Annotated in this window: 51 protein-coding genes (2 of these 51 cut by a window edge); 1 reads left to right on the top strand and 50 read right to left on the bottom strand. The window is 59.1% G+C overall.

Annotation, left to right across the window (positions count from 1 at the left end; all coding sequences use genetic code 11):
- The 47 genes from KBY08_RS03795 to KBY08_RS03565 all read right to left on the bottom strand — a co-directional run.
- On the bottom strand, positions 1-58 hold the beginning of the coding sequence (locus tag KBY08_RS03795) for a ParA family protein (protein ID WP_003316833.1). The gene continues 731 nt to the left of window position 1, outside the view; only the first 58 of its 789 coding nucleotides appear in the window; it begins with the start codon at positions 56-58; its stop codon lies beyond the left edge, outside the window.
- 45 nt (positions 59-103) lie between these two features.
- Positions 104-991, bottom strand: coding sequence for a flagellar motor protein MotD (gene motD, locus KBY08_RS03790; RefSeq protein WP_004408098.1), 888 nt, complete (start codon positions 989-991; stop codon positions 104-106).
- Positions 992-997: 6 nt separating this feature from the next.
- Positions 998-1,738, bottom strand: a complete 741-nt coding sequence (locus KBY08_RS03785; protein ID WP_003436124.1) for a flagellar motor protein — start codon at positions 1,736-1,738, stop codon at positions 998-1,000.
- A complete protein-coding gene (locus tag KBY08_RS03780) occupies positions 1,738-2,898 on the bottom strand; it encodes a protein-glutamate methylesterase/protein-glutamine glutaminase (RefSeq protein ID WP_004408097.1) in 1,161 nt (386 codons plus the stop codon). The genes KBY08_RS03785 and KBY08_RS03780 overlap by 1 nt, the downstream gene beginning before the upstream one ends.
- Positions 2,899-2,948: 50 nt before the next feature.
- A complete protein-coding gene (locus KBY08_RS03775) occupies positions 2,949-5,216 on the bottom strand; it encodes a chemotaxis protein CheA (protein ID WP_024659391.1) in 2,268 nt (755 codons plus the stop codon).
- 33 nt (positions 5,217-5,249) lie between these two features.
- The gene (locus tag KBY08_RS03770) at positions 5,250-6,035 is read right to left on the bottom strand and encodes a protein phosphatase CheZ (RefSeq protein WP_003316828.1); all 786 of its coding nucleotides are present in this window, start codon (positions 6,033-6,035) and stop codon (positions 5,250-5,252) included.
- Positions 6,036-6,054: 19 nt separating this feature from the next.
- Positions 6,055-6,429: a chemotaxis response regulator CheY gene (locus KBY08_RS03765; RefSeq protein WP_161420660.1), complete on the bottom strand. Its 375-nt coding sequence runs from the start codon at positions 6,427-6,429 to the stop codon at positions 6,055-6,057.
- A 256-nt stretch (positions 6,430-6,685) separates the two neighbouring features.
- A complete protein-coding gene (gene fliA / locus KBY08_RS03760; RefSeq protein ID WP_003378731.1) occupies positions 6,686-7,426 on the bottom strand; it encodes an RNA polymerase sigma factor FliA in 741 nt (246 codons plus the stop codon).
- Positions 7,423-8,256, bottom strand: a complete 834-nt coding sequence (gene fleN, locus KBY08_RS03755; protein WP_003412391.1) for a flagellar synthesis regulator FleN — start codon at positions 8,254-8,256, stop codon at positions 7,423-7,425. The genes fliA and fleN overlap by 4 nt, the downstream gene beginning before the upstream one ends.
- A 115-nt stretch (positions 8,257-8,371) precedes the next feature.
- Positions 8,372-9,700, bottom strand: coding sequence for a flagellar biosynthesis protein FlhF (gene flhF, locus KBY08_RS03750; protein ID WP_004408091.1), 1,329 nt, complete (start codon positions 9,698-9,700; stop codon positions 8,372-8,374).
- A gap of 11 nt (positions 9,701-9,711) precedes the next feature.
- A complete protein-coding gene (gene flhA / locus KBY08_RS03745) occupies positions 9,712-11,841 on the bottom strand; it encodes a flagellar biosynthesis protein FlhA (RefSeq protein WP_003412395.1) in 2,130 nt (709 codons plus the stop codon).
- A gap of 318 nt (positions 11,842-12,159) precedes the next feature.
- Entirely contained in the window at positions 12,160-13,296 is a 1,137-nt protein-coding gene (gene flhB, locus KBY08_RS03740; protein WP_003316822.1) for a flagellar biosynthesis protein FlhB, read from the bottom strand.
- Positions 13,297-14,082: a flagellar biosynthetic protein FliR gene (gene fliR, locus KBY08_RS03735; protein WP_017279339.1), complete on the bottom strand. Its 786-nt coding sequence runs from the start codon at positions 14,080-14,082 to the stop codon at positions 13,297-13,299. It lies immediately after the preceding gene.
- 6 nt (positions 14,083-14,088) lie between these two features.
- Positions 14,089-14,358, bottom strand: a complete 270-nt coding sequence (locus KBY08_RS03730; RefSeq protein WP_002554277.1) for a flagellar biosynthetic protein FliQ — start codon at positions 14,356-14,358, stop codon at positions 14,089-14,091.
- A 25-nt stretch (positions 14,359-14,383) separates the two neighbouring features.
- A complete protein-coding gene (gene fliP / locus KBY08_RS03725; protein ID WP_003316820.1) occupies positions 14,384-15,136 on the bottom strand; it encodes a flagellar type III secretion system pore protein FliP in 753 nt (250 codons plus the stop codon).
- The gene (fliO, locus tag KBY08_RS03720) at positions 15,136-15,576 is read right to left on the bottom strand and encodes a flagellar biosynthetic protein FliO (protein WP_003343990.1); all 441 of its coding nucleotides are present in this window, start codon (positions 15,574-15,576) and stop codon (positions 15,136-15,138) included. Before fliO ends, fliP begins: the two co-directional genes overlap by 1 nt.
- The gene (fliN, locus tag KBY08_RS03715; RefSeq protein WP_003316817.1) at positions 15,577-16,035 is read right to left on the bottom strand and encodes a flagellar motor switch protein FliN; all 459 of its coding nucleotides are present in this window, start codon (positions 16,033-16,035) and stop codon (positions 15,577-15,579) included. It lies immediately after the preceding gene.
- A 61-nt stretch (positions 16,036-16,096) separates the two neighbouring features.
- Positions 16,097-17,065: a flagellar motor switch protein FliM gene (fliM, locus tag KBY08_RS03710; RefSeq protein WP_003422170.1), complete on the bottom strand. Its 969-nt coding sequence runs from the start codon at positions 17,063-17,065 to the stop codon at positions 16,097-16,099.
- 9 nt (positions 17,066-17,074) lie between these two features.
- Positions 17,075-17,587: a flagellar basal body-associated protein FliL gene (gene fliL, locus KBY08_RS03705; protein WP_003343996.1), complete on the bottom strand. Its 513-nt coding sequence runs from the start codon at positions 17,585-17,587 to the stop codon at positions 17,075-17,077.
- A gap of 924 nt (positions 17,588-18,511) precedes the next feature.
- Entirely contained in the window at positions 18,512-19,915 is a 1,404-nt protein-coding gene (locus KBY08_RS03700; protein ID WP_024661308.1) for a flagellar hook-length control protein FliK, read from the bottom strand.
- Between the two features lie 112 nt (positions 19,916-20,027).
- Entirely contained in the window at positions 20,028-20,384 is a 357-nt protein-coding gene (locus tag KBY08_RS03695) for an Hpt domain-containing protein (RefSeq protein ID WP_011268438.1), read from the bottom strand.
- 34 nt (positions 20,385-20,418) lie between these two features.
- Complete coding sequence (locus KBY08_RS03690) at positions 20,419-22,125, bottom strand: fused response regulator/phosphatase (protein ID WP_004408075.1); 1,707 nt, start codon at positions 22,123-22,125, stop codon at positions 20,419-20,421.
- Positions 22,085-22,432: an STAS domain-containing protein gene (locus KBY08_RS03685; RefSeq protein ID WP_004408073.1), complete on the bottom strand. Its 348-nt coding sequence runs from the start codon at positions 22,430-22,432 to the stop codon at positions 22,085-22,087. Before KBY08_RS03685 ends, KBY08_RS03690 begins: the two co-directional genes overlap by 41 nt.
- Positions 22,433-22,516: 84 nt before the next feature.
- On the bottom strand, positions 22,517-22,966 hold the full coding sequence (gene fliJ, locus KBY08_RS03680; protein ID WP_002554288.1) for a flagellar export protein FliJ: 450 nt from the start codon (positions 22,964-22,966) through the stop codon (positions 22,517-22,519).
- 6 nt (positions 22,967-22,972) lie between these two features.
- A complete protein-coding gene (gene fliI, locus KBY08_RS03675; protein WP_011268440.1) occupies positions 22,973-24,331 on the bottom strand; it encodes a flagellar protein export ATPase FliI in 1,359 nt (452 codons plus the stop codon).
- Entirely contained in the window at positions 24,321-25,139 is an 819-nt protein-coding gene (gene fliH, locus KBY08_RS03670) for a flagellar assembly protein FliH (protein ID WP_011268441.1), read from the bottom strand. Before fliH ends, fliI begins: the two co-directional genes overlap by 11 nt.
- 15 nt (positions 25,140-25,154) lie before the next feature.
- The gene (gene fliG / locus KBY08_RS03665; protein WP_011268442.1) at positions 25,155-26,171 is read right to left on the bottom strand and encodes a flagellar motor switch protein FliG; all 1,017 of its coding nucleotides are present in this window, start codon (positions 26,169-26,171) and stop codon (positions 25,155-25,157) included.
- Positions 26,164-27,948: a flagellar basal-body MS-ring/collar protein FliF gene (fliF, locus tag KBY08_RS03660; protein WP_004408062.1), complete on the bottom strand. Its 1,785-nt coding sequence runs from the start codon at positions 27,946-27,948 to the stop codon at positions 26,164-26,166. The genes fliG and fliF overlap by 8 nt, the downstream gene beginning before the upstream one ends.
- A 15-nt stretch (positions 27,949-27,963) precedes the next feature.
- Positions 27,964-28,293: a flagellar hook-basal body complex protein FliE gene (gene fliE, locus KBY08_RS03655; protein WP_024661307.1), complete on the bottom strand. Its 330-nt coding sequence runs from the start codon at positions 28,291-28,293 to the stop codon at positions 27,964-27,966.
- A 242-nt stretch (positions 28,294-28,535) separates the two neighbouring features.
- Positions 28,536-29,948, bottom strand: coding sequence for a sigma-54-dependent transcriptional regulator (locus tag KBY08_RS03650; RefSeq protein WP_111522241.1), 1,413 nt, complete (start codon positions 29,946-29,948; stop codon positions 28,536-28,538).
- Positions 29,948-31,162 (bottom strand): sensor histidine kinase, encoded by a 1,215-nt coding sequence (locus KBY08_RS03645; protein WP_024643116.1) that lies wholly within the window; start codon positions 31,160-31,162, stop codon positions 29,948-29,950. The genes KBY08_RS03650 and KBY08_RS03645 overlap by 1 nt, the downstream gene beginning before the upstream one ends.
- A 122-nt stretch (positions 31,163-31,284) precedes the next feature.
- The gene (gene fleQ / locus KBY08_RS03640) at positions 31,285-32,760 is read right to left on the bottom strand and encodes a transcriptional regulator FleQ (RefSeq protein WP_003316803.1); all 1,476 of its coding nucleotides are present in this window, start codon (positions 32,758-32,760) and stop codon (positions 31,285-31,287) included.
- Between the two features lie 177 nt (positions 32,761-32,937).
- Positions 32,938-33,234, bottom strand: coding sequence for a flagellar protein FliT (fliT, locus tag KBY08_RS03635; RefSeq protein ID WP_003316802.1), 297 nt, complete (start codon positions 33,232-33,234; stop codon positions 32,938-32,940).
- 24 nt (positions 33,235-33,258) lie between these two features.
- The gene (gene fliS / locus KBY08_RS03630; RefSeq protein WP_003316801.1) at positions 33,259-33,648 is read right to left on the bottom strand and encodes a flagellar export chaperone FliS; all 390 of its coding nucleotides are present in this window, start codon (positions 33,646-33,648) and stop codon (positions 33,259-33,261) included.
- Between the two features lie 123 nt (positions 33,649-33,771).
- Positions 33,772-35,223: a flagellar filament capping protein FliD gene (gene fliD, locus KBY08_RS03625; protein WP_004408053.1), complete on the bottom strand. Its 1,452-nt coding sequence runs from the start codon at positions 35,221-35,223 to the stop codon at positions 33,772-33,774.
- Between the two features lie 83 nt (positions 35,224-35,306).
- Positions 35,307-35,699 carry a flagellar protein FlaG gene (locus KBY08_RS03620; RefSeq protein WP_004408051.1) on the bottom strand — a complete coding sequence of 131 codons (393 nt, stop codon included), beginning with the start codon at positions 35,697-35,699 and terminating at the stop codon, positions 35,307-35,309.
- Positions 35,700-35,771: 72 nt separating this feature from the next.
- Positions 35,772-36,620, bottom strand: a complete 849-nt coding sequence (locus tag KBY08_RS03615; RefSeq protein ID WP_003417847.1) for a flagellin domain-containing protein — start codon at positions 36,618-36,620, stop codon at positions 35,772-35,774.
- A 327-nt stretch (positions 36,621-36,947) separates the two neighbouring features.
- Positions 36,948-37,874, bottom strand: a complete 927-nt coding sequence (locus KBY08_RS03610) for a ketoacyl-ACP synthase III (protein ID WP_004408049.1) — start codon at positions 37,872-37,874, stop codon at positions 36,948-36,950.
- 306 nt (positions 37,875-38,180) lie between these two features.
- Positions 38,181-41,087 (bottom strand): glycosyltransferase family 2 protein, encoded by a 2,907-nt coding sequence (locus KBY08_RS03605; protein WP_032656983.1) that lies wholly within the window; start codon positions 41,085-41,087, stop codon positions 38,181-38,183.
- A gap of 114 nt (positions 41,088-41,201) precedes the next feature.
- Positions 41,202-44,774, bottom strand: a complete 3,573-nt coding sequence (locus KBY08_RS03600; protein ID WP_024661304.1) for a glycosyltransferase — start codon at positions 44,772-44,774, stop codon at positions 41,202-41,204.
- Between the two features lie 89 nt (positions 44,775-44,863).
- Positions 44,864-46,456, bottom strand: coding sequence for a flagellar hook-associated protein 3 (locus tag KBY08_RS03595; RefSeq protein ID WP_003404348.1), 1,593 nt, complete (start codon positions 46,454-46,456; stop codon positions 44,864-44,866).
- 13 nt (positions 46,457-46,469) lie between these two features.
- On the bottom strand, positions 46,470-48,530 hold the full coding sequence (gene flgK / locus KBY08_RS03590; protein WP_003404346.1) for a flagellar hook-associated protein FlgK: 2,061 nt from the start codon (positions 48,528-48,530) through the stop codon (positions 46,470-46,472).
- 10 nt (positions 48,531-48,540) lie between these two features.
- Positions 48,541-49,785, bottom strand: a complete 1,245-nt coding sequence (gene flgJ, locus KBY08_RS03585; RefSeq protein ID WP_003316789.1) for a flagellar assembly peptidoglycan hydrolase FlgJ — start codon at positions 49,783-49,785, stop codon at positions 48,541-48,543.
- A 10-nt stretch (positions 49,786-49,795) separates the two neighbouring features.
- Positions 49,796-50,905: a flagellar basal body P-ring protein FlgI gene (locus KBY08_RS03580; protein WP_003404340.1), complete on the bottom strand. Its 1,110-nt coding sequence runs from the start codon at positions 50,903-50,905 to the stop codon at positions 49,796-49,798.
- 13 nt (positions 50,906-50,918) lie between these two features.
- Entirely contained in the window at positions 50,919-51,632 is a 714-nt protein-coding gene (gene flgH, locus KBY08_RS03575; protein WP_011268457.1) for a flagellar basal body L-ring protein FlgH, read from the bottom strand.
- Positions 51,633-51,716: 84 nt separating this feature from the next.
- Complete coding sequence (flgG, locus tag KBY08_RS03570) at positions 51,717-52,505, bottom strand: flagellar basal-body rod protein FlgG (protein ID WP_003412455.1); 789 nt, start codon at positions 52,503-52,505, stop codon at positions 51,717-51,719.
- A gap of 46 nt (positions 52,506-52,551) precedes the next feature.
- Positions 52,552-53,292 (bottom strand): flagellar basal body rod protein FlgF, encoded by a 741-nt coding sequence (locus tag KBY08_RS03565; protein WP_003316785.1) that lies wholly within the window; start codon positions 53,290-53,292, stop codon positions 52,552-52,554.
- A 283-nt stretch (positions 53,293-53,575) separates the two neighbouring features.
- Between KBY08_RS03565 and KBY08_RS03560 the strand changes: the two genes are divergently transcribed.
- Entirely contained in the window at positions 53,576-53,767 is a 192-nt protein-coding gene (locus KBY08_RS03560; protein ID WP_024639345.1) for a hypothetical protein, read from the top strand.
- On the opposite strand, the gene KBY08_RS03555 is transcribed toward KBY08_RS03560, so the two are convergent.
- From KBY08_RS03555 to flgD, 3 genes are all read right to left on the bottom strand, one after another.
- A complete protein-coding gene (locus KBY08_RS03555) occupies positions 53,768-55,516 on the bottom strand; it encodes a flagellar hook-basal body complex protein (protein WP_032656987.1) in 1,749 nt (582 codons plus the stop codon). It lies immediately after the preceding gene.
- A gap of 197 nt (positions 55,517-55,713) precedes the next feature.
- Entirely contained in the window at positions 55,714-57,042 is a 1,329-nt protein-coding gene (gene flgE / locus KBY08_RS03550) for a flagellar hook protein FlgE (protein WP_032656989.1), read from the bottom strand.
- Between the two features lie 25 nt (positions 57,043-57,067).
- On the bottom strand, positions 57,068-57,671 hold the 3' portion of the coding sequence (gene flgD, locus KBY08_RS03545; protein ID WP_003404333.1) for a flagellar hook assembly protein FlgD. Its footprint extends 86 nt past the window's final position; 604 of the gene's 690 nt are visible here — the last part of the coding sequence; its start codon lies off the right edge, out of view; its stop codon occupies positions 57,068-57,070.

Here is a 57,671-nt window from a genome sequence, read left to right as displayed (position 1 = left end):
TGGTCGTGGTGGTCTTTCCGACTCCACCTTTCTGGTTGGCTACTGCCCAGACTCTCATTAATTGTTTTCCTTCCGTACAGCGACGACCATACCGATACGATGTTTAGGGGGCGGGTGACGGAGAATTGACGGCGTTCGCGCGTACCGGCGGCTTTGCTGGCACCGGTGCAGTTTGTGTGCCAGCACGCCGCAATGCAGCATCCGGCTGCACATTGGCTGATCCGGCGCTGGTCAGGCTGCGGCGAATATCCAGATTCCGGGAGATAACCAGCACTACACGGCGGTTCTTGGCGCGTCCGGCGGTGCTGGTGTTGGGAACGATCGGCTGAAACTCACCGTAGCCCACCGAGGCGAGTCGCGCCGGATTGACGCCGTCCATGGCCAGCATGCGCACAATGCTGGCAGAACGCGCCGAAGACAGTTCCCAGTTGGTCGGAAACTGTGCAGTACTGATCGGCTGGTCGTCGGTAAAACCCTCGACATGGATCGGGTTGTCAAAGCGTTTGACGATCCCGGCGACCTTTTCAATGATGGTGAAGGCCTTGTCGCTGGGCATCGCATCGCCGCTGCCGAAAAGCATGCTGGAGTTAAGCTCGATCTCGATCCACAGTTCGTTGCCGCGCACAGTCATCTGGTCGGACTTGATCAGGTCACCGAAGGCATCGCGCACGTCCTGGGCGATGGTCTGCAACGGGTCATCGGACGCCTGACCTATGCCGGCGTCAGTCTGCTCGCTGTCCTTGACCAGCGGCTCGGCGGGCTTGATCGAGACCGGGCGCTGCTCACCAATGGGGATCGGCTTCATGGTGCGCTCGGTGTCGTTGAACACGCCGACCAATGCCTGGGACAGAATCTTGTACTTGCCTTCGTTGACCGAGGAAATCGAGTACATCACCACGAAAAACGCGAACAGTAAGGTAATGAAGTCGGCATACGACACCAGCCAGCGTTCGTGATTTTCGTGTTCTTCGACCTGACGACGGCGAGCCATGCGCTGTTACTCCATGAAGCCTTGCAGCTTGAGTTCGATGGAGCGCGGGTTTTCACCCTCGGCGATGGACAAAAGACCTTCAAGCAACATTTCGCGATAGCGCGCCTGACGGTGGGCAATGGCCTTGAGCTTGTTCGCCACTGGCAGAAGGATCAGGTTGGCCATGGCCACGCCATAGATCGTGGCGACAAAGGCCACCGCAATACCGCTGCCCAGTTGACTGGGGTCAGCCAGGTTGCCCATGACATGAATCAGGCCCATGACTGCGCCGATGATACCCACGGTCGGCGCGTAGCCGCCCATGCTTTCGAATACTTTCGCAGCCTGAATATCGCGGGTTTCCTGAGTGATGAAATCCACTTCGAGAATGCTGCGAATCGCTGCCGGCTCGGCACCATCGACCAACAGTTGCAAACCTTTGCGGGCATAACCGTCGGGCTCGGAATCGGCTACGGTTTCCAGACCCAGCAAGCCCTCTTTGCGGGCAGTCATGCTCCAGCCGATGACCCGGTCGACACCACCGGGCAGGTCGATACGTGGCGGGAAAATGATCCAGTGGATGATCTTCATGGCACGCATGAACGCGCTCATCGGCGACTGCAACAGCGAAGCACCGAGCGTACCGCCCAGCACGATCAGCGCCGCCGGGCCATTGAGCAAGGCACCGAGGTGCCCGCCTTCGAGAAAATTGCCACCAATGATTGCGACAAACGCCAGAATCAGACCGATAAGACTCAGTACATCCATCAGAGACAAGCCTCTACCAGGTGCCGACCGATGTCGTCGAGACTGTAGATCGCGTCCGCAAGCTCAGCCTTGACGATGGCCATCGGCATGCCATAAATCACGCAGCTCGCTTCATCCTGAGCCCACACGGTACTGCCGGCCTGCTTGAGCAGACGCGCGCCCTCACGGCCGTCAGCGCCCATGCCGGTCAAGACCACCGAAAGCACCTTGTCGCCGTAGGACTTGGCGGCAGAGCCAAAGGTGATGTCGACACAGGGCTTGTAATTGAGGCGCTCGTCGCCCGGCAGAATCTTCACCGTACCGCGTCCGTCAACCATCATCTGCTTGCCACCCGGCGCCAGCAGCGCCAGACCAGGACGCAATACGTCGCCGTCTTCGGCTTCCTTGACGCTGATCTTGCACAGCTTGTCGAGACGCTCGGCAAATGCCTTGGTAAACGCCGCAGGCATGTGCTGAATCAGCACCAGTGGTGCCGGGAAATTGGCTGGCAGTTGGGTCAGCACCCGTTGCAGCGCAACCGGGCCGCCCGTTGAGGTGCCGATGGCCACCAGCTTGTAGGCCTTGCGCTTGGCCGTGCCGGAAGTCGTCGGGTGCGCCGGCGCATGACTGGCCGGGGCGGCTGGAGCCGCAGCAGGTGTCGCAGTGCGTGACGGTACCGCCCTGGCAGGTGCCGGGGCTGGCGCAGAGGCGCGGCTGGACAACGTCGACGGCGCCGGCGCGGCCGGAGCTGCACTGGCTGAACCGAACCCGCTGGAACGACGGTTGCTGCGTGAAATGCTATTGATTTTCTCGCACAGCAGTTGCTTGACCTTCTGCGGGTTGCGCGAGATATCTTCGAAATTCTTGGGCAGAAAATCCACCGCACCGGCATCAAGAGCATCCAGCGTCACGCGCGCACCTTCGTGCGTCAGCGACGAGAACATCAATACCGGGGTGGGGATACGCTGCATGATATGGCGAACTGCCGTAATGCCATCCATCATCGGCATTTCGTAGTCCATGGTGATGACATCCGGCTTGAGCGCCAGCGCCTGCTCAATCGCTTCCTTGCCGTTGGTGGCGGTGCCGACCACTACAATGTTGGGGTCCGAAGAAAGAATTTCCGTAACGCGGCGGCGGAAAAAACCGGAATCATCCACCACCAGGACCTTGACTGCCATAAACACTCCAATAGGTGTCGCAGGCAGCCAGGCTGCCCGCAACCCCGGGTTCAGATACGCCGTGCGGCGTAACGCTTGAGCATGCTGGGTACATCGAGAATCAAGGCGATGCGACCGTCACCGGTGATGGTGGCGCCCGACATGCCCGGCGTACCTTGCAGCATCTTGCCCAGCGGTTTGATAACCACTTCTTCCTGACCAACCAGTTGATCGACGACAAAGCCGATGCGCTGGGTACCGACTGTGAGGATCACCACGTGCCCTTCGCGCTGCTCCTCGTGAGCCGCTGAACTGACCAGCCAGCGCTTGAGGTAGAACAGCGGCAAGGCCTTGTCACGTACGATCACTACTTCCTGGCCATCAACCACGTTGGTAGTCGACAGGTTCAGGTGGAAGATTTCGTTGACGTTGACCAGCGGGAAAGCGAAGGCCTGGTTGCCCAGCATCACCATCAGGGTCGGCATGATCGCCAGGGTCAGCGGCACCTTGATGACGATCTTCGAACCCTGGCCCTTGGTCGAGTAGATATTGATCGAACCGTTGAGCTGGGAGATCTTGGTCTTGACCACGTCCATGCCCACACCGCGACCCGACACATCGGAAATCTCGGTTTTGGTCGAGAAACCCGGCGCAAAGATCAGGTTGTAGCAGTCGGTGTCACTCAACCGATCGGCTGCATCCTTGTCCATGACGCCGCGCTTCACAGCAATGGAGCGCAGGACGTTAGGGTCCATGCCCTTGCCGTCATCGGAGATCGACAGCAGGATATGGTCGCCCTCCTGCTCTGCCGAAAGGATTACCCGACCGCCGCGGGACTTGCCCGTGGCTTCGCGCTCTTCCGGCGTTTCGATACCGTGGTCGACCGCGTTACGCACCAAGTGGACCAGCGGATCGGCAAGCGCCTCTACGAGGTTCTTGTCGAGGTCGGTCTCTTCACCGACCAGTTCCAGGTTGATCTCTTTCTTGAGCTGGCGAGCCAGGTCACGAACCAGACGCGGAAAACGACCGAAGACCTTCTTGATCGGCTGCATGCGGGTTTTCATCACCGCAGTCTGCAGATCGGCAGTCACCACATCCAGGTTGGAAACTGCCTTGGACATGGCTTCATCGCCGCTGTTGAGACCCAACCGCACCAGGCGGTTACGCACCAGCACCAGCTCGCCGACCATGTTCATGATCTCGTCCAGTCGGGCGGTATCGACACGAACCGTGGTTTCAGCCTCTGTAGCCACCGGCTTTTCGCCGCTGGGTGCAGGAGCGCGCGCAGGGGCCGGAGCGGGTTTGGCCGGCTCGGCTTTCGCAGCAGGCGCCGGAGCAGGCTTGGCAACAGGAGGCGGCGGTGGCGGAGCAGCCGCTGCGGCTGCCGGAGCAGGCGCCTTGGCAACAATCGCCTCAGGCTCGAACTTGCCCTTGCCGTGCAATTCGTCGAGCAGGCTTTCGAATTCGTGATCGGTGATTTCGTCCGATGCAGCCGCAGCAGCGGGTGCCTTGGCAGCAACGGCTACAGGTGCCGCAGCTACGGGAGCCGCTACAGCGCCATCAAACGAGCCTTTGCCGTGCAGTTGATCGAGCAACGCTTCGAATTCGTCGTCGGTGATTTCATCACTGGCAGGCGCTGAACTGCCCTGCGCCACAGGTGCAGGGGCCGGAGCGGTTGCGGCATCGGCCGCAAATTTGCCCTTGCCATGCAGCTGATCAAGCAGGGATTCAAATTCCTGATCGGTGATCTCATCACCCGCCGGCGCAGCCGCTGCTGCTGGCGTCTGTGCAGGCGCTGCAGACACCGGGCTGGAGCCGTGCAGCGAATCGAGCAACTGCTCGAATTCATCATCGGTAATCTCGTCGCCAGCCGCCGGTTCTGCAACCGGAGCAGCAGCCTGTACTTCAACCACCGGCTCCGGCTCAGGGGCAACGGCCTCGTCGGCGGATTGTGGCTCGGCCAGCCGCGCAAGTGCGGCCAGCAGTTCTGGCGTCGCCGGGGTTACGTCAGTCCGTTCACGTACCTGACCAAACATGCTGTTGACGGTGTCCAGTGCTTCCAGGACCACGTCCATCAGTTCGGAATCAACGCGACGTTCACCCTTGCGCAGGATGTCGAACACGTTTTCGGCGATGTGGCAGCACTCCACCAGCTCATGGAGCTGGAGGAAGCCGGCGCCCCCTTTTACAGTGTGAAAACCGCGAAAAATTGCATTGAGCAGGTCAGCATCATCCGGTCGGCTTTCCAGCTCGACCAATTGCTCTGACAACTGCTCCAGAATTTCGCCGGCCTCTACCAGAAAATCCTGAAGGATTTCTTCATCGGCGCCGAAGCTCATGGGGTGCTCCCTAAAATTAACCGTCAACAGACCTTAGAAGCCGAGGCTCGATAGCAGATCGTCTACATCATCCTGTCCGGATACGACGTCTTCACGTTTATCGGCATGAATCTGCGGACCTTCACCCTGAGCGAGATGTTTTTTAGGATCTTTTTCATCGAGGATGGATTGTTCGTCATGTTCGATGCCTGCGAAGCGATCGACATGACTGGCCATGAGCACCAGTTTGAGCAGGTTGCTCTCGACTTCAGTGACCAGTTGCGTCACACGCTTGATGACCTGACCGGTAAGGTCCTGGTAATCCTGGGCGAGCAGAATGTCATTGAGATGTGCGGAAACCTGATGGGTTTCCTTCTCGGTACGCGTCAGAAAACCATCGACCCGCTTGGCCAGCTCGCGGAACTCTTCGGCACCGATTTCGCGGCGCATGAAACGTCCCCAGTCATCGCTCAATGCCTTGGCGTCGGAACTCAGGCCGTTCATGACCGGCGTACTCTCCTCCACCAGGTCCATGGTGCGGTTGGCCGCATTCTCGGTCAGCCTCACCACATACGACAGGCGTTCGGTAGCATCCGTGATCTGCGACACTTCCTCGGCTTGAGGCATGTGCGGATCAATGTGAAAGTTTACGATTGCACTGTGCAGCTCACGAGTCAGCTTGCCCACTTCCTGATAAAGGCCGCGGTCGCGTGTCTGATTGAGTTCGTGGATCAGTTGCACAGCGTCACCGAAACGACCCTTTTCAAGGCTGGTGACAAGTTCCTGCGCGTGTCTTTTTAAGGTCGACTCAAAGTCGGCCATCGAATCATTGTTATCCATAGCGCCCTCGCGGCTTGCATCAGCTATTGACGCGTTCAAAGATCTTGTCGATCTTGTCTTTCAGGGCTTGGGCAGTGAATGGCTTGACTACATAACCGTTCACCCCAGCCTGGGCAGCTTCAATGATCTGCTCACGCTTGGCTTCGGCAGTGACCATCAGCACAGGAAGGCTCTTGAGGCGTTCGTCCTTGCGGACTTCGCGCAGCAGATCGATACCGGACATGCCAGGCATGTTCCAGTCCGTCACCAGAAAGTCAAAGGCACCGCTCTGCAGCATCGGCAATGCGGTCAGACCATCATCCGCTTCCGATGTGTTGGTAAACCCCAGATCACGCAAAAGGTTCTTGATGATCCGCCGCATCGTTGAGAAGTCATCAACGATGAGGATTTTCATGTTCTTGTCCAATTCGACCTCCAAGCAGTCTTTAACGCGTTCAGCACCTGAACACGCTGTTCACTCAATACTGGCACAGCACACCCCCGGCTGTACGAAACGACGACGGGCTTGGCACAACAACAGGCAAAGACCTGAGAAACAAGCCCATCAAGGCAATGCCTGACAGGCTTCTGACGGGTCCATCCTGTTACCACGTAACGCTCTGCACAGCCGGCTTGCAGTCAACGCGCGGCCATAGACCGCACATTGCCTGTCAACGCGCTCGCCACTCCCCCAAACGCCCTCGCAAACGAGCTGCGCACTGGCTGTGTAACTGACTGACCCGAGATTCGCTGACCCCCAGAACCTCTCCGATTTCCTTGAGGTTCAGCTCTTCGTCGTAGTACAGCGCCAACACCAGACGCTCACGCTCTGGCAGATTGGCAATTGCATCGGCCAACGCAGCCTGGAAGCGCTCGTCTTCCAGGTCGCGCGACGGCTCAAGCGAACCGCTTGCGCCATCCTCGTGCAGCCCTTCATGATCGCCGTCCTGCAGCAGGTCGTCGAAACTGAAGAGGCGGCTGCCCAAGGTATCGTTCAAAATCCCGTAGTAATCATCGAGACTTAACTGGAGTTCGGCCGCAACCTCGTGATCTTTAGCGTCACGGCCGGTTTTAGCTTCAATTGCCCGAATTGCGTCACTCACCATGCGCGTATTGCGGTGTACCGAGCGTGGCGCCCAGTCCCCCTTGCGCACTTCATCGAGCATCGCACCACGGATGCGGATGCCGGCATAGGTCTCGAAACTCGCACCCTTGGTGGAATCATACTTGGTGGAGACTTCAAGCAGGCCGATCATGCCGGCCTGGATCAGATCCTCGACCTGCACGCTGGCCGGCAAGCGCGCCAGCAGATGATAAGCGATACGCTTGACCAAGGGCGCATAGCGCTCGATCAACTCGTATTGTGAATTACGGGAAGTCTTGCTGTACATCTGGTAGCCGCTCGCAGTCATTGCACAGGCCCTGCACTGGTCTGGTGAACGAGTCGCTCAACGAAGAACTCGAGATGACCCCGCGGGTTGGCTGGCAACGGCCAGGTATCAACCTTCTGGGCAATGGCCTTGAAGGCCAGTGCACATTTGGAACGCGGGAATGCTTCGTAAACGGCGCGCTGTTTCTGTACAGCCTTGCGTACGCATTCGTCGTACGGCACGGCGCCTACATACTGCAGCGCAACATCGAGAAAACGATCCGTCACTTTGGTCAGTTTGGCGAACAGGTTGCGCCCTTCCTGCGGGCTCTGTGCCATGTTGGCCAGCACCCGGAAGCGGTTCATGCCGTAATCGCGGTTGAGCAGTTTGATCAGGGCGTAGGCATCGGTGATCGACGTGGGCTCGTCGCACACCACCAGCAGCACTTCCTGAGCGGCGCGCACGAAGCTGACCACCGACTCGCCGATACCGGCGGCTGTGTCGATCACCAGCACATCGAGGTTGTCGCCAATCTCGCTGAACGCCTGGATCAGGCCGGCATGCTGAGCGGGCGACAGATGCACCATGCTCTGGGTGCCGGACGCAGCGGGTACGATCCGAACCCCGCCCGGCCCCTGCAACAGCACGTCGCGCAACTCACAACGCCCCTCGATGACATCGGCAAGCGTGCGCTTGGGCGTCAACCCAAGCAGCACGTCGACATTGGCCAGACCCAGATCGGCGTCCAGCAGCATGACGCGACGGCCGAGCTCGGCGAGGGCCAGTGAAAGGTTCACTGACACGTTAGTCTTACCGACGCCACCTTTGCCACCGGTCACCGCGATAACCTGTACGGGATGCATGCTGCCCATGTTATTTCTTTACCTTGTCTTGCGTAGACCGAAACCACATCGAGGGCTGCACGTGCGCAAATGAACACCGCATGGCAGACCGTTGACGCAGGGACATTCCAATAATATCCATCACTTAACCCACTCTCTTGCCAGGGGTGTGATAGAGGTCAGCAAACATATCAGCCATTGCTTCTTCACTAGGCTCATCCTGCATTTGCACACTCACCGCGCGGCTTACCAGTTGATGACGACGCGGGGTATGCAGGTCATCAGGAATGCGTGGTCCGTCCGTGAGGTAGGCCACAGGTAATTCGTGACTGATCGCCAGGCTCAGGACTTCACCGAGGCTGGCTGTTTCATCAAGCTTGGTCAGAATGCATCCGGCCAGGCCACAACGTTTGTAACTGTGATACGCGGCTGTCAGCACCTGCTTCTGGCTGGTGGTTGCCAGTACCAGATAGTTGCGCGACTTGATGCCACGACCCGCGAGGCTTTCCAGCTGCATGCGCAGCGCAGGATCACTGGCCTGCAGGCCGGCGGTGTCAATCAGCACCACCCGCTTGCGCAGCAGCGGTTCCAGCGCCTGAACCAGAGACTGGCCAGGATCGATATGGGTGACCGGTACGTTGAGGATGCGCCCAAGGGTCTTGAGCTGCTCCTGCGCGCCGATGCGGAAACTGTCCATGCTGACCAGTGCGATATTCTGCGGGCCGTACTTCAACACGTAACGTGCTGCCAGTTTGGCCAGCGTGGTGGTCTTGCCCATGCCGGCAGGACCGACCATTGCAATCACGCCGCCCTCTTCGAGCGGCTCGACTTCAGGGACGGCGATCATGCGGGCCAGGTGCGCCAGCAGCATGCGCCAGGCCTGACGAGGCTCGTCGATCTCCGGAATCATCGACAGCAGGTCGCGTGACAGCGGGCCGGACAGGCCGACACGTTGCAGGCGTCGCCACAGGTTGGCCTGCTGCGGACGAGTGCCCTGCAGCTGGTTCCAGGCCAGCGAGCCGAGCTGGACTTCCAGCAGCTCACGCAGGCCGTTCAATTCGGAGCGCATCGAGTCATAGGCGCGCTGGCCAATGGCAGGCTCGGCGGCCTGTGGCGGTGCATACGCGAATGGACGCGGCGGCTCTTCGAGTGTCGGCTCGATGTGCGTCTCGGCAGGGTTGCCCGGCTTGCCGGAAAACAGCTGCAGGTTGATCGATGCATCGCTGTCGCTGCGGTTGTTCAATTCGGCCTGGGCGGAAACGATACGCGACTGAGTCTTGCGCAACTCGTCTTCCAGCTCCATGTTCGGCACACGCGGTGCCAGGGCGGACAGCTTGTAATCCAGAGCGGCAGTCAGCTCTACGCCACCGGCAATGCGCCGGTTACCGATGATGGCCGCTTCAGCGCCCAGCTCATCGCGAACCAGCTTCATGGCTTGACGCATATCGGCGGCGAAAAATCGCTTAACTTGCATGACTCACTACCTCAGCCGTTTGGCCCGACAGTCGCTACGATGGTTACTTGCTTGTTGTCCGGAATTTCCTGATACGCCAGAACATGCATGTTCGGTACAGCCAATCGTCCAAATCGTGACAGCATCGCCCGGACAGGCCCTGCTACCAGAAGAATTACCGGCAACCCTTGCATCTCCTGACGCTGGGCGGCCTCGATCAACGAACGCTGGAGCTTCTCAGCCATGCTTGGCTCAAGAAGAACGCCTTCTTCCTGACCCTGACCAGCCTTCTGCAAACTATTGAGCAATATCTGTTCCAACCTTGGCTCCAGAGTGATAACAGGCAGCTCCGGCTCAACGCCTACAATGCTTTGGACGATTGCGCGGCTCAGACCCACGCGCACTGCGGCCACCAAAGCGGCGGTATCTTGACTCTTCCCGGCGTTGTTGGCGATAGCCTCTGCAATGCTGCGAATATCCCGCACAGGTACGTGTTCAGCCAGCAGCGCCTGCAGCACGTTGAGCAGCGAGGACAGCGACAGCACGCCCGGTACCAGCTCTTCAGCCAGCTTGGGCGAGCTTTTGGCCAGCAATTGCATCAATTGCTGGACTTCTTCGTGGCCGATCAGCTCATGCGAATGTTTGTAGAGAATCTGGTTCAGGTGGGTTGCCACTACCGTACTGGCATCGACCACGGTGTAACCCAGTGACTGCGCCTGACTGCGCTGGCTGATTTCGATCCACACGGCTTCCAGACCAAACGCCGGGTCTCTGGCGGTAATGCCGTTCAGGGTGCCGAACACTTGACCGGGGTTGATCGCCAGTTCGCGATCCGGGTAGATCTCGGCCTCGGCCAGAATCACACCCATCAGCGTCAGACGATAGGCGCTGGGCGCCAGATCGAGGTTGTCGCGAATGTGCACGGTAGGCATCAGGAAACCGAGCTCTTGCGAGAGCTTCTTGCGCACACCCTTGATACGCGCCAGCAACTGGCCACCTTGATTGCGATCCACCAGCGGAATCAGGCGATAACCCACTTCCAGGCCAATGATATCGATGGGCGTCACGTCATCCCAACCCAGTTCTTTGGCATCCTGAACACGGGTCGGCGAAGGCAGCAGGTCTTGCTGGCGCTGCACTTCGGCGATGGCCTCGACCTTCACCTGATTTTCTTTTTTCCACAACAGGTAGGCGCCGCCTGCGGCAACCAGCCCGAGACTGATAAAGGAAAAGTGCGGCATGCCCGGGACAAGGCCCATGACGATCATGATTGCAGCGGAAACCCCCAGCGCCTTGGGCGAGGCGAACATCTGACGATTGATCAGCTTGCCCATCTCTTCCGAACCGGAAGCACGGGTCACCATGATCGCTGCGGCGGTGGACAGCAGCAGTGATGGCAATTGCGCCACCAAACCGTCACCGATGGTCAGCAGGGTGTAAACGCGGCCGGCGTCGGCGAAGGTCATGTTGTGTTGCAGGATGCCGACCAGCATGCCGCCGATCAGGTTGATGAACAGAATCAGCAGACCGGCAATCGCATCGCCGCGCACGAATTTACTGGCACCGTCCATGGAACCGTAGAACTCGGCTTCCTGGGCCACTTCGGCACGGCGGCGCTTGGCTTCCGGCTGATCGATGAGGCCGGCGTTGAGGTCGGCGTCGATCGCCATCTGTTTGCCGGGCATCGCGTCGAGGGTGAAGCGCGCGCTCACCTCGGAAATACGGCCGGCACCCTTGGTGATGACCACGAAGTTGATGATCATCAGAATCGCGAACACCACGATACCGACGACGTAGTTGCCACCGATCACCACTTCACCGAAGGCCTGAATCACCTTGCCCGCAGCAGCGTGGCCGTCCTGACCGTGAAGCATGACCACCCGCGTGGAAGCGACGTTCAGCGCCAGACGCAGCAACGTGGCGACCAGCAGAATGGTGGGAAATACCGAGAAGTCCAGCGGCCGCAGTGCGTACACGCAGACCAGCAGCACGACGATGGACAGTGCAATGTTGAACGTGAAGAACACGTCCAGCAGGAACGGCGGCATCGGCAACATCATCATTGCCATCATGACCAGCAACAACAACGGAACGCCCAACTGACCACGGCCAAGGCCTGTGATATTGCTGCGTGCGCTACTGAGTAATTGAGAGCGATCCACTGATTCGTTACCTGCGCACTAGATCAAAACATTGACGCCGATGGCGCCCTGTATCGACCCTGTTGCAAAAATCTGTCCAACTTTTACAAAGCCAGTGGCGGTAAGGCTTTAGGCACAGAAGTCACGTAAATCCGGTGCGCTGAGCGCAGTCAGAAAATCTTCTCGTTTACCTGTGCAAGAACGGACGCGGAGCGTCCGGAACGGCATGCCCGCGCGGAGCATGGGCAGGTAATCTCGCTCCTCACGCTTCAGCGCGGGAAGGCCGTGGGTGACGCTCTGCGTCACAAATCTGCGCCGCACCACGCGTCCAGGAGCAGACTACGCGTCGCGCTGCAGGTCGGGCGGGATCTTGATGTCGCCCAGAGGGTCGGGGCGCTTGCCCTGACCGGCGCGGAACTGGCGGATCTGGTAGACGTAGGCCAGCACCTGGGCGACTGCCAGATACAGCCCGGCAGGGATCTCCTGATCAAGCTCGGTGCTGTAGTAGATAGAACGCGCCAGTGCCGCAGACTCCAGAATCAGGATCTCGTTATGCGCGCCGATTTCACGAATTTTCAGCGCCACCAGATCCGTACCCTTGGCCAGCAACATCGGCGCCCCGCCCTGCTCGGGATCGTATTTGAGGGCGACGGCGAAGTGTGTCGGGTTGGTGATGATCACGTCTGCTTCGGGAACGGAGGCCATCATGCGCCGCTGCGACATTTCACGCTGCAACTGACGAATACGTTGCTTGACCTCCGGGCTGCCCTCGCTGTTCTTGTGCTCGTCGCGCACTTCCTGCTTGGTCATCAGCAATTTCTTGTGCGCTTCATACAACACGAACGGCACATCCGCCGCCGCGATGAATATCAGGCCGCAAGCCATCCAGAAACTGCTCCAGCCCACCACCACCAGGCTATGGATCATGGCCTGCTCGAGCGGCTCGTGAGCAATCGCGACCAGATCCTTGCGCTCATTGTTCAGGACCACCAGCGCCACTGCCAGAGTGATCAGGAATTTTCCGAAGGACTTGAGCAACTCGACCAGCGCATGCGGCGAGAACATGCGCTTGAGCCCTGCTGCCGGGTTCATGCGGCTGAACTTGGGCATCAACGATTTGGTTGCGAACAACCAGCCACCGAGCATGATCGGCCCCACCAGTGCGGCAACCAGCATGGCGATCAGAAACGGCAGGACCACGACCAGCGCATGCATCCCGGAACTGAGCAGCGCCTTGCCCATGTAGGACTGGTCCATCAGGGTTTCACGGGATATCGTGAAATTGTCACGCATCAGTTCGGACATCATCAGGGCGATATCAGAGCCGAACATCAGTAACCCGCCCGCCCCCATCAGCATCACCACCAGCGTGGTCAGCTCCTTGGAGCGCGCGATCTGGCCGTCAGCCCGTGAGTCCTTGACCTTTTTTTCCGTGGGGTCTTCTGTCTTGTCCTGGCCATTCTCGTTTTCTGCCATTCAACGAGCCCTCACCATATCGCGCAACGCCTGCAATGCCTGCGTTGCGATCGGTTGATACTGATTGAGCATGTCACCCATGGTCATCCACAGAATGACCATGCCCAACACCAGCGTAAGCGGGAAGCCGATGGAAAAGATGTTGAGTTGCGGCGCGGCGCGAGTCATGACCCCGAAGGCGATGTTGATGATCAGCAGCGCGGTGATCGCAGGCAATACCAGTCGCAGACCCGAAGCCAGTGCCCAGCCCAGCCCATTGGCCAGCTCCCAGAAGTTATTGACCAGCAAACCACTGCCGACCGGCATCGTGGTAAAGCTCTCGACGAGAACCTCCAGCACCACCAGATGGCCGTTCATGGCCAGGAACAACAGGGTGACCAGCATCGTGAAGAACTGACCAATGGTGGCGGAGGAAACACCGTTGGTAGGGTCGACCATTGACGCAAAGCCCATCCCCATCTGCGTCGAGATGATCTGTCCCGCGATGACAAAGATATGGAAGAACAACTGCAACGACAAGCCCATCCCGGCGCCGATGATGATCTGTTCACCGATCAGCAACAGCGCGCTCAGGTCGAGCGCCTGCACGGGCGGCATGGCTGGGAGCGCAGGCGCGACCACTACGGTGATCGCCACGGCGAGATACATGCGCACGCGACGCGGGACCAGCGTGGTGCCGATGATCGGCATGGTCATCAGCAACGCGATGATGCGAAACAGCGGCAGCATGAAGCTGGCTACCCAGGTACTGATCTGGGTATCGGTCAGCGCAAGCATCGGCTGCATGCGGTGCTAGCCGATCAGGGTCGGAATACTGGTGTACAACGACAGCATGTATTCCATGAATATTTTCAACAGCCACGGGCCGATGACGATAAGGGTGACGAGCATCACCAGCAGACGCGGCAGGAAGCTCAAGGTCTGTTCGTTGATCTGCGTGGCCGCCTGAAACATGGCCACCAGCAGACCGCACAACAGGCTCGGCACCACAAGAATCGCGACCAGCACAGTGGTCAGCCACAGCGCCTCGCGGAACAGATCGACGGCTACTTCCGGCGTCATCGGGCAGACTCCTCAGTAAAACGGCTCATACGCCACCAAAACTGCCAGCCAGGGTGCCGACAATCAGCGCCCAGCCGTCCACCAGTACAAACAGCATGATCTTGAACGGCAGAGAAATGATCAGCGGCGACAGCATCATCATACCCATCGCCATCAGCACACTGGCCACCACCAGATCGATGATCAGAAACGGAATGAAGATCATGAAGCCGATCTGAAACGCCGTCTTGAGTTCCGAAATCACGAACGCCGGAACCAGAATGGTCAATGGCGCGGCATCCGGGGTCGGAATGTCGGTACGCTTGGACAGGCGCATGAACAGCTCGAGATCGCTGGTGCGCGTCTGGGCCAGCATGAAGTCCTTGATCGGCACTTGCGCCTTGGCCACCGCATCCTGCGCGGAAAGTTTCTCCGCCAGGTAAGGCTGCAAGGCGTCCTGATTCACCCGATCGAAGACCGGCGCCATGATGAACATGGTCAGAAACAGCGCCATGCCGGTGAGGATCTGGTTCGACGGCGCCTGCTGCAGGCCGAGGGCCTGACGCAGGATCGAGAAGACGATGATGATTCGCGTGAAGCTGGTCATCAACATGACAAACGCCGGAATGAAGCTCAGCGCGGTCATGATCAGCAGAATCTGCAGGCTGACCGAATACTCCTGCTGACCATCGGCACCGTTGGACAGCGTGATCGCCGGAATCGACAGCGGATCGGCCGCCAGCGCAGCAGGCGTCACCATGACCAGCAACAGCAGTATCAGGAAACGCAAGGCGCCCATCACTTCTTGTCCTTATCCTTGCCCATCAGCTCCATCAGGCGCTGAGCGAATTCAGGGGTGGCCTGCTCGCGCACCGGCACCTGCACCGGCTCCTTGAGCACATGCAGAGGCGTGATTCGCCCGGGCGTAATGCCCAGCAGCACCTGTTCATTGCCGATCTGCACCAGCACCAGCCGATCACGCGGCCCCAGCGCGCGCGAACTCACCAGCTCGATCACCTGATTGCTGTTCGGCCCGACGCGCTGCACCCGGCGCATCAGCCAGGCGAGCACGAAGATCAGACCAATCACCAGGATCAGACCGAACAGCAGTTGCACCACCTGCCCGCCCATGCCGCCGGAGACCGTGTTGGCCACCTGCGCAGGCGCCGCCTGAGCGGCGGGTTCGGCGGCCCAGGCCAGCGATGGCAGGGTCAGCAGAACACTCAGCCAGCGCCTCACTTAGCGCAGCTTCTTGATGCGTTCGCTCGGGCTGATCACGTCGGTCAGACGGATGCCGAACTTTTCGTTGACCACCACCACTTCGCCATGCGCGATCAGTGTGCCGTTGACCAGCACATCCAGCGGTTCGCCCGCCAGACGATCCAGCTCGATCACCGAGCCCTGGTTGAGCTGCAACAGGTTGCGAATGTTAATGTCGGTGCTGCCCACTTCCATGGAGATCGATACCGGAATGTCGAGAATCACATCCAGATTGGGACCATCCAGAGAAACCGGACCAGTGCTTTTCGGCACGCTGCCAAACTCTTCCATGGCCATCCGGCTACCCGAATTCCCGGCGTCCGCAGCCAGCAACGCATCAATATCAGCCTGACTGTCGCCAGCTTCGCCCAAGGCAGCAGCCCATTCATCGGCCAATGCCTGATCTTCAGCAGACGTCATATCGTTTTCATCAGCCATCGGTTGTCCTCTGCACGCAGTATTTCAGTTACGCAACAATTTCCGACGCAGACCAGAAAGGTCAGCGTCGCGCTATGGGTTCGATTACTTGCAGGGCCATCTTGCCCTTGTGCGAGCCAAGCTTGACCTTGAATGAAGGTACGCCATTGGCTCGCATGACCAGCGAGTCGCTCAGTTCCACCGGGATCACATCACCAGGGCGCATGTGCAGAATGTCCCGCAACGGCAACTGGCGCTGGGCGATGGTCGTCGTGAGCGGCACGTTGACGTCCAGCACGTCTTCCTTGAGCGCGTTGACCCAACGCTCATCCTGGTCGTCCAGATCGGACTGGAAACCGGCATCGAGCATTTCGCGGATCGGCTCAATCATCGAGTACGGCATGGTCACGTGCAGATCGCCACCACCGCCATCGAGTTCGATGTGGAAGGTGGAAATAACTACAGCCTCGCTCGGCCCTACGATGTTGGCCATGGCCGGGTTCACTTCCGAGTTGATGTACTCGAAATTCACTTCCATGATCGCCTGCCAGGCCTCCTTGAGGTCGACAAACGCCTGATCCAGCACCATGCGCACGACACGCAGTTCGGTCGGCGTGAACTCCCGGCCTTCGATCTTGGCGTGACGCCCGTCACCGCCGAAAAAGTTGTCCACCAGCTTGAACACCAGCTTGGCATCGAGAATGAACAGCGCGGTGCCACGCAGCGGCTTGATCTTGGCCAGGTTAAGGCTGGTCGGCACGTACAGGGAATGCACGTACTCACCGAACTTCATGACCTGGACACCGCCCACCGCCACGTCCGCAGAGCGGCGCAGCAGGTTGAACATGCTGATACGCGTGTAGCGGGCGAATCGCTCGTTGATCATTTCCAGCGTCGGCATGCGTCCGCGGACGATCCGGTCCTGGCTGGTCAGGTCGTAACTTTTGACGCTGCCAGGTTCGCTGTTGTTGTCGGTCTGGACCATCCCATCGTCGACGCCATGCAGCAGCGCATCGATCTCATCCTGGGAGAGCAGGTCTTGCACGGCCATGTGAGAGTCCTACTGCAATACGAAGTTAGTGAAGAGCAGCTGTTCGATCACAGTCTTGCCGAGTTCTTTCTGTGCGACTTCCTGAATGCTGGCGGTCGCTTTCTGGCGCAGCATTTCCTGGCCGATCGGCGAAGCCAGCGATTCGAAGGGAATGGCTGCAAACAGCATGACCAGATTATTGCGGATCAATGGCATGTGTACCTTCAGCGCTTCCATGTCGGCTGCGTTACGGCCCAGCATGGTAATACTCACCTGCATGTAGCGTTGGCGACCGTTGGCGTTGAAGTTGACGACGAAGGCCGGGGTCATCGGTTCGAACACCGCCACTGGCTTGACGTTCGCTGCCGCTGCAGCCGCCGCTGGATCTACCTTGCTTTCGCTCTTGTGCATGAGGAACCAGGTCGCGCCCACCGACAAGCCTACCGCCAGCAGCAACGCCACGACGGCGATGATAATGAGCTTGAGTTTGCCTTTACCTTTGCCTGTGGTCGCGGGGTCTTTAACTTCTTCGCTCTGCGCCATGCCAATAATCCGTCACTATTCAAGAGGTTCTTCAATACGTGACAGAGGCAGAGCAAGTGTTATGCCAGAGTTGTACGAAACGGGGATGTATCGGACACAACCGGTTACGCGCCAGGGCGCGCAGGGATCGTGATTCTTGTGCCAGCGCTGAGGGCCCGGCCCGGGAATTGATGACCATCGTCCCCACGCTCCGCAGGGAAATGCCGTTCGTGAGCGGCTGCCACGACTATCGTTCCCACGCTCTGGGTGGGAATGCAGTTCGTGACGCTCTGCGTCACACGGCGGTTTTTCTTTGTCAGGTGAATTGAGGTTCGACTCAGATCACCTTTTCGCCCCTCGGCGACCTACTTTGATGGGGCCAAAGTAGGCAAACCCCCTCGCTCCGGTTTCCGGCCCGACTTCGTCGGGTTCCTTCGCCCTGACACTGATCCGGGGGTCGCCGCAACGCGCCATCCATGGCACGGTGCGGCTAGCCTGGCGTCCTGCCAGGCTACCCCCGGATCAGCGCCAGGACTCAGCCGTCACTAACGTCGCACTCTGCGTCGTCAGTGCCACCGTGCTCGAAAAGCACTTTAGAGTAGTCGGGCTAGAGGCACGGGCCGATAGCTGATGAATATCGTTCCTCACGCTCCGCGTGGGAATGCAGTTCGTGACGCTCTGCGTCACACGGCGGTTTTTCTTTGCCAGGTGGATTGAGGTTCGACTCAGGGCACCTTTTCGTCCCTCGGCGACCTACTTTGATGGGGCCAAAGTAGGCAAAACCTTTCGCTCCGGCTTCCGGCCCGACTTCGTCGGGTTCCTTCGCCCTGTCACTTACGTCGCACTCTGCGTCGTCAGTGCCATCGCGCTCAAAAAGCATTTCTGCGCCAAGACGTGCAGGCAATGCATGACGTCGCGTCGCGGTTGCCATGTGACGCAGGAGCCTCACGCGTAATAATCGATCTCACTGGTGCCGATCACACGTGCTGCTGGCTGGCTGACCGGGATGGCCGCATCGACGCCTGCGATTTCATCGGAGCTATCGCCGGAGCTCATGCCACCGCCACGACCGCTGCGCTGGGAGCGGCTGGCCTGTTCCTGAGCCTGTTGCTGGGCCTGCTGTTGCGACTGATCGGAGACATTGACGTCGACGTTGCCAAGCCCCTGCTGCACGAATGACTCACGCAACTTCGACATCTGGCTTTCCAGCGCATCACGTACGCCCATATGGGCGCTCATGAATGTCACCTGGGTCTGCTGTTCAGGCGCCATGTTGATACGGATATCAAGACGACCGAGTTCGGCAGGTTCCAGCTTGATATCGGCGGTCTTGAGGTTCTGGCTCGACAGGTACATGACGCGATCGACGATGCCTTCGGTCCAGCCGCTTTGATGCATGGCCAACGGTTGGTTCATCAAGGGTGCGGCAGGTGCAGCCGCTGCGCGTGCAGGTTGCGCGGCCTGGCTGAGCGCTGCAAGGCGATCGGCAAAGTTGTCGACGCGAGTATCACCGGCGGCGCCTTTGACATCCTTCAGCCCCTCGCCGATCAAACCGCTGAACGACTTGTCACTGCTTTCGGTGCTGCCGCCTTCGGACGGAAGCTGCTCGCTCAGGACCGACAGGTTATTGACGATATTCTGATTCGGGTCAGCTTCAGCATTGCTCGGCGTCGCCTTGTTGGCAGCCTGGGCATTCTGCGCAGCCAGTTGAGTCTTGGCAGTGGCGTTTTCCAGCGCCAGCTGCACAGCATCCAGACCATCAAGCGGATCGGCGTCCGGATCGAAGGCTTCTTTAGCCACTGCTGGCGGGGCCGCCTGCGTAGTGGTGAGCGCCGAGACCGCTGGCGCAGTGACAACTTGTGCACTTGGCGCCTTGGCTACAACAGGTGCCGCGGGAGCCTGTGCGGTCATTGCCTGCAATGCCGGATCAAGGACGGGATCGACGATCGCCTGGCCGTCATTCAGCGCCGGATCGGCAGAGGCCTGCGTATCATCCTGCTTCGAGTCAGAATGGGCTGCGTCATCATCTGCAGCAGCCGGCCTGGCTGGCAAATCATTGCCGCTATCGGCAACGCCAGACTTGTCGGCGGCATTTGCCTGATCGCTTGCAGGCTTGTCCTTGCCGGCGGCAACCTTGTCCTTGTCAGGCGCGGTCTTGTCGCGGGCTGGCTTTACTGGCGCATCTTCGCGCGCAGGCACGGTGTCTTTCGCCTGCTTTGCATAGACATTGGAAAAGCTGGAGGCCCCGTCCTTGCTGCTGTCAGCAGACTTGACCGCATTGTTGGCCACACCGGACCTGGCGGTCACAGAGGTTGTGGCCTGAAGAAGCGCATTGGTAGCAAGGGGCATTTCGGTCTCCGCATCAGCTGCTGGTTATCGCCTTACCGAAATAGTTAGCAATATACGGGCCAGTTATCTAATGATTCCCCATAGCGGGGATCGGGGGCATGACTCTAAGGGCTCAGATGACGAACAGCTGCCGCTCGGAATTGAACAGCCCGCGAATCGTCATGTATTCGCTATCGATCGTGCCAATCAATTCTGCCAGACCTGCGAACTGCTCCTGGCGGGCCTGCTCCTCGAGCTGACGGCACAGCTCGGAAAGCTGCAAGGCCCCCATGTTGCTGCTGCTGCCCTTGAAACTGTGAGCGGTAAGGCTCAACTCCTGAAAGTCAGGATTGCGGGACCCGGCAGCCAGACGCAGCTGCGCGATACGCTGCTCGGAATCCTTGAGAAAAACATCCAGCAAGGTTGGATATTCGTCTTCCATGACCTCCTGCAAGGTATTCAACACGCTGTAATCCAGATGAATCGACACTTGTTCACTCCTTGATCAAGACTCCAGGCGGGGATTATGCCACTCCCTCCCAGGAAAATTCCACGCAGGCGGTCCTGCCATCCCTGGACCACCTGGCCTCGCGACTCAACTCACAGACCAGATGCAGCCCGCGACCATACAGTTCATTGCCGGCAGGCGTCAGCGTCCGGGTCTTTTCCACATCAAATCCCTGGCCGCTGTCCTCGACACCGAGGGTCAGCCGACCGCCCTGCGCGACCGTTTCAACCTGCAGGGTCATGCGGATGAAGCCGGACTGCAGCCTGTCGAGGCGTTCTGCCCGCTGCTGATAATAGAGCGCGAAGCCTGCTGCGTCGTGCTTGAGCGCCGAATCCAACCCTAGCACACCATGCTCCAGCGCATTGCTGTACAGCTCGCCGAGCACCATATGCAGTGCAGCGCCCTGATCACGCAGACCGTGAACCTCCAGCAGCAATTGCAGTACGTAAGGCAGGGGGTTGAAACGCTTGAGGGTCGAGGCGCGAAACTCGAAGCTGGCCGACCAGTCCAGCGGGCTGGAGGCGCCGCTGTCCGAATACATCATGGCAGGCAGACTTTGCAGCGGCGCTTCGACAGCGCTGACTTCCAGCAGACTGACATCGTCACGCGCCTTGCCGCCAAATTCGTTGAGCGCCTCGAGGATCTCTTCGATCAGCAACTGCGGTTCGCGATTGGCCGACAGAACCTGTCGCAGACGCTGCGCACCGAACAGCTCCTCCTGACTGTTACTGGTATCGAGCACGCCGTCGGACAACAGAAATATGCGGTCACCAGGCGCCAACGGATACACGTCGGTGCGCGCGTCGAAGGCATCGACGCTCAATACGCCCAAGGGCAGATGATTCGAGGCCAGCGGCACATGCTCGCCCTGTGCGCCGCGCAGCAGGTAGCCGTCCGGCAAGCCACCGCTCCAGACCTCGACCTGCCGCTGCGGCAGATTGATACACAGCAGCGTCGCACAACAAAACATGTCGACCGGGAGGATGCGTTTGAGCTTGGCGTTCATTTCACGGAGGATTTCAACCAGGCCATAGCCCTTGGCTGTCATGCCATAGAACACTTCTGCAAGCGGCATCGCGCCAACGGCAGCCGGCAAACCATGTCCGGTGAAATCGCCGAGCAGCACCTGCATGTGCCCGGCGGGGGTGTAAGCGGCCAGCATCAGGTCGCCGTTGAACAGTGCGTAGGGGGACTGCAGGTAGCGGATGTTACTCGCCCCCAGGCAACCGGCGTGGGCGATCTGATCAAACACCGCCTTGGCGACACGCTGCTCATTGAGCAGATATTCATGGTGCCTGGCGATCTGGTCACGCTGCTGGCGAACAGTTTCGTGCAATACCCGCAAACGATTCATGGCGTTGAGCTTGGCGGCCAATACCAGCGGGTTGTAAGGCTTGGACATAAAGTCGTCACCACCGGCGTCCAGGCAGCGTGCAAGCGCCTCGCCTTCGGTGAGCGAGGTCAGGAAGATGATCGGCACCAGCGATTCGCCGGCCATCGCCTTGATCCTTCGCGCGGCCTCGAAACCATCCATGACCGGCATCATGGCGTCCATCAGAATCAACTGCGGGCTTTCGGCCTTGAAGATGGCAACCGCTTCGACACCGTTGCCCGCGCTGAGGACCCGGTGACCCTGCCGCGCCACGATGGTTGACAGCAGCAAGCGGTCACTGGTGCTGTCATCAGCGATCAGAATGCACAGTTTGTTCGGGGCTGGCTGCACTGGGTATGCTCAATTCGAACAGCTTCGAGAAATTGGAAATGGCCAGAATCTTCAGCACATCAGGCGTGCAGTTGACCAGGCGTACCAATGCCTTGTCACCTCCGGCGTGATCGCGCAGCAGCAACAGCATGCCCAGCGCAGAACTGTCCAGATAATGCGTACCGCGCAGGTCGACCACGTAGTTCAGTGACTGCGGATAGTCCTCATAGGCAGTGCGAAACGCCTGATGGGAATTGAAATCGAAACGCCCTTCGATATAAAGGGTCAGCGTCTGGCCATCGGCAGAACGTTCGGAAGTGACAGTCATGGGAACCTCGAGGTGTTTCATCACCGAGACATTGATAGCGTAGACCAGCCAGAGAGATCACTGCGGGTCTGATTGAGTCAAACGTCAGAATTGTTCATGACGAGGCAGGCGCTGCGACAACTCGTCGAGCAATTTCTGCTCGCGCTTGTCTTCCAGCCTGCGCGCCTCGTCCATGTACCGCTGCACCAGCTTGCGCAAGCCCTCTACCCGCGCGTAGCAATCCTGCCAGGCGCTGCGCGCCCGATCCAGATTGGCTTTGTGCCATTCAAGACTTTTGTATTGCTGGGCAACGGCGACATCGAGCTGACTGAGAAAGCGTTGATAACCCAGCAGCCACTGCCCGGAAACCCCGGCACTGCCGCGCTGCAACCATTGTTGCTGATAATCCTGACGAAACTGGTCAAGTTCCTGCAGCTTGTTGTTGGCAAGATTGACCTGCCCCTGGAAGTGCCCAAGGCGCTGGGCGGCAGTTCGCTCGGCAGCCTCTGCCATCTCGACCACCGGCGCCAGACGCGCCGCTCGACTCTGCGCCATGGGTTATCAGCCGCCAGGCGCTGGTGCGAAGATCGAAGCCAGCGCCTCGCTGCTGCCCTGCATGCTTTCGTTCTCGCGCAACGCCTGACGCTGATAGCGCACCAGTACCGGATGCAGCGCGATCGCCATGTCCGTCTCGCGATCACCACCGGCCACGTAGGCGCCGACGCTGATCAGATCGCGGGTCTGCTGATAACGCGACCACAACTGTTTGAAATGCTGCGCACGCGCCATGTGTTCGGGGCTGACCACGGCGGGCATGACCCGGCTGATCGACGCTTCGATATCGATGGCCGGGTAATGCCCCTCTTCGGCCAGACGCCGGGACAGCACGATGTGGCCGTCCAGCACACCGCGCGCCGAATCGGCAATCGGGTCCTGCTGGTCATCGCCTTCGGAGAGCACGGTGTAAAACGCGGTAATAGAACCACCACCCTTTTCAGCGTTGCCGGCGCGCTCGACCAGTTTGGGCAAGCGGGCAAACACTGATGGAGGATAGCCCTTGGTGGCCGGCGGCTCGCCAATGGCCAGCGCGATTTCCCGCTGAGCCTGAGCAAAACGGGTCAGTGAATCCATCAGCAACAGGACATTCTTGCCCTTGTCACGAAAGTATTCGGCGATTCGCGTGCAATACATCGCTGCGCGCAAACGCATCAGAGGCGCATCATCGGCTGGCGAAGCGACCACCACCGAACGCTTCAGGCCCTCCTCGCCGAGGATGTGCTCGATGAACTCCTTGACCTCACGGCCCCGCTCCCCGATCAGGCCGACGACGATAATGTCCGCTTCGGTGAAGCGCGTCATCATGCCGAGCAGCACACTCTTGCCCACGCCCGTACCGGCAAACAGCCCGAGACGCTGACCGCGACCCACCGTCAATAAACCGTTGATGCACCGAATGCCGACATCCAGTGGCTGACTGATGGGGTCACGCTTGAGCGGGTTGATGGTCGGGCCATCCATCGGCACCCAGTCTTCAGCCTTGATCGGCGAGCGACCATCCAGCGGACGACCGGCACCATCAAGCACCCGGCCCAGCATGCTCATGCCCATCGGCAGACGACCGGTATCGGCCAGCGGCACAACCCGCGCCCCAGGCGCGATGCCGGCCACGCTGCCGACCGGCATGAGAAACACCTTGCCACCGGAAAAACCCATCACTTCAGCTTCGACTTCCACCGGGTGATGGCTGTCGTCATTGATAACTACACACCGGCTGCCCATTGCCGCGCGCAGGCCCTCGGCCTCAAGCGTCAGACCCACCATGCGCAGCAGCCGACCTTCCACTACGGGCTGGGCAGGCAGGCTGATCGACTCGGCATAGGAACCGAGGCGCTTGGCGAAACTGGTGCGATCAAGGCGCATCGAGGGTGTCCGCGTCAGATTCTTCAGCATTGGAGGCTTTGCCTGGCGAAACATCCAGATCAACGCTCAGATCCGCTGCAGCAGGATGAGTGACCTGTTCATGCAACTGGTCGTGCATCTTGGAAATCGCCAGGGCAATGCGTGTTTCGACGCTGGCGTCGATACGGCTATGCTCGGTTTCGATCCGGCAACCGCCCGGCAGCAGGTCTTCGTCTTCGACGATCTTCCACGACTCCTCGTGACGCTCACGCATGGCCTTGACCAGCAGGAAGTCCTGAGGGTTTATGAAAATTCGCACATTCTGCGCGCCCATCGGCAATAGCTTGAGGGCATCGCGCAGCACGCTGGCAATCTGTGCCGAGTCCGTGACCAGCTCGCGCTGAATGACCTTACGCGCGATGTGCTCGACGAGGTAAATGACGGCCTTTTCGATCTGGGTGTCCTGCTCGGCGATAGGTGCCAGCAGATTACCCATCAGTTGTTCCAGGCTGGCAACTTTTGCCGCAAGAACGACCTCCGCCTCCTGACGCACTTTTAGCTGAGTGCTGTGAAAACCTTCCTTTTCACCGGTGGCGAAGCCTTCGTTCCAGGCCTCCTGGCGGATGCTTTCCAGCTCTTCCAGAGTCAGTGGCTGAACTTCATCCAGCGGCACTTCTTCCATCTCGGCCGGTTCGTCGACCAGCTCGGGTTCCGGTTCAGGTTCGGGCTCCACGTGTGGATCGAAGCTGGGCAGCGCCCAGATGTCGAGCAACGCGGCGTCCTTGGCGCGAATGAGGTCGCTGGCCGATTCTTTATTGGAACTGGACATGAGTCGGCTGAATCCTTAGATCATTTCCTCGCCACCCTTGCCACCGAGTACGATCTCGCCGGCCTCGGCCATACGACGCGCAATGGTGAGGATTTCTTTCTGGGCGGTTTCCACATCGCTGACACGCACCGGACCTTTTGCTTCCAGATCGTCGCGCAACAGCTCAGAGGCACGCTTGGACATGTTCTTGAAGATTTTTTCCTTGATGCCTTCGTCCGAGCCCTTGAGCGCGAGTACCAGCACGTCCGAGGATACTTCGCGCAGCAGCGCCTGGATACCACGGTCGTCGACATCGGAAAGATTGTTGAAGACGAACATGAGGTCCTCGATCTGCACCGAGAGGTCTTCGTCGACCTCGCGGATCGAGTCCATGAGCGAACCTTCGATCGAGCTGTCGAGGAAGTTCATGATATCGGCCGCACGCTTGATACCACCCAGTGTGGTACGCGACGTGTTGGCGTTACCGGAGAACTGCTTCTCGAGAATCTGGTTCAATTCCTTGAGAGCCGCTGGCTGTACGGTGTTGAGCGATGACACGCGCAGGATGATATCGAGGCGGACCTTGTGATCGAAATGCCCAAGCACCTCGCCCGCCTGATCGGCGTCGAGGTAGGCGACCACGATGGCCTGAATCTGCGGGTGCTCGAAACGGATCACGTCGGCGACGGCACGCGGCTCCATCCACTTGAGGCTGTCCAGACCGCTGGTATTGCCACCCAGCAGGATCCGGTCGATCAGGCCGTTGGCCTTGTCCTCGCCCAGTGCCTGGGTCAGCATCTTGCGGATATAGCCATCGGAACCGACGCCAAGGCTGGTCTGATCACCGACGATGTCGACGAACTCGCTCATGACCTCTTCGACCTGCTCGCGATGCACGTTGCGCATCTGCGCCATCGCTACGCCCACTTTCTGGACTTCCTTGGGGCCCATGTGCCGGAGCACCTGAGCCGCATCGGTTTCGCCCAGCGAGAGCAACAGTACAGCCGCTTTTTCAACTTTGGAGAGTTTGGCTACCATGGCTCGTTCATTCATCAGTGTTGATCCACTCTTTCACAACCTGAGCCACACGGCCAGGATCCTCAGCCACCAAACTCTTGATTGCGTTCAGCTGTGCGTCATAGCCTTCGGTCGGGCTCGGCAGCAGAATGCTCTGCGGGCCGCCCAGGCTTACGCGATCGTTGGACAATTCGCCGTCCAGACCGCCCATGCCACCCAGTTCGGCGTCGCCACCGAAACCTGCCAGTTCCTTGCGCTTGCCGTTGGTGATGTTGTTCAAGACCGGGCGCAGTACACCGAACACCAGGATCAGGATGAAAATCACACCCACCGCCTGCTTGACGATGTCCCAGAACCAGGGTTGCGAATAGAACGACGCCTCAGGCAGCACTTCAGCGCGTTCGCTGGAGAACGGCACGTTGATCACGCTGACGCTGTCACCGCGGCTGGCGTCGAAACCCACGGCATCCTGTACCAGACGCGTGAAGCGAGCCAGATCCGCCGCGCTCCACGGAGCACGCGTCACTTCGCCATTGGCCGCGTTGGTCTTGACCATGTCGTCGACCACCACCGCGACCGACAGGCGGGTCAGACGGCCCTGCTGCTGCTTGGTGTGACTGATCGAACGGTCCAGCTCGAAGTTCTTGGTCGACTGCACGCGCTTGTCGGCGGGGTATGGCGCCAACGCGGGCTGACCGGTGGCCGGGTCCATGATCTGCTGACCATTGGCATCCAGCAGTGGCTGGCCTGGCGCGATGGGGCCGGCGGCACCGGCGGCACCACCGCCTGCAGTCTGCGGAGCCGTCGCCGGGCCGGGTGGCTGGTTGCTCAGCGCACCTGGAACGCCGCCCGAGCTTGAGCTGCTGGAACGTTGTTCATTGACCGACTGCTCGCTGCGCAAGGCAGGCTGGTCGGGGTTGAAGCTTTCGGCAGTCGATTCGACAGCGCTGAAATCAACCACTGCCGAGACCTCGGCCTTGTAGCGATCATTGCCCAGAATCGGCTGCAGAATGTTCTGCACGCGCTGGGTCAGCATGCCTTCCATGCGACGGCTGTAGTCGAATTGCTTGCCGGCCATGGTCAGTTCGGAGTTTTCCGCCTGATCGGAAAGCAGAGTGCCCTTCTGGTCGACGACGGTAATCTGCGACTTGCTCAGCTCGGGAACACTGGTGGCCACCAGATTGATGATGGCCATGACCTGACTCGGCTCCAGCGAACGACCGGCGTACAACTCGACCAGTACCGATGCACTTGGCTTGCGGTCATCACGGACGAACACCGAGCTCTTCGGAATGGCCAGGTGCACGCGGGCACCCTTGACGTTGTTCAACGCAGAAATGGTACGCGCCAGTTCGCCTTCCAGCCCGCGACGATAACGCGTGGCTTCCATGAACTGGCTGGTGCCAAGGCCCTGATCCTTGTCGAGGATTTCGAAGCCGATGTTAGCGTCGTTCTGTACCACACCCGCCTGGGCCAGTTGGATACGCGCACGCTGCACATCATCGGACTTGACCAGCAGCGCACCGGAGTTCGGCTCGACGGTGTAGTTGATGTTCGCCGCAGTCAGGGTGTCCATGATCTGCTTGCTGTCCATGCCCGCCAGACTGCCATAAAGCGGACGATAGTCAGGCTGCTGGGACCAGAGCACCACGGCGAAGCCGATGGCCACGCTCGCGGCAAGACCGACCATGAGGCCGATCTGACGCAGCATGGTCATTTCGGAAAGATTTTCCAGAAAAGACATACCGAACAACGGTTTTCTTTCGGAATCGCCCGTTCTTGCAGGAACGGTATCGGCAGCTGCTTCGGCCATGACTCAGTACGTCCCTTAAACCGGCATCTGCATGATGTCTTGGTAAGCTTGAACCAGCTTGTTGCGCACCTGGGTCAACGCCTGAAAAGACACGCTGGCTTTCTGCGACGAAATCATGACGTCGGTCAGATCCACGCCGCTCTTGCCGACTTCAAATGCATTGGCCAACTGGCTGGAAGCCTGCTGGGTCTGCGCGACCTTGTTGACGGCCTGACCAAGCATGTCAGCGAAGCTGCTGGCACCGGCTTCCTGCGCACCGGACACGGGCTTGGACGCAGACATCGCATCCATCTGCATGGCCCGCATATCCAACATCAAGCGATTAAATTCAACACCTTGGCTCATGGACATATCTCTCGTAAGGCCCGCAAATTTTTGACACTGATTCAGCGGGTACAGAAGGTATAGCAACAACGATGCCAGCTAGATGGCGGCCATTTGCCACACCAGATGAGTGCATCATGTCGCTTGACACGAGTTCGCGCCGGGCCGCCCGTATCTACGGGGCCCCGGGTTTATTTCAGGCTTGTATCACAGCAAAAATATTCAGTGACCGCCGATCGGGAGCGGCGATCTGTGTGCCGGGTTCATGTGGCAAACAGATAGGCTTCCACATCCATTCCGGCGTCACGCATCTGCGCCAGCTTGTAGCGCAATGTACGCGGGCTGATACCCAGGCGTTCCGCAGCCTCCTTGCGACGTCCCCGTTCAGAACGCAGGGTGTCGATGATCATTTGAAACTCGTGACGCCTGAGGTCATCGCCCAGCGCGCCGACAGATTCCGGACTGACGCCGGCACCTGCATTCTCCGCGGTGGTGCCAGTCACTGCCCCTGCAGCCTCGACAGAGGCAGCAACAGGCAGGCTGGTAACCGGCCCGGACAGACAGAAATCCTGTGCCTGAATCACCCCGCCCTGCTGCAGAATCAAGGCCCGCTGTACTGCGTTATCCAGCTCCCGCACATTCCCGGGCCATGGATAGCTCACCAGACACTGCTGCGCTTCGGCGGAAAGACGAACCGGCGCGTGCTTCATTTTATTGACGTGCTTGGCCAGAAGCCGCTCGGCCAACGGCAGAATATCGGCAGTCCTTTGACGCAACGCCTGCCATGCCAATGGAAATACCGACAGGCGATAAAACAGATCTTCACGAAAGCGCCCCTCCGCCACTTCACCCGCCAGATCGCGGTTGGTGGTCGCCACGACGCGGATATCCAGAACGATCGGCTTGCGCGCCCCTACGCGTTCGACTTCGCGTTCCTGCAACACACGTAGCAATTTGGCTTGCAGTCCCAGCGGCATTTCGGAAATCTCGTCCAGCAGGATCGTCCCGCCGTCAGCCTGCTCGAACTTGCCGGCCTGCGCCGCAATGGCGCCGGTAAACGAACCCTTTTCATGGCCGAATAACGTGGCTTCCAGCATATTGTCCGGAATCGCTGCACAATTGATCGCAATAAAAGGCTTATCGGCACGGGGCGAGTTTTGATGAATGAAACGCGCCAAAACCTCTTTACCGGTCCCGGACTCGCCGGAGATCAGCACGGTGGAGTCGCTTTTCGCCACGCGGCTGGCAAGGTTCAGTAACTGGATACTGGCGGACTCGACCGCAATCGGCCCGTCGCGCTCGGCAGGCTCCAGACGACCCAGTGCATGCCGCGCAACCAGCGCGATCAGCGCCTTGGGCTCGAAGGGTTTGACCAGGTAATCCGCAGCCCCCTGGCGCATGGCATCGACAGCGCGCTCGACTGCGCCATGCGCCGTCATCAACAGCACCGGCAATTGCGGATGCCGGCTGCGTAACAGACTCAGCAATTGGTGGCCGTCCATGCCCGGCATGTTGACGTCACTGATCACCAGGCTAAAGGGCGTTGCCTCGGCAGCCACCAGTGCTTCTTCGGCGGAACCGACCGCCTGATAGTCATAACCGGCCAGCTCGAGGGTTTCCCCAAGCGCTTCCCGGAGCGAACGGTCATCCTCGACCAGCAGCACATTGATCGGCATCAGTGATTACCTGTCGAACTGGAAGCCGGGATCAACGGCAGACTGACAATGGCGCAGGTACCACGGCCGACCCGCGACAAATAATCCACGCGCCCCTGATGCGCACGCGACACCGCCGTCACCACGGCCAGGCCAAGCCCTGTGCCGGTGGTCTTGGTCGTAAAGAACGGCTCACCGATGCGCGCCAGCGCGGCCTTGTCAATGCCGCTGCCGTTATCGCTGAAGCAGATTCGCAGTTGGTTGCCGCGACTGTAGGCGTGAATTTTCAGCAGCGTCCGGCCAGCGCTGGCCTGGACGGCGTTTTCAATCAGATTGAGCAGTGCGCCGACCAGTGTGTCGCGATTGCACAGCAGCTCGCCATCGATGCTGTCGCACTGCCAGCGCACCGCCACGCCCTGAACATGCGTCGCAGCCGCATTTTGCAGCGCCTGAAACAGAGCACCGGGCGTCAGGCGATCCGTCAGCGGCAGTTCGCCGCGGGCGAACACCAGCATGTCGCGAACCTGATGCTCCAGCTCATGTAAACGATCCTTGAGCCGCGCGGCGAAACGCTGCTGGGTTTCCACCGGCAGTTCCTGCTCGGTCAAATGGCTGGCGTAGATCATGGCAGCGGACAACGGCGTACGAATCTGATGCGCCAGAGAGGCTACCATACGCCCCAGTGAAGACAGGCGCTCGTGACGGGCCAGCTGTTCCTGAAGATGACGGGTTTCGGTCAGGTCATTGAGCAATACCAACTGACCCGGCTCGGCATCCAGCGAGCGTGTGGCAATCGAGAGCCTGCGACCGTCCTTGAGGGAGACTTCGTGGCCGTCGTCCTCTCGGGGTGCAAAGCAGCGGCTGATCACATGACGCCAGAGCATGCCCAGCAGCGGCTGCCCGAGCAGATCGATTGCAGCGGGATTGGCCTCGCGCACGACGCCCATGCCATCAATGACGATCACCCCGCCGGGCAGCAGATCAAGCAGATTCTGCAGGCGGTTGGCCAGGCGTTCTTTTTCCGCCAGCTCCTGAAGACGCTGGGCGCCGGCATGTGCCAGTTCGCCCTTGAGTTCGGTGACGCGTGCTTCAAGCACCCCGTAGGAATCGGTCAATTGCGCCGACATTTGATTGAACAGCGAGAATGCGTGCTCAAGCCCCTGACGACTTTCCAGCTCCGGGGAGTACGGAGCCTGAACAGATAGGGCGGAAGTCAGTTGGGCGGCCTGGGACATGATTCATCTCTCTCGTGGCGAACCGTCAGTAAACGGTGTGTTAAGAGAGACTTAGCAATCCCCGTGCCTAAAAAAAACCCCTGAAAAATCAGGGGCTTGGTTTTTGGCACAAAAAACCGGCGTCAATCATCTGCCTGTTCATCGCCCTCACGACGGCTCATACCGTACTTGCGCATCTTCTCGACCAGCGTCGTACGACGAATACGCAAGCGCTCCGCAGCGCGGGCAACGATACCGTTGGCATCGTCGAGCGCCTGCTGAATCAGGCCCTGTTCCAGACCACCGAGGTAGTCTTTCAGATCAAGCCCTTCAGGCGGCAGCATCGCGCCAGAGGCGAAGTTCGGCGTATTGCTGTTGATCGCCACACGCTCTTCGATCTCGCTGCGCATGCTGTCGACCATCTGCTCGTCTTCGTCGTCGACGTAGCGAAACTTCTTTGGCAGCTCAGCCACGCCAATCACGCCGTACGGGTGCATGATCGCCATGCGCTCGACCAGGTTGGCCAGCTCACGGACGTTGCCCGGCCAGGCATGGCGACACAGCGACATAATGGCTGCGGAGTTGAAGCGAATCGAACCGCGCTTCTCGTGCTCCATGCGCGAAATCAATTCGTTCATGAGCAGCGGGATATCTTCGACACGCTCGCGCAACGGCGCCATTTCGATCGGGAACACATTGAGACGGTAGTAAAGATCTTCGCGGAAGCTGCCCAGCTCGATCATGGTCTCGAGATTCTTGTGCGTCGCGGCGATGATGCGCACATCGATGCTTTGCGTCTTGTTGCTGCCCACACGCTCAAAGGTGCGTTCCTGCAGGACGCGCAGCAGCTTGACCTGCATCGGCAGTGGCATGTCGCCGATTTCGTCGAGAAACAATGTGCCGCCGTTGGCCAGCTCGAAGCGCCCGGCACGGCTGGTGATCGCACCGGTAAACGCGCCCTTCTCGTGTCCGAACAGCTCGCTTTCGAGCAGCTCGGCCGGAATGGCACCGCAGTTGACCGGCACGAACGGCGCATCACGACGCTTGGAGTGGTAGTGCAGGTTACGCGCAACCACTTCCTTGCCAGTGCCCGACTCGCCCAGAATCAGTACGCTCGCATCGGTGTCGGCGACCTGCTGCATCATCTGCCGCACGTGCTGAATCGCGCGGCTGGTACCTACCAGACTGCGGAACAGGTTCGGTTCACGATGACGGCCGCGCTCGCGGGCCTGATCGTACATCTCGCGATAGACCTGGGCACGGTGCAGCGAATCGAGCAGCTTGCTGTAGCTGGGCGGCATTTCGAGTGCAGAAAGGACTCGCCTGCGCAAATCCTCGGGCAATTCGACAGAGGAATTTTCGCTCATCAGCAGCACAGGAAGGAACTCATCCCATGCTGCGATGGTCTTAAGAAGCCCTTGCAGGCTGCCCGGCGCGTTTACGCTGCCGACCAGTACGCAGAGTACTTCTCGTGGAGACGCCAGAGAGCCGACCACCTGCTGCCAGTCCTGACTGGAACAGGAGAGATTTTCTTCGCCAAGAAAATTCAGGATAACCGCCAGATCCCGGCGGCGCTGGCTATCGTCATCGATTAGCAGAATCTTGATTTCACGCCACATGCAATAGCAACTTCCCTAGTCAACTCAATGCCCATGATTGGGGGGCAGCTTGGCTTCTCAGCTGTATAAACCTTGAGACGCCAGAAAATAGTAAACATCACTAGTTAAGTCAAAAAAACGGACACAGTCAAATTTATGGCGAAATTCTTGTCGAACAATAAAAATGACAATTAAACATTAACCAAACAGATGGTATACCTTCGTCGCGCTCTTCGCATTCTGGATTTGAGTCATTTCTTCGACAACCGCTTGACGCTCACCGGTTGCAACATCAATCAGCTGCCTGTAGACACCCAATAACTCCTCAAGGTTGCTGCGCAGTGCAGGTTCGTCGTCGGGCGCTTCGCTGACCACCGCGTCAACACACTCGCGACACGCCAGATCCAGCTTGACGATAGCCTCCCAGTCACGATCTGCCAGCGCGCCTACCAAGGCTTCGCGGGTTTCTTCGATACGCTTGAGCGCAGCACTCATTATTGTTCTCCTCAGGCCAGCAGATTATTGCAAGGTGCCGATAGCGTCCCAGCCTTCCTTGACGGTGATCAACAGGCCGGCGACTTCATCGAGCATCTTCTGATCATTACGGGCGTTGGCTTCCGCCAGACGCGTCATCATGTAGTGATAGAGGCTGTCCTGCCTGACCAGCGCATCGCTGGGCGAGTTTTCCAGATCCAGCCCCTCACGCAGGCCGCCCACGATGTCGATGGCCTTGCTGATGAGCACGCCCTTGCTGGCGATATCCCTGCGCGCCATGGCGCCCTTGGCCTGAGCAATGCGGTCGAGGCCACCTTCCATCAACATTTGAACCAGACGATGAGGACTGGCCTCCGAGGTCTGAGCCTGGGAGCCGATCTTCTGATACTGCCGCAACGCTAACATCGGATTCATAATGGGCCTCGTAACAAATCCAGAATACTGATACTCAAGCTATCGACGCAGTGCGCAGAAACTTTAGCCCAAAAGCAAGAACCCGACACAGCGTCGGGTTCCTGGTACTTCTGCACTGGTTTTTTACGAGGCGTTTTTCTGCGCGTTCATCGCTTCAAAAATCGAAGTAATGCTTGAAGCCGTTGCCTTTAACTGCCCGACGACCAGGTCCATTGCGTTGTATTTCTTGGTGAGGGTTGCCGTCAATGTCGTAATACGACGGTTGAGCGCCTCCTGATCACTGGCCAGTCGCGTCTGCACCTTATTAAGACTGGTGGTCTTGCCAGCCAGAACGCCGTCAGCTTTCGTGTATGGCTCAAGCGCCTTGTTCATGCGCGCAATCAAACCATCCGAGGTTGTGCCATCAGCATTGGTCACACCGGTGAACATCGCCTGAATCTGGCTGCCCAGCTTCTTGTCGCTCAGCGCTGTTGTGAGTTCGGTCGTGCTCAACGTCAACTTGCCGTCAGACTGTTGAGTCTTGATCCCCAACTGCGCCAGGGAACTCAAACCGGCATTCGACGTAGCCGTGGAAATCTGGTCGCGTATCGTTGCCAGCAGTGCACGCGGGGTGGAGTCGCCGGTCAACGCAGCGGCAGCGTAAGTGCCATCACTGCCGACAGTACCCTTGGTCAACGACGACACCAGTGAAACCAGCGTGTTGTAAGAGTCGACGAATGACTGCAATGAGGTTTTCAGACCATCGGTGTTGGTGGCTACCGTGACCGTGGTCGATGCCGAAGCAGCAGAAGAAGCGCTGGGCGCGACCAATTCGAATGTCAGACCGGAAATCGCCGTACTTACGGTATTGGTCTTGCTGGTCAGACTCAAGCCATCGACCGTGAATGCGGCGTCCTTGGCTACAGCGGTAATCGCACCAGCGCCGGTACTGGATTCACTCATCAACTTGGTGCCATCGATGTTAAGTGCTTCCTGGCCGGAAGCACCCGTCACCGAAATGTCACTGCCCTTGCCGGTGGTCGTCGAACTGAACACCAGCCTGGAACCGTTGTTGTCGTTGATGATGTTGGCGGTGATGCCTTTACCCTGCAGCGTCGAGTTTACCTTGTCGCGCACTTCCTGCAGCGTCGAGGTCTTGTCGATCGCCACGTTGTAATCAGTGCCATTTTGAGTGATTTTCAGAGTACCACTCGGAATAGCACTCGCCTGCGTCGAGTCCAGCGCGGCGGTAGCCACCTTCGAAGGTGTTGCCAGCTGGCTTATGTTAATCGCGTAGGAGCCGTTAACTGCCGTGTTGCCCGCTGTGGCCTTGACCACCGATTCATTGGCAGACGTGGCAGCAAAGCCCTGGAAAGCAGGCGTGGTGGAGCTGGCCAGGGTGTCCAGTGTTTTCTGAAACGCAGCCAGCGCAGACGTCAACTGACTGACACCCGACAGGGATGCAGTCGTGGAGGCGCTCTGCTTGTCGATCTGGTTTTGCTTGGGCGCTTTTTCAGCACCGACAAGACCTTCGACGATGGCGGAAATTGCCAGACCCGAACCCAGGCCTGTTGTAGAGGTAATCGGACTTGCCATGGTGCTTCTCCCTTCAAGAATGCCGCGGGGTTCGCCGCCCTTTCAAAAAGCGAATGACCCAACAACACATACCGTACCGGCGATCAGGCCTTGGCGCGGAACAACAAACTGTTCGCATCACTCAGGCTATCGGCCAGCTTCAGGATTTCTGCATTGGGAATCTGTCGTACTACTTCACCGGAATCGCTTGCAATCACTTTGACAATGACTTTGCCAGAATCTTCGTCAATCGAAAACTCGAGATTGCGCTTTACCGCGTGAAAGAACTTCTGGATGTCCTCGGCGGCTGCCTTGACTTTGGCATCGTCTTTGGAATCATCCTTGTGCAGACCGGAGCCTTTACTTTCAGCCGTGGCGGCAACACGCTCGACGGGCGCCTTATCGGCAGGCTTGTCAACGGACGCGTCCGCCACGGGGGCCTGACTCGCCGGTTGAACGGCCGGATAAGTCACGCTCAACTTCACACTCATATCCATGACCATCACCTCAGAAAGTAAAAAAGCGAGAGAGCACTGTTAAGTACTCCCCCGCTAAAACTCACGCTGATATTACTGAAGCAGTTTCAGTACAGCGGATGGCAGCTGGTTAGCCTGAGCCAGAACAGAGGTGGAAGCCTGTTGCAGAGTCTGTTGCTTGGTCAGCTGTGCAGTTTCAGCAGCGAAGTCGGTATCCTGGATACGACCCAGTGCAGCACTGGCGTTTTCGTTGATGTTCTGCAGGTTGGAGATGGTGCTGGTCAGACGGTTTTGTGCAGCACCGAGATCAGAACGAGTGCTGTTGATGGTCTGCAGCGCCGAGTCGATAGCGGCCATTGCAGCAGAGAAGTTAGTCTCTGCAGCAGCACTGTCGGAACCGACGATGGTGATGGCCGAACCGACACCCAGGGTGTTTGCGTCAAAGCTGGCGCTCAGAGTCAGAGTGATCTGGTTCGAGGCGCCGGAGTTGGAGCCAACCTGGAAAGTCATGGTGCTGGCAGAACCGTCGATCAGGTTTTTGCCGTTCAGGTTGGTACTCTGAGCGATACGGGTCAGTTCCGAACTCATCTGAGTGAATTCTTTGTTCAGTGCAACGCGGTCAGTGTCGCTGTTGCTGTCGTTTCGCGACTGAACAGCCAGTTCACGCATACGTTGCAGAATGTTGGTCGACTCTTGCAGCGCGCCTTCAGCGGTCTGGGCAATGGACATACCGTCGTTGGCGTTTTTGATCGCCATGGTCTGACCTTTGATCTGCGAGTTGATCTTGGTGGCGATGTTCAGGCCAGCAGCGTCGTCTTTGGCGCTGTTGATTTTCAGACCGGAAGACAGACGAGTCATCGAGGTCGAAAGGGCGTCGGAAGCGCGACCCAGGTTCTTCTGGACGTTCAACGATGCTACGTTGGTGTTTACTGTTAAAGCCATGATGAATTCCTCGTTGGTTTGGTACTACGTGGCTTCCGGCCCCTGCAAGCGCCGGGTGTGCCTAGAGAACCTTCGTAATAGTTATCGTCGCGATGGCAGGTTGCTTGAGTGTTTTTTTTTAATATTTTGCCATCACCGTGACACCCCTTATAAAACAAGGGTTTGGGGCGTAATCCCACGGCGGGAAAGAGAGAAATTCACGGCAGTCAGAAGTGGCGGCAGGCGAGCGCATTGCACCACGAAGTTCAAAGTGTGACGCAGATCACTATTTAATTTAAAAACGCCTGGGGTTTTATCCGCAGGCGTTCTTTGTAAGGCGAGGTGAACTCAGTCTTTATAGATAATTGCAGAGCCCCAGGACAACCCCACACCAAAACCACTCAAGGCAACCCGCTTCCATGAAGAACCGAGCACATGCTTTTCGATCAGCAGCGGAATGCTGGATGACACGGTGTTGCCGGTTTCGACCATGTCCTTGAGAAACTTCTCGGGTTTGTCTTCGAAGCGCCGCGCGACCGCATCGACGATCGCCGCACTGCCCTGGTGAATACAGAAGGCATCGATATCGTCCGGGGTCAGATCCGACTCGCCCAGTAGCTCATGCAAATGCGCCGGGACTTTCAACAGTGCAAAGTTGAACACCTGGCGACCGTTCATGAAGAAAACGCCGTTGCTGACCTTCAGATGTGGCGCACCGGAACCATCGGTACCGAACTTCGCCTTGCCCAATTGCCATTCGGCACCCTCGCCCATCCAGGTGGCTGTCGCCGCGTCACCGAACAGCATGGTGGTGTTGCGGTCTTCCTGATCGACAATTTTCGAATACGGATCGGCAGTGATCAACAGGCCATTTTTCAAGCCTGCCGCCTCCATGAAGCCCTTGATCGCATAAATGCCGTACACATAGCCGGAACAGCCCAGCGATATGTCGAATGCAGCGACGTTGGTCGACAGCCCCAGCTTGTCCTGAACGATGGCTGCGGTATGCGGCAGCCCTTCCTCGTCGCCATTCTGGGTGACGACGATCAGCACATCGATGCTTTCGCGCTTGAGCTGCAGGTTATTGGCAAACAGCGTGTTGGCCGCCTCAACGCACAGATCCGAGGTTTCCTGGCCGGCGTCTTTGCGCGGCAGGAAGGTGGAGCCGATCTTCCCAAGGATGAATTCTTCATCCTTGCCAAATCTGGCGCCTTGAGCGTAGTTATCAACACCTGCAACAGGCACGTAACTCGCTATGCTTTTAATGCCAATCATCATGGCTTCCCGATGAGTAAACAGGTCATTTTTCGTCCCGACGAAATCGGGGCGCTACCGAATAGGGTGATTTACGGACATTTTCAGGGCGCTTGGCAGGTTAAAGCAAGTCAGGCGCATGTCGCTCCCTGTAAAACAATACAGTGGAGATGCACTTTATGACCCGCAGGTCACTCTTGAGTGCATGCTTTAGGATAATTTGCGTCGAGGGAACATGCACTTGATGCTTGCCGGCAGCTTCCTGCGAAGAAGCCTTCAAAGTGACTAACCGGCCGCGAAGCAGCCGGTTTTACGGGGGTGAACGACTCAAACGGCCAGAGTGAAGCCTTTGCCGTGGAGATCCAGATTGACGTTGTAGGCTTCATCCTGCGCGAACTGCGATGACCACTTGTCCATCAATGCTTCGCGCGCCTGCTGCGGGGCATGCAGCACACCGGAATGCACCACCTGCACATGCGGCGTCCATACGGTCAGGTAGCCGGCTTGCGCAGCCTTGAGGCACAGGTCGACATCGCCCAGCGCTTCGGCGAATGCCTCCTCATCAAGACCACCCACTGTGTTGTACAGCTCCTTGGCAATCATCAGGCAGGCCGATGACACGGCAGAGTAGTTCTGCTCGACCACCAGACGCTGCATGTAGCCGGTGGCGGTCTTGGGCTCACCGACAAACCCCGAACCCACACCGCCATTGAGGCCCAGCACCAGACCGGCCTGAGTCACTGCGCCTTCGCCATCCACCAGCTTGGCGCCTACCACGCCCACTTCCGGGCGCTGCGCCTGGTTGAGCAGTGATTCGATCCAGCCGACATTGACGATCTGACTTTCAGCATCCAGCAGGATCAGGTATTCGCCACCGGCTTCCTGGCTGATCAGATTGCGCAGGGTCGCGGGACTCATGCGTTGTTCGGTACGGAATACCCGCACGCGACCCGACACCTGCTCCTGCCGGTCAAGCCAGGTCGACAGTTCGGCAGAAGTGCTGGCGTTGTCACCGATCAGCACTTCATAACGCTGATAGCGGGTGCGTTGCAGAATGCTTTGCAGGCAGCGCTGCAATTCGGGGAGGTTGTCTTGGCTGTGCAGCAGGATCGAAACCACCGGCCGGTGGGCGTGGCGATAATCGATCTTGTAGGTGCCAGGCTGTGCCGAGCTGACTTCCGCCTGATAACCGCGCTTGCCAAGGTGGCGCTTGAGCGCTTTCTGTTCGTCCGGATTGTCTTTCAGCTCGGGCGCCTCACAGATCAGCAACGGTTCGCTCAGATGGGCCAGGCCGCTCATGCCGCCCTGCTCGATCAGGCGCAGCAACAGATCGAATTCCAGGGCCTCGGGAAACTCGCGCGAGTATCCACCCGCCTCGACCAGCAACTCACGGCGCACCAGCCAGTGACGAGCCATCAGTGCCGGCAGGCTTTGCAGCAGATCAAGGTTGAAGCCGGGACGAAACACCGGCGTGAGCGTGCCATTGGCTTGACGCTGAATCTCGTCCACGGCAACGGCCCGGCACTGCGCGGCATCGATCAGCTCGGCGCTAGCCAGCAACAGACCGCTGCGGGTGAACTCTTCGCCGGCCTGCGCGAGCATCAGCCAGTCGCTGGGCGACTGTTTGACGACCTGGTTGATCTTGTCGACGTAATTGCTTTCGGTGACCTTCACAAAGTGCAGGGTATTGTGCAGCGTAGTCACGGCTGGCAACTCTCCGGTGGTGAACACCACCACCCTGAACGCCTTGTAATGACTGTTGATCAGGCTGTCGAACGTGGCCTGCAGCTTGAATACATCCGCTTCCAGGTCCAGCAACAGGATACCGATCTGCGACCCGGCCGGTTTGCTGGCGAGCTTGTCGCTGATCTGCTTGAGGGCCTCAGGCGCCGGATCGCGCGAATCGAGCCAGTTGAGCAGTTGACCGGAAGCCATGCCATCGAGCAGCCGACCGTTGTCGAAAGCGGATGCCGCCTGCAGACGCTGGCTCCAGGCCGAAACCTGTTCGATCTGCTTTTCGCTGTCCTTGCCTTTGCCGCTGATCAGTTCCGCGATCAGGCTCTGCACGACGCCCAGATTGAAGGCGTAGGTTTCGTAGGCGTACCACAGGCGGCTGATGCGCGCTTCGGCATCCGGGTTGCTCTGCTCGCGCAACAACTCGGCCTGCTTGAGCAGCGCTGCTTCCAGCCCTTCCAGCTGCAAACGGCCCGCCGGCATCAGATGGATGAGGAATTCGATTCTGGCCAGCTCATCGAACAGTGCCTGGTTGTAAAACGGCATTTCGACGAACTGGCGAGGCTCGAAGAGCGCGTCCGATTGCTCAAGGCCGACATTCCACACCGCGCTGATGATTTTCTCATCGCCCTGGAAGCCCTGAGTCTTGAGGCACTCACCCATGGCGGCAAGGCCGGCCTGAATCTTCTGCTCGCCCTGCGCACCTTCGAAGCCCGAACCTTTACCGAGCAGCGCGACCAGTTTCTTGGCGAACGCATCGCGGGCGGCCCTGGCCTTGGGATCAGTGTGCCTGACGGCGGCGGCAATGGCCGCGCCATGGCGTAGCTCGGCCTGCTTGCCCGAGGTGAAGTGCAGTGCATAAGCGATTGGCAGGATGCGCAGGCGGGCCGCCGCAACCAGATAGTTCATATGGCCGATTTCCTGCCAGTGCGGCTCGGTGTCATCGGTAACCGAAGTGAACCACTGCTGCGCCAGCTCCGTGCGCGTCACTGCGCTGAGCAGCGACAGGCTTTCACTCATGAAACCCAGAACCCGCTCACCCGCGTCATCCGCGGCATAGTCTTCGCAGGTTTTGCGATCACGACGGAAATAGTCCACCTGACCGACCTGCGCCTGATAGCTCAGGCTGTAGCCCTGACAGGCGCCGTAGGTGGGGTTGGCCTCAAGAAAGCTCAGTGCTGCGCTCAGTGCATCAGGCAGCAGAAAACTGTCGACCGGAGCCTGAACCACGAAGGGCGTGGTCACCTGCTTGAGCCCCTCGGCGACCCTGACGCCAAGGCTGGCACTGGCCAGCGCGTCACTGTGCAGGTAATGCAGGCCGGCTGTGCCGGCAATCTCCGCATCAGGCTGGGCTGACGCATCGACCACTATGAGGGTGCACGGAAACTGGCTGTAATACTTCAAGGCGCGGCGCAGGAAGTCTGGCTGGTCCCTGGCCATCAACAGCAGGGTCAGACGCTGATTCAAAGCGGTGTGTTCATTTCCCGAATGGCTTTGCATGATCTTTCCTTATAACGAATCGATTGCGCCTTCAACCGCAGCGGGCGTTGAAGCAAGAGCGTAGCGTGGCCGCGCCAGCGGGCAACCCGCTGGTGCGTGTTCAAACGGATCGGATCAGTCCGGCAACCAGCCGTTGGCCCAATACTGCAGGTTTTCGCCGCGTAACATGAAGTCACGCAGTACTGTCTCGCGCAACTCGTCGCCCATGCGGTAGCTGGCATTGGGGTCGGACAAGTGCATGCGGATCGCCTGCAACCATTCTTCGGAGCTGTTGGTGTACACCCGGGTCGCCGGCAGATGGCCGCGATACGCCTCGGTGTCGGAACAGATCACCGGATAGCCGCAGGCGCCGTACTCCAGCAACCTGAGGTTGCTTTTGCAGTCATTGAAAATATGGAATTCCAGCGGTGCCAAGGCCAGATCAAGGTTCAGGCTGGCGAGCTTGGCCGGGTAGGTTTTCAGGCTGACCCCTGGATGGAACTCATGGATGTAGGGCTTGAGCAGATCCGGGCACATGCCGAAGAACACCCACTCGACTTCATCAGCCAGTTCGCGCACCACATCGGCAATCAGCTCCAGGTCCCCCCGATGGCTGGTGCCGCCGCCCCAGCCAATACGCGGCTTGTCCGAGCTGCGACGCTGGGTCCTGAGGTTACTCCACAAGTGGGTCGCCAGCATGTTCGGCACGACGCGAATGTCGCTGTGCATGCTCGACAGCGCCTCGGCCAGCGGGTGAGTCGATACCACCACACGGTCACACAGGCCTATACCCTTGCGCAGCATGGCGCCGATGTTGTCCGGCATGTTGCGCTTGTGCTCGTTGCGCTCGGGGACATCGGCGATGTAGTCATCAAGCTCGAAAATACGCATGGCATTGGAGTAGTTCTTTGCCAGCTCGATGTCCGGGACCTTGGCTTCTGTGTAACGCCCCTGGAAAACGATGACATCTGGCGACTGGCGCTCTATTTCGACCGGCGTTGCGGTCTCGTAAGTCATTCGGCCAACCACCCGCCCGGCCGCCATCAACTCCAGGAGTGGCTGGCTGACCCGGTAGTGCCCCACCGCCGAGGAGTTGACCGCCATACCGAAAATGGACGGCAGATGCCGGGTGCAGAACGGGCTCCAGCCCGCCAGCAGACCGGGGTCCAGAGTGAACGACAGCGCCTCGTTGAGGTACAGGTTGGGGTTGTAGGCCTGATCCCTGGCCATCTTCGGCAGCCACTTCTGGAAGAATGATTTCTGCTCGTTGTCGAGTACCTGACGAGACGTCTCGTTACGTTCGGCGGCAGCAGGCTCGGCCAGTACCAGCGATGAATCCGGGGTACCGACGATCAGGTAACCCTCGTGCCCGACACGCATGCACAGGTCCAGATCCTGCAGCCCCTGCGTGAAGGTCGCCGCCTCCAGTGCGCCGACGGCGTCGAACACGTCCTTGCGCACCATCAGGCAATTGCCGCTGACCGCACTCCAGTTCTGGGTCAATTGCAGGCGCTGCATGTAGCCACTGGCACCTGCAGGGAAATTGATGAACGGCCGACCGGCCAGACCATCCATGCCCATGACCATGCCTGCGTACAGAATATTGCCTTGTGGATTGAGGATACGTGGACCGACGATCCCGACCTCGGGGCGCTGGGCATGGTGCATCAGCCCCTGCAGCCAGTCCGCCTGATGGATCAGCGCATAGGCGCTGAGCATCAGCAGATAATCGCCACGCGCCTGACCGGCGGCATGATTCTGGGCGGCTGCCTCGCTGCCTGTTGCGGACAGGGAAAAAATCCGCAACTTGTCGCTGCCCAGCTCACTCATCGCCGTGAACCATGCCCGCGCTTCGGCGCTTTCGCTGGCGTTGTCGACGATCAGGACTTCGTAATTCGGGTAGGTGGTGTTGCTGAGCAGACTGTCTATGCAGCGCTCCAGGGCGCCCAGTTGATCCCTGGCGGTGATGATGATCGAGACCAGAGGCAGTGATGGGTGAACGTACTCGATGCGATTGAGCAACGGCAACTGATCGTGATGAATCACGTGTTCTCTGCCGATCCGTGACAGGTGGGCTGCAACCAGAGGCTCGCTGTGCTCGATAACACCAGGCAGCGACAGCCAGTCCGCGAACGCCAGACGCGACTCGACCTGAACTTCGGCAATGTGCTCGATGCTCTGCGGCCCGGCCCCTTCGACCAGACGCCAGATCACATCGTGCGGGGCGAGTTCATCGAAGGCCGGATCGAAACCGCCCATGTCGAGCAGATTTCGACGTTCGAACGCCAGCGTGCGCCCGACATAAGGGTAGGCACGCAGCAGGTCCAGGTTGAAGCCGGGTTTGAAAATCGGCTCTCTGGACTCGTCCTCGACCAGCGCGCCTTCGTCGCTGTAGACACACAGCAGCCCGGGGATCTGGGCGATACGCTCGGCCAGAATCAGCAGCGCTGGCTGCGTCAGCCGGTCACCAGCGCGCAACAGGTAGACCCAGTCGGCACTGTCCAGCAGTGGCAATACTTCGTTCAGTTGCCGAGCCCAGTCCGGCTGCAGAGAAAAACGCAACACCTGAGGGTCGTCGACACTGGCGTTGGTCAGCACTACCACCGAGTCTGCGGCATAGTCCTGTTCGGCCAGGCTGCGCAAGGTGATATCGAGGGCCTCGGCATCGCCATCCGGATCGATGATCACCGGCACGATACGTGGCTGCCAGGCCCAATTGACGATGCGCTGTTCCAGCAGTTTTTTTTGCGGCTCGGAAAACCGGCGGCAGGACAGCCATTCGGCGTAAAGCTCTGCATAGCTGTCACTGCTGCTGCCAACGCGGCTCATCATGATGCCCTGGCGACCAGCCATCACCCCGTAAAGGCCGACCTCATCCCACTCGCGCGGCTCTTCGTGCGCGCGGCGCAGAGGCAGAAAACGCACCCAGCCCTGAGCCGGTGCGTCTTCGCCGCTACGCGCCTTGAGCATTTCGTTCAGCCAGCCCCATTCGGTGGTGGCTTTCTGGTGCATATCGCCCTGACTGCTGAAGCGCCCCGGGTGCAGGCGTTCGGTGCTCTGGATGCTGTGCAGCACCACGAGATTGCCGCGTCGCAGCAGGCAGATAAACAACGTGAAATCCAGCAGCGCAACGAAACCCTGCGGCAGCGCAATGGACGGCAGGTATTCCTGGACATCGGCGCGACGCATCAGCGCGCCACTGAAACCGCCCAGATAATTGCGCGGCGTGCGCTCGAAAATCGCCAGCATGTCCTCGCCCTTGAACACGGCGTCGTAGGGCACGAGGCCGACGTTTTCCATGCGGGCCGGCAAGACATAATCATCGACATCCACCAGATGGCGCTTGCTGACGACGAGTTGGACGTCCTGGTAGGTATCAAGGGTTTGCGCCTGATGCGCAATGCAGTAGTTATAGAGGCGGTCGTCATCACAGAGAAACTTGATGTACTCGCCGCTCGCCTGCTCCAGCCCCTTGAGCAGGTTGCCCTGAAACCCCAGGCGCTGAGGATTGCGCAGGTAACGGGCCCGGTCGCTGTCGGGAGCCACCAGTTCGTCGAAAATCGCCTTGATCTCGTCGCTACGGCAATCGTCACAGACGATGATTTCGAGATTGTCGTAGACCTGGTCGAGCGCACTTTGCAGCGCTGCGCGGAAAAAACGCGGATTGAAGGCGGGAATGACGATACTGACGAGGGGGACTGAATTCACTATGACTGACTCGCGAGCGGCTGGGGACCCATCAGTCGAGTGGCCCCCCTCACCGCTGAAAAAAGACGGCGGATGCTCAACGTCAGAACTCAAAGCTGACTGAACAGGTTCAACTTGGATAGCATGGTAAACACCTGCTGAGAAGCGTCCAGCATGGTTTTCTGTAATGTCAGGCGGGTGGTCGCCTCGACGATGTCGGCGTTTACGTAAGTGCCTTGCTCAGTGGTGTTGTTGCCTTTGAGCAGATCGTTGGTCGTGCCTTGGGCGGTTGCCGCCAGCTGACGCGCACCGCCGTTGGAGCGTGCCGTAGAGGCCTGCTCGATGGCGCTGCTCATGTTGCCCAGCGCAGAGTTCAGCGCTGCCGTCATATTCTGCGAGGCCACCAGGTTGCCATCGGTGGGCGTCGACAGGGCTTTGATCGCCGCTGTCAGCGTATTGAGAATGTTCTCGGTCTGGTGCGTGCCAGACTCGACGATGAACTGGTCGCCGGCAGCCGGCGTGCCGCTGATATTGAAGTTCACCCCTGAAGCATTGGCCGTCGAACCAGTCATGGTGCCACTGGACACTGGCTTGCTGCTGCTGGTCAGTGGCGCGGCGTACAGGTCGTAATCGGTCGGGCTGGTGAACTTGAGGATTGCGCCGTCTGTCGGGAAGGTATTGTTGAAAGCAGTCCGGTCCGCAGCGGTATTGCCCACGACAGAGCTACTGACGGTCGCCGTTGACGTATTGCCGGCGCTGCGCGAGGTGGAAACACTGTCCGGTGTCGACGCCAACTGGTAGCTGCGATTGGCCAGCGCCGCATCTGCGGTAGCGTCCGAAACCCGGTCAGCGGCTGGCAGGTTGACGTTGAGGGTCATTTCCACGCCGCGGAAGGTGAACGTCTGGGCATCGAACGAGCCGTGGGAAAACTTGCCGCCAGACGACGTATCGGAACTCACGTCAGTGCCACTGGCGTCAGTGATCTTGAACTGCGTACCGCTGAGAAAGGTCAGCGTGTAGGGCTCACCGGCCTGGTAGCTGGCGTTATAGGTCGGAGTGGACGTCACCAGGCCACTGCTGAGGCCGATCTTGCCGTCATCGGTTGCAGGCGAGAGCAGTGTGGCAGACGTACGGGTTGTGTTGACCGACTGTTCGAAGGCCTCGAAACCTGACGTGTTGCTGGCCATCACCAGACCATCGCCTACCGCCAGATTGACGCTGGTCTGATCGCCCTTGTAGCTGTAGGAGCCGTCGGCGTTCAGCGAGTACGGTGGCGTAGAGGCCTTGGAACCGGAAAATATGTACTGACCGTTCGGGTCCTGGCTGTTCATCAGGCCCAGAATCTGACTCTGGTACTGCTTGAGGGCCGAAGCCTTGGCGAGCCGGTCCGAGTCGGTAAAGGCGCCACTGCCTGCCGAGACGATCTGCTCACGCGCGGCCTGCATCGTGTCGATGATGCTGGTCAGCGTCGTTTCGGTGGTCACCGCATTGGTATTGATCGTGCCGATATTGGTTTCGTACTGGGTCAGCATGGAGTTCTGCTGGGTCAGTTGCAGTACGCGCGCCGCACCCACCGGATCATCGCCCGCAGTATTGAGCTTGATGCCGCTGGAAACCTCTTCGCTGGTCTTGTTCAGGTTCGAATAGTTACGCTGATAATTGGTGTTCGTGGATTCGAAGAACTGGGTAGTCGAGATACGCATGGCTCACGATTCCTTAAAGACTGTTGATCAGCGTGCTGAAAATGGTTTGTGCCGCCTTGATGATCTGCGAAGAGGCGGTGTAGTACTGCTGGTACTTGATCAGGTTGGACGCTTCTTCATCGAGCGATACACCCGAGACCGAATCGCGTGACGACTTCGCCTGGCTGACAACGGCCGCTGTGGCGGTCACATCGTTCTTGCTCTGGCTCGCCAGCGTACCCACAACAGACACCGTATCTGCATACGAACCGGACAGGCTGGTACCCACACCACCGTTGACGACGCCGACAGTCTTGGCAGTCTGCAGGCCGACCACCGCCAACGCATTGCGGTTATCGGACGAGCCGCCGCCGGTCATGCCGATGCTGAACGTGTCATTGGCAACCGGCGAGCCGGAAATGGTCATTTGCAGTTCAAAAGCGGTTTTGCTGCTCGGCGTTGTCGTGGTGTCGGTATAGCCAACGTTCAATTTGACGGTGTTGGCCTGACCCTGAATGATCGAACCACTGACGGCGTTGCCATTCTGGTCAAGCACCGCCCCGCCACTCGCATTGATCAGGGTATAACTCTGCACGCCGGTGCTGCTGACCGCACCCATTACCAGTTTCATCGGGGTGGAGTCTTTGAGCGCATTGCGCAGGTCAGCGGTCTGGGTGCTGTCGTAGATATCGGACTTGGTGTTCAGCACCGGCTGAGTGAAGCCGCCGGTGCCGGAGTTGCTGCTACCCGCGGTTGCCGTCAACGGCGCGGCAGCTGCAATGTCCTTGGCATCGGTCAGCACCACCGAAATCCCCGAGGCGCCAGTACGGGTAGGGATGACCTTGAAACTGTCACCGGCGGCCAGCGTATTGCCGTTGAGGCTCACACTGAAGCCATCGAACTGCTTTGGCGGATTGTCAGCCAGCGAACCGGCACCCACGCTCTCGCCATTGGGCAGACGGCGCACGCTGAAATTCGATGAATCGCTGAACGTCACTTCATAATCGTTGGCGGTCAGCTTGCTGGTGTCGCCGATCGTCACGTTGAGGTTGCCGGAGCCGACACTGTTGGTGGTTTTGCCGACGCTGCGCTGGGTGATGGCATCCGCACTGTTGATGCTGGAGAACAGGTTCGAACCGAAGTTGCCCTTGCTGTCGATACCCTGGCTCATCTGGCTGTTGACCTGATCGGACAGCACCATCGCGGTACGGCCCAGTTCATTGGTCGCGGGCACCAGCACTTCGTTGCGATAACGCAACAGACCACCAATCGAGCCGCCAGTAAGCACCGAGGTCACATCGGTCTGGGTCTGGCCGTAGGCAATCTGCACGTTGTACTGCAACGGATCGGACGGGCTCGGGCTGGCCGACATCTTGTAGGACGTGCCGCCACTGACCAGCGATTGTCCGGTGCCGGTATAAATGTCGAAGTTGCCGTTGTTCTCGACCACTTTCACGCCAACCAGCTCGTTGAGCTGACGAACCGCTTCACTGCGCGAGTCAAGCAGGGTGTTAGGCGTGGCATTGCCCGCCGACGCTTGTGTAATCTGCTTGTTCAGGCTCGCCAGCGTGGTGGTCAGTTCGTTGACCTGTTTGGTGAAGGTGTTGAGCTGCGTGTTGACGTTATCGTTCTGCGTGGACAACTGCGACGACACCGAGTTGAAGCGTGCGCTCAACGCGCCAGCCTGGGTCAGGAACGACGAGCGTTCTGCCGACTGCGTGGCGCTGGTGGCGATGCCCTGCATCTTGGTGAAGAAATCCGCCAGCTGCACGGAGATCCCCGTCGCACTGTCGGACAGCAATGTATCGGTCTTGCTGGCCTGACCGGAATAAGCCACTGCATCCGCGCTGAGGGCGGTGCTCGATTGCAATTGGGTGTCCAGATAGCTGTTGTAGATGCGACGTACGTCGGACAGCGTGGTGCCGGTACCGATGTAGCCCACACCCTGACCAAGAGCGATCTGCGCCGAAGCCGTGGTCAGCACCTGCTGACGCGAGTAACCCGCGGTATCCACGTTGGCCGTGTTGTTACCGATGGTGTTGATCGCGGCACTGCTGGCATTGATACCTGAGAGCCCAATTGAAATCAGCGACATGAGTCAAACCTTATAAAGTCGTGGAAGAGCCCGCTGCAGCGGCGTAAGTCTGGTAACTCTTCATCTGCTTGGCAATCTGCGAAATCTTGCTGGCATAGTCCGGGTCAGTGGCGTAACCGGCTTTCTGCAATTCTTTTACAAACTGTTCCGGTTTATCGGCCGAATTGACCACTTCTTTATAGCGACTGTTGTTCTGCAACAGACTGACCAGGTCGTGGAAGCTGTCGGCATAGGAATCGTAGGAACGGAAGTCCGCGGTTTCCTTGACCATCTTGCCGTCGCGGAACTCGCTGGTGATCGCGCGCGCTTCGGCACCCTTCCAGCTGCCTGCCGCCTTGATGCCGAACAGGTTGTGACTACTGCTGCCGTCCTGCTGACGCATGATCGATTTGCCCCAACCGGTTTCCAGTGCCGCCTGCGCCACCAGCATGACCGGGTCAACGCCGATACGTGCTGCGGCTTCCTTGGCCAATGGCAGCATGGTTTCGACGAACTGATCGGCGTTGCTGAACGCACGCTTGGCCGGTGCCAGCGGTGGCTGGGCCATGGAACGCACGTACTCGGGCGCTGGCGCCAGGTTCGGATCGAGTGTCCAGTCGCCGTTGTTGCCTGTGCTGCCGGCTGTCGCGCGAGCGGGTACCGGGCTGTTGCTGACGGCGGTTGTAGCGGACGGCACGATGCCAGCCAGCAGACGATCGGTGAGCTTGGCGGGCAGGGACAGACGGCGGGCGTTGAGCAGCGCCATGTCATTGCGCCCTTCTCCGGACGCCGATGCCGCAGCCGCCGCCTGATCGGCAGCCGCCGAGCGCGTGGCCCACAATGGACGCTGGTAGACACTGGTCGCCAGACCGGTCTTGGCCGGCGCAGCGTCAGTAGCGGCCGTTGCAGCGTCGGTCGTATTGACCGGCGCGGCATGGTTTATCCCCTTGTCTTTCGACAATTGGCGCATCAGCACATCCTGCAGACCGATACCGTTGCCACGCGTGGAGAGTGTGACCGCCAGCTGCTGGTCATACATATCCTGATACTGCCGCGTGGCAGGGGTGTTCATCGGATTGTCCTTGGCCAGCACTTCGTTGGCCGAGCGCATGGCCTTGAGCATCTGGCTGACGAACAGCGACTCGAACTCGCGGGCCACTTTCTTCTGGTTTTCCACACTGTCCTTGTCGCCATGCTTCAGCGACGCCAGACGGTTGACGTCGGTGTACGCACCCGAGTCGACCGCCGACGAAATTCCGCTCTTGGGCATATCCATGCTCGAATCCTCAGATCACGATCAGGTCGGCTTGCAACGCGCCGGCCTGTTTAAGCGCTTCGAGAATGGCCATCAGGTCACCGGGCGCAGCGCCCACCTGATTGACCGCGCGAACGATCTCATCCAGCGTGGTGCCTGGACCGAACTTGAACATCGGGTGCAGCTCCTGCTGGGCATTGACCCGCGAGCGAGGCACTACCGCAGTCTGACCGCCGGACAATGCGCCCGGCTGGCTGACGATCGGGTCTTCGGTGATGGTCACGGTCAGGCTGCCGTGGGTTACGGCAGCAGGCGACACCTTGACGTTCTGACCGATGACAATCGTGCCGGTACGCGAATTGATGATGACCTTGGCAGCGGTCTGGCCGGGATCGACTTCCAGGTTTTCCAGAATCGACAGGTAGTCGACACGCTGACCCGGATCAAGCGGCGCGGTCACACGCACCGAACCACCGTCCAAGGCCTGAGCGACGCCCGGGCCCAACAATTCGTTGATCTTGTCGACTATCCGCTTGGCCGTAGTGAAGTCGGAACGGTTCAGGTTCAGGGTCAGGGTATTGCCCTGATTGAAGCCGCTCGGCACCGAGCGCTCGACCGAAGCGCCGCCAGGAATGCGTCCCGACGACGGGACGTTGACGGTAATCTTCGAACCGTCACGGCCTTCCGCATCGAAACCACCGACCACCAGGTTGCCTTGAGCGATGGCGTAAACGTTGCCGTCGACACCTTTCATCGGTGTCATCAACAGCGCACCGCCGCGCAGACTCTTGGAGTTACCGATCGAGGAAACGGTGATATCGACCGTCTGCCCCGGCTTGGCGAAGGCAGGCAGATCCGCATACACAGCGACCGCCGCGACGTTTTTCAGCTGCACGGTGCCCGAACCCGACGGCACCTTGATGCCGAACTGCGACAGCATGTTGTTGAAGGTCTGCAGGGTGAACGGGGTCTGGGTGGTCTGGTCACCTGTACCATTGAGACCCACGACCAGACCGTAACCGATCAACTGGTTGGCCCGTACGCCAGAGATGCTCGCGATGTCCTTCAGACGCTCGGCGTGGACGCCGAACGCTGTGGACAACAACAAGGTCGCCGCTATCAGTTGCTTGAGCTTGATCATGTCTATCCCGCTATCAGAAAGGGAACAACGGGCTGAGGAAGAAGCGGTCGAACCAGCCTGGCTGGCTGGTATCGGCAAAGGCTCCGGTCCCCGAATAGGTAATACGTGCATCAGCGATACGGGTAGATGACACAGTGTTGTCGGTGGCGATATCGTCAGCCCGGACCAGGCCGGCAATCCGCACCAGTTCATCACCGGTATTGAGGGTCATCCACTTTTCACCACGTACCGCCAGAATGCCGTTGGGCAGCACATCCGCAACCGTCACGGTAACCGAACCGGTCAGACTGTTGCTCTGTGCAGCCTTGCCATCACCCTTGGTGGTCCGCGCACCGTTGTAACCGGCGTTCAGACTCAGGTCGTTGCCGCCAATCGGGTTGTTGGTGGTCAGACCCGAACCGAACAGCGAGGTCAGACCAATGCTGTTGGTGCTGTCCTTGGACATTGCCGACGTGGCCGCCTTGCTCGCCGCCATACGCTCGGAGAGCGTGATGGTAATGATGTCGCCAATACGGAAGGCCTTGCGGTCGCCGTACAGGTTCTGCTCGAAACCGGCCTGATAGATGGCGCCATTGTTGGCAGCCGCCGACATGGGCGTACGCGGCAACACCGGAGCGTAATAAGGGTCATTGGGCTTGGCCGTCGGCGCAACACAGCCGGACAGCAGGGTGATCCCGCACAATGAAGCGATCAACACTGAAAAACGCGGAACACTAAGGCGGTTCATGACACTTGAAACCTCGCGGTGTAACAGGCGCTTATCAGGCGCCCCATCGGATTGAGCGGTTCTACGAGCAGCGACATCAAGGCCTTACAGGTTCTGCGTCAGGTTCTGCAGCATCTGGTCAGCGGTCGAGATCACTTTGGAGTTCATCTCGTAGGCGCGCTGGGTAGTGATCATGTTGACCAGTTCCTCAACGGTGCTGACGTTGGAGTTTTCCAGCGTGTTCTGCAGGGTCGGACCCAGGCCGTTAAGGCCAGGGGTGCCGATCTGCGGCGCGCCGCTCGAACCGGTTTCCAGGTACAGGTTGCCCCCGATGGCCTGCAGGCCGGCCGGGTTGATGAAGTCGGCGGTCTGGATGTTGCCGATGATCTGCGGCGTAGCGGTTGCGCCTGCCAGCGTGACGGAAACAGTACCGTCCTGGCCGACCGTGAAGGTCTGGGCGTTCTGCGGAACGACAATCGCAGGCTCGAGGGCATAACCGTTGGCGGTCACGATCTGGCCGTTGGCGTCGAGGTGAAACGTACCGTCACGGCTGTAGGCAATGGTGCCGTCCGGCTGGGTCACCTGAAAGAAACCACGACCGTTGACCGCCAGGTCCAGCGGGTTGTTGGTGGTCTGCAGGCTACCGGCAGTGAAGTTCTTCTGCGTGCCGACAATGCGCACACCGGTACCCAGTTGCAGGCCGGAAGGCAGTTCGCTGTCCTGAGTGGACTGGGCACCCGGCTGGCGTTTGATCTGATACAGCAGGTCCTGGAACTCGGCCCGGTCACTTTTGAAACCGGTGGTCGAGACGTTCGCCAGGTTGTTGGAGATGGTGGTCAGGTTGGTGTCCTGAGCGGCAAGACCGGTTTTGGCGACGTATAGTGCAGGAAGCATGTGTGTTCTCCTCGAGCGCCGGTTTGTCGGCGCAAGCTGTCATTGATTAGCCAAGTTGCAAGACGCGAGCCATAGACTGATCGTCTTCTTCGGCGGTCTTCATCATCTTGACGTGCAATTCGAATTGACGGGACAAGGCCAGTACCGAGGTCATTTCCTCGACCGCATTGACGTTGCTCGCCTGCAGAAAGCCGGACTCGACCTGAACGGTGGCATCTGCATCGGCAGGCCGGCCGGTCTTGGTGTGGATCAGGCCATCAGGGCCCTTCTCCATGGTCTTCAGGTCAGGCCTGACCAGTTTGATGCGGTCGACCTGCGCCATCACCTGCGGACTCTCGCCCAGCGAACGAATGCTGATCGTGCCGTCGGCGCCGATCTCGATCTGCTGCTGAGGCGGCACGGCAATCGGACCGCCGTTGCCCATAACCGGCAAACCGCTGCCGTCGCGCAACACGCCCAGAGCATCGATGTTCATGCCGGAGCTGCGGGTGTAGGCTTCACCGCCGTCAGGCGTCTGCACCGCGATCCAGCCATCACCCTTGACAGCGATGTCCAGCTCACGACCGGTCTGCACCATGGCGCCGGCGGAAAAGTCGGTCCCGGGACGCTCGCTCATGGCGTAGGCACGCGATGGCATGACCTCGCCAAACACCGGCATCGAGCGGGCCTGTTCAAGGTCACGCATGAAACCGTTGGTCGAGACGTTTGCCAGGTTGTTGGCATGAGCCTTTTGCGCGATCGCGTTTTCGGATGCACCGCTCATTGCGACGTAAAGCAACTTGTCCACAGTCTTCCTCCTCCGACAGACGCTTGCCGCCTGTAGCTGTTCTGAAAGGGTTAAAGCAATTTTTGAACCAACTTGTCAGGCTCGATACAAATGCCTGATTAGCCAGTAAAAACCGGCATTCGCCGACGGCCTGAGGAGCGCGCGTCAGCCAATAGCGGCGGTGGACTGCCGCCTGCCGCTTGCCAGACCGGAAACACCGCCAAAAAAACTTCATCGAACTGCGCCGAGAACCGGATCGACAGTGATAACCTTGCCGACACCGCAACCCTGAACGGGAACCGTCATGCCTTTTCGTGCGTGCATCATCGGTATCGCGAGCGCGAGCCTGATGACCCTTGCCCTGCTCTCTCAGGCCGATCCCGCCCACTATTACAAATGGCAGGGCGACAGCCGGATCGTCTGCGCCCAGGCCAGCCCGGGCCCAGGCTGGAAACGCTTGAAAGGCCACTTCATCAAAGCCGACTGCTCGATCTGATCAGGTCGACTGAATCAGCGTCTGCATCAACGTCACTTCGGTGGATATCGCCTTGGAGTTGGCCTGATAGGCCGTCTGGGCCTGGATCAGCGCAATCAGCTCATCGGCCAGCACGACGTTCGAACCCTCCAGCGCGCCACTGACGATACTGCCCAGCGTACCGACGCCAGGCACATCATATTCAGCCACTCCGGAATCAGCGGTGGCGGCCCAGCGTGTATCGCTACGCGGCTGCAAGCCATGGGGATTGGCGAAACTGGCGAGCATCACCTGACCGATATCTTTAGTCATGCCATTGGTAAACCCGGCACGCAGAATGCCGTCCCGGCCGACGTCGAGACTTTTCAACTCCCCTGCCGAATGGCCATCCACGTAGGCGGCGGAGCGCGAACTGGCAGCGTTGTGCTGAAGCAGATGGGTGAAGTCGATGGTGATGCCGTCAGCACTGCCAGCCGCCCCGTTGGGTATCCAGCGCTCGCGACTGGTGCCAAAATCAACCGCCATCACCGGCGACCAGCCCGTGAGTTTCAGCTGATTGCCATTGCTGCTGCTCAGACCCGGACTGCCGGTCAACGACGCAACAGTGCCATGCGAATCGAAGACGATATTCGCTGTCAGCGGCGTGGTGGAAGCGGAGTTCTGCGGGTTTCGATCGTCGATCAGCACGTGCATGCGCCAGCTGTTGGTGCCGTCCTTCACGAAATACTGTTTCAGCTCATGGGTGTTGCCCTGACTGTCAAAAATCTGGTTACCGAACATCCTGCTGTAGGTGTTCAGATCTGCGGGATTGAAGTGCGGAACCGGCCGATGCATGACCGTATCGCCCGGGTCTAGCAGACTGGCCCCGGCATCGCTCAACGGCAACGAAACAGCCCCGCCGTTCAGCGAGCCGTTCGCCGCCCACGCGCCATTGATCTGCGTGGCAGGTACCCAACCCTGCAAGGCAAATTCGGTGTCCGAGACTTTGCTCAGGTGCTGATCATTGCCGCTGTACGACAGGGAGCCGTCAGGCTTGAGCTCAAGGCTCACCTGCAACGGCGCTACGCTGTCGGGATCCACCGGATTGCGCCCGTCCACCAGCACATACATGGACCATTGATTAGCCTCGGTCTTGACGAAATACTGCTTGAGCTCATGATCAGCTGCGGGCACCGGAGTGATGCCCACATCCTGGATGGTCCGGGTGGCGACCCGTGTGTAGGTCGCGGGGTCGGCCGGGTCAAAGGTCGGCAAGCGGGCGAGCGAAGGCAGCGAGGCATCCAGATTGATAGTTTCAGCCACCGTGGTCGTGGCCCTGGCACCGACGTTGGACGTATCGATCTGCAGGTCCGTGCGGATACCACTGGCAATCTCGCCCTTGTCGTTTGCGGCGTAACCCTGCAAGCGCCCGCCATCGCTGTCGACGACAAAGTTGGCAGCATCCTTCAAAAAGGCGCCGGCCCGCGTATAGGCCAACGAACCCTGATCACTGACCACAAAAAAACCGTTGCCCTGAATACGCATATCCAGCGCATTGCCGGAACTGATCACGGTTTCACCCTGATTGAAATTCTGCTGCACCGAAGCAAGTCGTACGCCATCGCCGACAGCGTGCTGCCCGGCCCCCAACTGTGCGGACGCATATAAAGCAGAAAACTGCGCACGAGACGACTTGAACCCCAGGGTACCGACGTTGGCAATATTATTGCCCGCCACTTCCAGTCGTTTATTGGCAGCATGAATACCGCTGATCGCTGTATTGAATGACATGAGAACTCCCTTGCCGCACAGGCAATTCATAGAGGAGTTTTATTCTCACATCATCGTGCGTAGGAAGTTTCCAAGTAGGATGCGGGAGTCATCCGTAACTTTCAGTACTAAAAAAGATATAACAAAATACTTTGCAGACACCCATAAAAAAGCCCCTTTTTACAGGGGCTCTTTCAACACGCATCAAACAACACGTGTTACGTCATCTGAATAGTGGTCTGCATGATGGTGCTTTGTGTGGAAATGGTCTTGGCGTTAGCCTGATAGTTGCTCTGCGCCTTGATCAGGTTAACCAGTTCCATGGTCAGGTCGACGTTGGATTCTTCCAGCGCCTGACCGGTGATGTAACCCAGCGTACCCGACTGTGGAGCGCCGCTCACCGGGACGCCGGAAGCGAACGTTTCACGCCAGTTGGTGCCGCCGGCCTGCGCCAGACCCTGCACGTTGGCAAAGCTGGTCAGCGAAGTCTGACCGATCACCTGCGACTTGCCGTTGGTGTAAGTGGCGAACAGGTTGCCGCTCGAGTCAACGTTCATGCCGCTCAGCTGGCCAGTGGCGTAGCCATTCTGATCCTGCTTGAGCAGACCGGATACCGAAGCGGTCTGGGTAGTGCTCGACATGTCCAGCTTGATCGAAGCAGCGCCCGTCGCACCGTTGGCTGCCCAGGTAGCTGTCGTGCCAGTACCGACCTGCACGCCAGGCACCCAGTTGCTCACGGCGAATGTACCGTCAGCGTTGAACTTGATGTTGGCGCTGTCGGTAGGAACAGAGCCGCCGGCAGTGGTCACCAGATTGCCCGAGGAGTCGAATGTCAGGTCATTCTTGTCCGGCGCGGTGGACGTCGGATCGGAAATGCTGCGCCCGTCCATCAGGGAATACATCGACCAGGTATTGGTGCCGGTCTTGACGAAATACTGATCCAGGGTGTGCGCATTACCCTGAGTGTCGTAAGTCGGGGTGCTGTACTTGACGTTATAGCTATTGGTATCGGTCGCATCGAACGTCGCAACGGTCGGCAACGCAGTCGTCGAGTTCAGGTTGGCGGAGTTGGTGATCGTGGTCGTCGCCTTGGGCTCCAGATTGGACGCGTTCACACGCAGATCGCTGAGCGCGCCGGTCACCACAGCGCCATTGGCGTCAACGTTGTAACCCTGCAGCTTCATGTTGCTGCTATTGACGACGTAGCCTTCCTTGTCGGTGTGGAATGCACCGGCACGGGTATACAGCTTCTCGCCGTTATTGCTCATCATGAAGAACCCGTCGCCATTGATGGCCAGGTCCAGACTGTTGGCTGTTCCGGTGGTCAGGCTGCCCTGAGAGAACTGCTGGGAAACCGCAGCGGTTGTCACACCACTGCCGACGCTGGTAGTGCCGGAAGTACCGCGAATCGACTGAGCATACTGATCAGCGAACTCGGCACGTGACGATTTGAAACCGGTTGTCGCGACGTTGGCAATGTTGTTGCCGGTAACGTCGAGACTTTTGTTTGCAGCATAGAGCCCACTAAGGCCGATATTGAAAGACATGTTTCACTCCTGCGCCGTAGCGGCTCTACAATCCGATAGTTTGAACTTTGGACAGGGCAACACTGCCGCTGGCCAGGTTAAGCGTTGTTTCTGCGCCATTGACACCCAGCGTGACACTGTTGACCGTGGCGGGCAGGTAAGTTGAAAACTGTGTGTTCTTGCCTTCGACCGAGCCTTCAGCCTTGAAGCTGTAAGTGCCCGATGGCAGCTGGGTACCGCTTGAGTCCGTACCGTCCCAGGCAAAGCTGGTGGTACCGGCTTTTTGCGTGCCCAGGTCGACACTGTCGACCAGATTCGATTGCGCGTCGTACACCTTGACCGTCGTTAGCGAGCTTTCGCTCGGCACCACGATCGAACCGGTCAGGCCTTTGGTGGTATCGACCGAGGTGCTGCTCGCATCGATGATCACTGAGCGACCGACCAGTGACGAGGCCTGCAAGGCCTGCGACGACTTGTAGCTGCTGGCGATCGTGTCCACCGTCGACGTCAGGTTCTGCATGCTTTCAAGGCTGCTGAACTGCGCCAGTTGCGCCACGAACTGCGTGTTGTCCTGTGGATCCAGCGGGTTCTGGTTCTTCATCTGCGTCACGAGCAACTGCAGAAAAGAGTCCTTGCCCAGCGTGCCGGTA

The sequence above is a fragment of the Pseudomonas sp. P135 genome (assembly GCF_020312125.1).
GTDB lineage: Bacteria > Pseudomonadota > Gammaproteobacteria > Pseudomonadales > Pseudomonadaceae > Aquipseudomonas > Aquipseudomonas fragariae.
Note: the sequence above shows the minus strand (reverse complement) of the source record. Positions and strands in the feature narration are given on the sequence as shown.

What these genes read in the sequence shown, in the direction of transcription:
- KBY08_RS03555 (WP_032656987.1), bottom strand. Translation starts at nt 55,516, where the DNA reads ATGTCATTCAATACAGCGATCAGCGGTATTCATGCTGCCAATAAACGA.
- KBY08_RS03645 (WP_024643116.1), bottom strand. Translation starts at nt 31,162, where the DNA reads ATGTCCCAGGCCGCCCAACTGACTTCCGCCCTATCTGTTCAGGCTCCG.
- flhB (WP_003316822.1), bottom strand. Translation starts at nt 13,296, where the DNA reads ATGGCAGAAAACGAGAATGGCCAGGACAAGACAGAAGACCCCACGGAA.
- motD (WP_004408098.1), bottom strand. Translation starts at nt 991, where the DNA reads ATGGCTCGCCGTCGTCAGGTCGAAGAACACGAAAATCACGAACGCTGG.
- flgJ (WP_003316789.1), bottom strand. Translation starts at nt 49,785, where the DNA reads ATGGATATGCCCAAGAGCGGAATTTCGTCGGCGGTCGACTCGGGTGCG.
- fliP (WP_003316820.1), bottom strand. Translation starts at nt 15,136, where the DNA reads ATGGGCGCCTTGCGTTTCCTGATACTGCTGTTGCTGGTCATGGTGACG.
- KBY08_RS03700 (WP_024661308.1), bottom strand. Translation starts at nt 19,915, where the DNA reads ATGCCCCTTGCTACCAATGCGCTTCTTCAGGCCACAACCTCTGTGACC.
- flgK (WP_003404346.1), bottom strand. Translation starts at nt 48,530, where the DNA reads ATGTCGCTGATTTCAATTGGGCTCTCAGGTATCAATGCCAGCAGTGCC.
- KBY08_RS03730 (WP_002554277.1), bottom strand. Translation starts at nt 14,358, where the DNA reads ATGACGCCGGAAGTAGCCGTCGATCTGTTCCGCGAGGCGCTGTGGCTG.
- KBY08_RS03595 (WP_003404348.1), bottom strand. Translation starts at nt 46,456, where the DNA reads ATGCGTATCTCGACTACCCAGTTCTTCGAATCCACGAACACCAATTAT.
- KBY08_RS03785 (WP_003436124.1), bottom strand. Translation starts at nt 1,738, where the DNA reads ATGGATGTACTGAGTCTTATCGGTCTGATTCTGGCGTTTGTCGCAATC.
- KBY08_RS03620 (WP_004408051.1), bottom strand. Translation starts at nt 35,699, where the DNA reads ATGGATATGAGTGTGAAGTTGAGCGTGACTTATCCGGCCGTTCAACCG.
- fliE (WP_024661307.1), bottom strand. Translation starts at nt 28,293, where the DNA reads ATGAGCCAAGGTGTTGAATTTAATCGCTTGATGTTGGATATGCGGGCC.
- flgG (WP_003412455.1), bottom strand. Translation starts at nt 52,505, where the DNA reads ATGCTTCCTGCACTATACGTCGCCAAAACCGGTCTTGCCGCTCAGGAC.
- KBY08_RS03580 (WP_003404340.1), bottom strand. Translation starts at nt 50,905, where the DNA reads ATGATCAAGCTCAAGCAACTGATAGCGGCGACCTTGTTGTTGTCCACA.
- fliM (WP_003422170.1), bottom strand. Translation starts at nt 17,065, where the DNA reads ATGGCCGTGCAAGACCTGCTCTCCCAGGATGAGATCGATGCGCTGCTG.
- KBY08_RS03560 (WP_024639345.1), top strand. Translation starts at nt 53,576, where the DNA reads ATGCCTTTTCGTGCGTGCATCATCGGTATCGCGAGCGCGAGCCTGATG.
- fliI (WP_011268440.1), bottom strand. Translation starts at nt 24,331, where the DNA reads ATGCGCCTTGATCGCACCAGTTTCGCCAAGCGCCTCGGTTCCTATGCC.
- fliN (WP_003316817.1), bottom strand. Translation starts at nt 16,035, where the DNA reads ATGGCTGATGAAAACGATATGACGTCTGCTGAAGATCAGGCATTGGCC.
- flgH (WP_011268457.1), bottom strand. Translation starts at nt 51,632, where the DNA reads ATGAACCGCCTTAGTGTTCCGCGTTTTTCAGTGTTGATCGCTTCATTG.
- flgE (WP_032656989.1), bottom strand. Translation starts at nt 57,042, where the DNA reads ATGTCTTTCAATATCGGCCTTAGTGGGCTCTATGCTGCAAACAAAAGT.
- fliS (WP_003316801.1), bottom strand. Translation starts at nt 33,648, where the DNA reads ATGAATCCGATGTTAGCGTTGCGGCAGTATCAGAAGATCGGCTCCCAG.
- fliA (WP_003378731.1), bottom strand. Translation starts at nt 7,426, where the DNA reads ATGACTGCGAGCGGCTACCAGATGTACAGCAAGACTTCCCGTAATTCA.
- KBY08_RS03610 (WP_004408049.1), bottom strand. Translation starts at nt 37,874, where the DNA reads ATGATTGGCATTAAAAGCATAGCGAGTTACGTGCCTGTTGCAGGTGTT.
- fliD (WP_004408053.1), bottom strand. Translation starts at nt 35,223, where the DNA reads ATGGCAAGTCCGATTACCTCTACAACAGGCCTGGGTTCGGGTCTGGCA.
- KBY08_RS03615 (WP_003417847.1), bottom strand. Translation starts at nt 36,620, where the DNA reads ATGGCTTTAACAGTAAACACCAACGTAGCATCGTTGAACGTCCAGAAG.
- KBY08_RS03605 (WP_032656983.1), bottom strand. Translation starts at nt 41,087, where the DNA reads ATGCAAAGCCATTCGGGAAATGAACACACCGCTTTGAATCAGCGTCTG.
- KBY08_RS03650 (WP_111522241.1), bottom strand. Translation starts at nt 29,948, where the DNA reads ATGCCGATCAATGTGCTGCTGGTCGAGGATGACCGTTCGCTCCGGGAA.
- fliH (WP_011268441.1), bottom strand. Translation starts at nt 25,139, where the DNA reads ATGTCCAGTTCCAATAAAGAATCGGCCAGCGACCTCATTCGCGCCAAG.
- KBY08_RS03770 (WP_003316828.1), bottom strand. Translation starts at nt 6,035, where the DNA reads ATGGATAACAATGATTCGATGGCCGACTTTGAGTCGACCTTAAAAAGA.
- fliJ (WP_002554288.1), bottom strand. Translation starts at nt 22,966, where the DNA reads ATGGCGCAGAGTCGAGCGGCGCGTCTGGCGCCGGTGGTCGAGATGGCA.
- fliR (WP_017279339.1), bottom strand. Translation starts at nt 14,082, where the DNA reads ATGCAGCCGATGCTTGCGCTGACCGATACCCAGATCAGTACCTGGGTA.
- fleQ (WP_003316803.1), bottom strand. Translation starts at nt 32,760, where the DNA reads ATGTGGCGTGAAATCAAGATTCTGCTAATCGATGACGATAGCCAGCGC.
- fliF (WP_004408062.1), bottom strand. Translation starts at nt 27,948, where the DNA reads ATGGCCGAAGCAGCTGCCGATACCGTTCCTGCAAGAACGGGCGATTCC.
- KBY08_RS03780 (WP_004408097.1), bottom strand. Translation starts at nt 2,898, where the DNA reads ATGGCAGTCAAGGTCCTGGTGGTGGATGATTCCGGTTTTTTCCGCCGC.
- fleN (WP_003412391.1), bottom strand. Translation starts at nt 8,256, where the DNA reads ATGGGCAGCATGCATCCCGTACAGGTTATCGCGGTGACCGGTGGCAAA.
- KBY08_RS03765 (WP_161420660.1), bottom strand. Translation starts at nt 6,429, where the DNA reads ATGAAAATCCTCATCGTTGATGACTTCTCAACGATGCGGCGGATCATC.
- fliG (WP_011268442.1), bottom strand. Translation starts at nt 26,171, where the DNA reads ATGAATGAACGAGCCATGGTAGCCAAACTCTCCAAAGTTGAAAAAGCG.
- fliL (WP_003343996.1), bottom strand. Translation starts at nt 17,587, where the DNA reads ATGGCGCAGAGCGAAGAAGTTAAAGACCCCGCGACCACAGGCAAAGGT.
- KBY08_RS03775 (WP_024659391.1), bottom strand. Translation starts at nt 5,216, where the DNA reads ATGAGCTTCGGCGCCGATGAAGAAATCCTTCAGGATTTTCTGGTAGAG.
- KBY08_RS03685 (WP_004408073.1), bottom strand. Translation starts at nt 22,432, where the DNA reads ATGACTGTCACTTCCGAACGTTCTGCCGATGGCCAGACGCTGACCCTT.
- flhF (WP_004408091.1), bottom strand. Translation starts at nt 9,700, where the DNA reads ATGCAAGTTAAGCGATTTTTCGCCGCCGATATGCGTCAAGCCATGAAG.
- fliT (WP_003316802.1), bottom strand. Translation starts at nt 33,234, where the DNA reads ATGAGTGCTGCGCTCAAGCGTATCGAAGAAACCCGCGAAGCCTTGGTA.